Consider the following 55,866-nt stretch of genomic DNA (forward strand, 5'->3'; position numbering starts at 1 on the left):
ACGGTTGGCCCAGCTAAACGTTCCGCTCGCAGACAGGCTGAGGAAAGGGATTGGATCTTGGTGAATCTGGATGGACGGGCGCAGAGTGCGCCCCGCTCGAAGCGTCTGCTGCAATGCGCGATCGCCGTGCTCGCCCTCATCCCGCTCTTCGCCGGCATCTTCGGTGTCGTGAGGGGTCCGGCATTTCTCGACGTGACGCCGCCCTGGCCGACGGACCTCGACAGCCACTTCCGCTTCCTGTCCGGCGTATTCCTCATGCTGGGGCTGATCTTCTATTCCACGATCCCCGACATCGAACGGAAGACGGAGCGCTTCCGCCTGGGCGCGTTGATGATCGTCGCCGGGGGCCTTGCCCGCCTGCTCTCGCTCGGCCTGCACGGCGTGCCGAGCTTCGGTCATGTCGGCGGGCTCGTCATGGAACTCGTCGTCGTGCCGCTGCTCGTTCTCTGGCAGGCGCACGTCGCGCGGGAGGCCGGAACGCGCTGAGCGCGTTCCTCTCCAGCATAAGGGGAGCGCGCTGAGCGTCTCCATCTTCTGCACGAGGGGAGCAGAGAACTGCTGCCCCTATCATCTCAGTCGGCCATCGTCTCGAGCGACGCGAAGCTCTCCAGACCCGCTTCCTCGTCGAAGGGCGTTTCCACTTCCACGAACGTGTCGGGATAGAAGCCGTTGAAGCGCGTCCGCAGCGCCAGCGAATAGGCGCCGATATGGCCGATCTCGATCCAGTCGCCGGTGTCCACCGTTTCCGGCAGCCAGAAAGGCCGCGACAGGATGTCGACGCTGTCGCAGGTGGCGCCACAGACCTTGAAGGGGACCAGCTTTTCCGGGTTCCCGGTGCGGCGCTTGCGCGACGGATCGGGCAGGAAGCGGGCGGGCAGCGTGATCTTGCCGGTCCAGGAATCCGACAGCGACGACCAGATGCCGTCATTGATGTAGAGCCGCTGGCCCTTCTTCAGGAGCACGCGGACGATCACCGACAACGAGCGGGCGACGATCACGCGCCCGGGCTCGGCGATCTGCGGCAGGTCGGAAAAGCCGTAATCGTCGATGTCCGTGCGGATCTGCCCCATCAGCTCCGGCAGTGTCGGAAAATCCGGCTTCTTGCGGCGGGGATCGTGGCCGTATTCCGCAGGGAAACCGCCGCCGACATCGATGCCGGCCAGCGGCACGCCGGCGCGAGAGCGCACCCAGTCGGCCGAGGCGAGTGCTCGCTGATAGGCTTCCGCGTCGTCCATCTGGCTGCCGACATGGAAGCAGAGGCCGGTCTTGAAGCCTATGCGGTCGAGCCGCTGCAGGAGTTCCACCGCATGGGCGGGCGCCGCACCGAACTTCTTGGATAGTTCGTAGGCGGCATGGCCCTTGGTCTGCAGGCGAACGTAAAGGGTGATCTCGGAGGGATCGAGATCGCCGGCGCGCACGATGCGCAGGATCTTGGCGATCTCGTCCTCATGGTCGAGCGAGAGCACGCGGATGCCGTATTTTTCCAGCGCCAGCCGGATATCGGACTGCGCCTTCACGGGATGCATGTAGAGCATCTCCGCATCCGGCGAGACGGCGCGCACGGCCTCGAACTCGCCCGGGCTCGCCACGTCGAAGCAGGTGATCCCCGCTTCCGCCAGCGCCTTCAGCACGAACTCCTCGCCGTTCGTCTTCACGGCATAGGCGGTCTTGCCGGAGAAGTTTTCCACGAAGGCGCGGGCGTCGGCCTTCAGGACCTCCGGGCGAAAACCGTAAATCGGAACATCGGGACGCAGGGCATAGGCCGCGTCCCGGCCGGTCTTGAACTTTTGGATGCGTCTCTCCCTCGGCCGGAAAGTAGGGCTCAACTCAGCCCGTGAACTCACGCTGGAAACGGGCAAACCCGATTCGGGTTCGCCGGAAACACAAGCGACGCTTCCGTGACGATATCAAGACCGAAGCGGCGCTTCAGGCCGCCTGCTTCTCAGCCGCGCGCAGGCCGAGGCTTTCCAGCGTGGCTTCCACCAGCTCACCCTTGTTGAGCGTGTAGAAGTGGAAGAAATCGACACCGAGCTGGCGCAACCCGATCACCTGCTCGGCCGCGACCTCGACCGCCGTGCGGCGATGCGCATCCATGTCGGTTTCCAGCCCCTCGAAGCGGCGGGCGATCCGCTCGGGGATGGTCGCCCCGCAACGTCCGGCAAAGCCCTGGACGGCGGAAAACTTGTGGATCGGCAGGATGCCCGGCACGATCGGGATCGCGATCCCCGCCGCCCGGACGCGCTCCAGATAGGCCTCGAAAAGATCGTTGTCGAAGAAGAGCTGGGTGATCGCCCGATCCGCGCCCGCATCGATCTTGCGCTTCAGAACGTCGAGATCCTCCGCCCAGTCCGCGCTCTGCGGATGACGCTCGGGATAGCCGGAAACGGAGACTTCCGTCCCCGGCACCTCTTTCAGGAAGGCGACGAGATCGGCGGTGTCCTGAAAACCCTCCGGATGTGGCCGGTACGGCTCGCCGAGGCCTCCCTCGGAATCTCCCCGCAGGGCCACGAAGTGGCTGACGCCGAGATCGCGGAAGCGGGCCACGACCTCAGCCACATGCTCCCTGCTCTGGCCGACGCAGGTGAGATGCGCGGCCGTCGGCAGCGCGGTGCCTTCGATGATGAGGCGCACCGCCTGGAACGAACGGTCGCGCGTGGAGCCGCCCGCGCCGTAGGTCATGGAGACGAATTGCGGGCGGAAGCGGGCCAGCCGCTCGGCAGCCTTCTCAAGCCCCGGAAGCTGCTCGTCGCTCTTCGGCGGGAAGAACTCGAAGGAAACAGCAAGCCCCTCGGCATTCCCGTTCGCGCCGCGCTCGGCCTCGTTCATCGTCAAACCGTCTCTCCAAGTCCCAGGCCGACATTCTCGCCAAGCGCGGGAGCGCGCCTGTCGCGGGCCGACCAGATTGTCACCGTCAGCGCTTCCGCATCGCCGGAAGGCGCCAGATCTTCCACCGAGCCAAGCGCCAGTCCCGCGTTGGCCAGCCATTGTTCCATCAACCCGTGGCCGATGCCGAGCCGCCGATGTGCCTGCTTCTCGCGCAGGAACTCCAGTCCATGCGGCGCGAAATCGACGACGATCAGCCGGCCGCCCGGCTCAAGGGCCTGCGCCGCCTCGGCGATCGCCCCGGCGGGATCGTCGAGGAAGTGCAGCACCTGGTGGATCAGCACGAGATCGAAACTCTCGCGCACCACCGGCAGGTTGTTGCCGTCGCCGATCCGGACCCGCGCCTGTCCGACGCCCGCCCGCTCCAGGTTGGCACGGGCGACGGCCAGCATGGCGTGGGAGAGATCGACGCCCAGCGCCCGCTCCGTCCGGCCGGCGAAGAGCTCCAGCATACGACCCGTCCCGGTGCCGATATCGAGCATGGAGCGGAACGGCCCATCGCCGGCGGTCGCCAGAACGGCCGCCTCGACCTCCCGCTCCGGCACATGCAGCGAGCGGATGCGATCCCATTCGGCGGCATGTTCCTCGAAATAGCGCTCGGCAGACGCCTGATTCTGCCGCTTCAGCACCGCGAGCCGCTCGCGGTCGCGCTTCAGGTTCGTATCCGCCGCATCGGCACAGGCGAGGATCGCCCGCACCGTCTCGCGGCCGGAGGCGCGGCCCGGAAGCTCGTCGGCGAGGCGGTAATAGACCCAGGAGCCCTCGGGATTGCGGTCCACCAGCCCGGCATCGGCCAGGATCTTGAGGTGGCGCGAGACGCGAGGCTGGGACTGGCCGAGAATGTCGGTGAGTTCCTTTACCGTGCGCTCTCCCTGGTCGAGCAGCGCCAGCAGGCGCAGGCGTGTCTCATCGCCTGCGGCCTTCAGCTGAAGCACCAGTTCCTCGACCTGAGAGCCCACAGCCCACCGCCTCGCCTTAAAACATATGCCGATATCTTTATGTGTTCGAGCTGACAAAAACAAGCAGTGACGATCACCGCATTAGGCGGCAGGCGACAGCCGGCCTAGGATCTCCAACAAACACGGGAGTCCGGATGCTGCAGGCATGTCTCAATGGCGGGAGAGACCGTCGATTCAGCCCGGCCGTTCCTTTCACGCCGGCCGAACTGGCGGCGGATGCCCTGGCCGTTCGAACGGCAGGCGCCACCGAACTGCACGTTCACCCGCGCGACGGAGCGGGCCGGGAAAGCCTGCTCGCCACCGACGTTTCGGCCGCGCTTCACGCCATTCGCGCCGCCGTCCCCGGCATGCCGGTCGGCCTTTCCACCGGCGACTGGATCGCGCCCACCGGTACGCCCCGGCTCGATGCCATTCGCGAATGGCAGGCGCTTCCCGATTACCTTTCCGTCAATCTCGGCGAGGCAGACGCGGCCGACATGATCGGCCTCGTGACGAGCAGGGGGATCGGCGTGGAAGCCGGGCTTGCGACACCGCAGGATGCGCGACGCCTCGTCGATCTGGGCAAGGGACCGGACTGCCTGAGGATCCTGCTTGAAATCGAGGAAGCGGATAGTGCCGAGGCACGGCGTGTGGCCGACGAGATGATCGCCATTCTCGAAGCGGCGAAGATCGGGGTGCCCCGCCTGCTGCATGGCTTCGACGACAATATTTGGGCCATGTGCCGGCGCGCCCGTGAACTCGGTCTCGATACCCGGATCGGGCTGGAGGATGGCCGCCATCTCCCGTCCGGCGCGCCCGCCCGCTCCAATGCCGAACTGGCGGCGGCGGCGGTCGGCATCGCCGCTTGAACCCATGGTGAAAGACGGGCACCACCGCGCGGTTCAACGGAGTTCAGGCGCGACATGACCGAAATCCGCGAGGGCGAGATCGCCCTGCCCTTCGATCCCGCCGAGCGCACGCCGGATGCGTCGCTGGTCTTTATCGGCCGCGCGCGCACGCCCTGGGACGGCCGCACCGCCTGCCCGCACAACATGACACAGGCGCGCGAACGCGGCGCCGCCTCCTTGCTGGAGATCGATCCGGAATGGCGGCGGGGACTTCGCGACATCGTTCCCGGTCCGGCGATCCTGCTCTACTGGATGCACGAAGCGCGGCGCGACCTCATCGTCCAGGCGCCGAAGAAGCGGCCCGAGCCCGCCGGCGTCTTCAGCCTGCGCTCCCCGGTACGACCGAACCCGATCGCGCTCGCCGTCGTGGAGATCATCGCCTGCGACGCGAAAACCGGACACGTCGAGATCGATGCGCTGGATTGCCTGGACGGCACGCCGATCCTCGATCTCAAGCCGTGGATCGCGGGCATCGACATTCCGCCGAGCTACAAGGGTTGAAGCCGTGCCGTCGGGAGCGGTGACGAGCGGCGCTTCGGGATGGCGATCGGGGCGACCGTCTCTGGTCGCGGCGCTTTACGCGATCGCCCTCTCATTGGCGATGGCCTGGGACAGGGAAGGCGGTCTGACGCTGATCGTCTCGATGTCGATCCTGCTGCTTCTCCTGCTGCAAATGACGCCGCCGCCGAGTTTGGCGACGATGCTGGGAGACCCGCGCCGGCTTCTTTCGGTCGGCATCGCGATCGGTCTCTTCATCGCCATCACGCTGGCCGGCTTCCGTTATCGCGACGAAATCCGGTTCGCCATCGTGAAGCCGATCCACCTTCACGAGCTCCATCGCCTCGCGCCGACGGCAAGCGGGCGGATACGGAAGAGTTGGGACTGGCGGGGCGGCATGGGCTGGAATGTCGAACTCGTCTATGACGATGCGCCTCAGCGAAAGGTGGAGGATAGGCCGGGGCGCGACGGTTGCACCCGCGATTTTCGTGCGCTGGGCAGCCACTTCTTCCTCGAAGGCGAATATTGCTGATGAGGTTGGCTGTGGCATTCCGCTCTGACCGGACGTGAGGGGTGGTACGAGGGGCGCAAAGCGGTTAAGGGACGCGCCCTTTGGAGTTTTGCGTCATGTCTGCCTGCGGCCTCGATTTCGGCACATCCAACACCACGCTCGGAACCGTGCGCCGGGAGGGGCCCGAACTCGCGGCTCTCGAAGCCGACAAGGTCACCATTCCCAGCGCCATCTTCTATCGCCGCGACGGCGAGGCGGAGATCGGCCGGGCCGCTATTTCCGCCTATGTGGAAGGCGTCGAGGGCCGGTTGATGCGGGCGCTGAAATCGGTGCTCGGCAGCGCCCTTCTGGACGAGGCGACGCCCATCGGCCGCCGCCGCATCAAGTTTCGCGAGGTGATCGCCGACTATCTCCGCGAGGTGAAGCGTCGCGCCGAGGCGGCCGCGGGGACGGAACTCACGCAGGTCGTGCACGGCCGCCCCGTCCACTTCGTCGACGGCGATCCCGAAGGCGACCGCCGGGCGGAGGATGCGCTTCGCGACATCGCCGGCGAGATCGGCTTTACCGATATTTCCTTCCAGTTCGAGCCCATCGCCGCCGCCCTCGATTACGAACGGCAGATCAATTCCGAACAGATCGCGCTGATCGCCGATATCGGTGGCGGCACGTCGGATTTCTCCATCGTCCGCCTCAGTCCCGAGCGCCACGCCAAGACCGAGCGCGGCGAGGACATCCTCGCCAATGACGGCGTGCGGATCGGCGGCACCGACTTCGACCGCTTCCTCAGCCTCGGCACGGTGATGCCGCTCCTGGGCTTCCGCAGCCCCATGCAGCGGCCGGGCCTCGACGTGCCCTCCGGCTACTTCCACGATCTGGCGACCTGGTCCTCGATCAACCGGCTCTACGACCCCAAGACCATGCGCGACATCCGGCAGGTGCGCCGCGAGGCGAGGCAGCCGGAGCTGCTGGATCGGCTCATCGCCGTGATCGAGGAAGAGCGCGGCCATACGCTGGCTATCGACGTGGAGGGGGCCAAGATCGGCTTGTCCGATGCCCCGCAAAGCGATGTCTCGCTCGGCTGGATCGAGCCGGGGCTTGCCGCGGAGATCGGCCGGGAGGATCTCGTCCGGCACACCGACGATCTGGCGACCCGCATCGCGCAGCGGATCGGCCGCTGCCTCGATCAGGCAGGGCTCGCCCACGGCAGGATCGACGCCCTGTTCCTCACGGGCGGCTCCACGCAGCTTGCCCATGTCCGCTCCGCGATCGTAGCAGCGGCCCCCGAAGCGCGCGTGGTGGAAGGCGACACCTTCGGCTCCGTCGGCATCGGCCTCACCGTGGAAGCAGCCCGTCGCTACGCCTGAGCGGGCAAGAAAAAGGCGCGGCCCCGAAGGACCGCGCCCGCATTCCTTTGACGGGTGAGGCTCAGCTCGCCTTGGCGGCTGCCCTGCCCTGCTCGTCCAGCTTCGCGAAATCGTCATCGGAGAGCCGGATCGCGGCGGCCGCAACGTTGTCCTCCAGATGCTTCACCTTGCTGGTGCCGGGGATCGGCAGCATGACCGGGCTGCGCTTCAGCACCCACGCCAGCGCTACCTGGCCGGGGGTGGCCCTGTGGTCCTGCGCGATGGAATCCAGGATCGAGCCGGGCCTGGCGAGATTGCCGGAGGCCAGCGGGAACCAGGGAATGAAGCCGATGCCGTTCTTCCCGCAATAATCCAGCACGTCCTCGCTGCCGCGATCGACGAGATTGTAGCGGTTCTGCACGGTCGCGACGGTGAACACCTTCCGGGCCGCCTCGATCTCGTCGACCTTCACCTCGCTCAGGCCGACATGGCGGATCAGCCCTTCCTTCTGCATGGCGGCGATCGCGTCGAACTGCTCGTCGCGCGGCACCTTGGGATCGATGCGGTGAAGCTGCCAGAGGTCGATTCGCTCGACCTTGAGGCGGCGCAGGCTCATCAGCACCGCCTGGCGCAGATATTCCGGCCTTCCGACCGGAACCCAGAGATCGGGGCCGTTGCGCACGAGACCGCCCTTGGTGGCGATCAGCAAGCCACCATAGGGTTGCAGGGCCTCGCGGATGAGGTCCTCGCTGACGTCCGGGCCGTAGCTGTCGGCCGTGTCGATGAAGTTGACGCCGAGTTCCGGCAGGCGCTTCAGGACGCGGAGCGCTTCCGCGCGATCCTGCGGCTCGTCCCAGATTCCCTTGCCGGTGATGCGCATCGCGCCGAAACCGAGCCGGTTGACTTCGATGTCGCCACCGACCGCGAACGTGCCTGAACCTGATGCCCCCGAGCCGGATTCAATGGATGCGCTCATGGCTTTGCCTTGTCTCTGAGGAAAGAAATGCCGGAGACGATCGACGGCTCCGGCGAAATCCATGGGCAGAACTGCCCGCTCACTAAAGGCTGGAAGGCACGAGGAGTTCCCTCAAGGAACCCCTCTTCCCATACCCTGGAGGTGTCAGACCTGGGGGCGCTTCTTCGGCCGGTGCGCCGGCTTGGGGCGCGGCGCGATCTCGGTGCGGACCGGCTCGATGCGAACGCTCGGATCTTCCGTATCCTCGCGACGGATCGACTGGGCGAAACGCGGCGCGGACTCCGGATGGATCTCGAACTTGGTCTCACGGTCGAGAATGCGGATCTGTCCGATCTCGCGCTTGGTGACGTGGCCCCGGCGGCAGATCAGCGGCAGCAGCCAGCGCGGATCGGCATTCTGCTGGCGGCCGACATTCATGCGGAACCAGATGCCGCCTTCGCCGCCCTCGCCATCCCGGTCACGGCGCGGGCCGCCCGGACCGGCGTCGCGGCCACGACCGAAGTCGCGATCCTGGCCACGGTCGCCGCCCCGATCGGGTCCGCGCTCGCGCCGTTCGGAGCCGTTCTGTCCACCGTCGCGATCACGCCGCTCGAAGCGTTCCGGCTGCTCGAAAAGTTCTTCCGGCGCGGGCAGACCCTCGCGGGCCAGCCGGGCATAAGCGGTGGCGATCTTTTCAGCGCCGTGTTCCGCCAGCAGCACCTTGCCGAGTTCCAGGTCCTCTTCCACGGGCTCGATCGCCCAGGCCGGATCCTTCATGATCCGCTCGCGATCCTGCGCCGTGATCTCGGCGGCGGTCGGAGCGCCGCCCCAGGTGGCGCGAATATTGGCAGAACCCAGCATGCGGTCGGCGGCGCGCCAGCGCGTATGCGGCACGAGCAGCACGCAAACGCCCTTGCGACCGGCACGGCCGGTGCGGCCGCTTCGGTGCAGCAGCCCTTCGCGGTTGGTCGGCAGATCGTAATGGATGACGAGGCCGAGATCCGGCAGATCGATGCCGCGCGCGGCGACGTCGGTGGCGACGCAGACACGGGCGCGACCGTCGCGAAGCGCCTGCAGGGCATGCGAGCGCTCGTTCTGGCTGAGCTCGCCGGACAGGGCCACGACCGCGAAGCCGCGCTCGAAGAGGCTCGCCGTCAGCTGCTTCACCGCCTCGCGGGTGGAGCAGAACACCATGGCGCCGCGCGCCTCGAAGAAGCGCAGCACGTTGACCGTGGCCAGCTCCTTCTCGTTGGGCGCGACGCGCATGGCGCGATATTCGATATCGACGTGCTGTTCGCTGTCGCGCACCGTGGAGATGCGGAATGCGTCGCGCTGATAGCGCTTGGCCAGCGCCGCGATGGGCTTCGCCATGGTCGCGGAGAAGAGCAGCGTGCGGCGCTGCGACGGCGTGGCGTCGAGGATGAACTCCAGATCCTCGCGGAAGCCGAGATCGAGCATCTCGTCGGCTTCGTCGAGGATGACGGCGCGCATGGAACCGGTTTCCATGTTGCCGCGCTCCAGATGATCGCGCAGGCGGCCGGGCGTGCCGACCACGATGTGCGCGCCACTGGCCAGCGCGCGACGCTCGGTGCGGGGATCCATGCCACCGACGCAGGAGACGACCTTCGCCCCCGCGCCGGCATAAAGCCATTCCAGCTCGCGATGAACCTGCAGCGCCAGTTCGCGCGTCGGCGCGACGACGAGGGCCAGCGGCTCGCCCGCCGGGCCGAGTCGCTCCTCGCCGTTCAACAGGGTGGGCGCCATGGCCATGCCGAAGGCGACCGTCTTGCCAGAGCCGGTCTGCGCGGAAACCAGCAGGTCGCGGCCATCTGCTTCCGGCTGCAACACAGCCGTCTGGACCGGCGTCAGCTCGGCATAACCACGCTCTTCGAGCGCTCGGGCAAGGGGAGGTACAACGTTCGAAAGAGGCATCACGGCTCAGGTATTTGGGAGGATGTTTTCTCCTGTAAACCGGCTTGCCCGCAAAACCTAGCATTTCCCGCGAATGCCTGCCCCGCGCTGACGAGAGGCAGACGGCGCGGGGTCGAATTCGGCCCTAGCCGCGCCCCTTGGTGCGAGTATCGTTGGGACGGGCGGAGCGGACGAGGAAGTCGACGATCGCGCCGGCGACGTCATTGCCCGTCGCCTGCTCGATCCCCTGCAGGCCGGGCGAGGAATTCACCTCCATCACCACCGGCCCATGGTTTGACCGCAGCATGTCCACGCCGCAGACGTTGAGGCCCATGATCTTGGCGGCGCGAATCGCGGTGGAGCGCTCCTCGGGCGTGATCTTAATGGCCGTCGCGCGACCGCCTCGGTGCAGGTTGGAGCGGAAATCGTCGTCCGCGCCCTTGCGCTGCATGGCGGCGATCACCTTGCCGCCGATGACGAGGGCGCGGATATCGGTGCCGTTGGCCTCGCGGATGAATTCCTGCACCAGGATGTTCACGTTGGCGCCGCGAAAGGCTTCGATCACCGACTTGGCCGACTTGGTGGTTTCGCCGAGCACGACGCCGATGCCCTGCGTGCCCTCGATCAGCTTGATGATGACGGGCGCCTCTCCCACCATCTTCAGGACCTCGTTGGTCTGCTTGGGATCGTGGGCAAAGGCGGTAACGGGCAGGCCGATGCCCTCGCGCGCGAGAAGCTGCATGGAGCGCAGCTTGTCGCGCGAGCGGCCGATGGCGACCGACTCGTTCAGCGGCCAGACACCCATCATCTCGAACTGCCGAAGCACCGCCAGGCCGTAATAGGTGATGGAGGCGCCGATGCGCGGGATCACCGCGTCGTAACCCTCGAGCTTCTCGCCGTTGTAATGCAGTTCCGGGCGGTGCGAGGTGATGTTCATGTAGCAGCGCAGCGTGTTCACGACCTCGATCGTGTGCCCGCGCTCGCGCGCCGCCTCGCCGAGCCTCTGATGCGAATAGAGGCTGGGATTGCGCGCCAGCATGCAGATCTTCAAGGATAGTCTCCGGGTCGGTCCCCCGCCTTCGCTGTAGCTGATTGCAGGCGTCGTGTCCTGAGGGAAACGGGGCGTCCCCACAGCCACGAACAGGCGCTGTCCACCAGCATCCGGCCGGCCAGCGCCTCGCGCCCGATCAGCATGGGAAGCTCCATGCTGCCGCGGTTGGTCAGCGACACTTCCGCCTCCCAGAAGTGCCCGGCCAGCACCAGCCGCGTCAGAATCACGGTCCTGAGTTCCGCCCGGCCGTTGGAGCTCCTGACCTGGCGCTGGCCGACGACCGGCGCCTCGTGCCAGGGCACGTTCTCCCCCTCCCCGATCACGTCGAAGCGCACCCAGTTCGCACCGTCCCGCAGAAAGTGCTCGATGCTGTCGGCATGCAGCGCGGAGGTCTTCGCGCCCGTATCGATCTTGGCCTTGATCCGGCCGATCCCCAAGGCCGGCAGCGACACCCATTCGCGCCAGCCCACCACGATGCCGCCCGGATGGGTGGTGTCGCCGCCGGCCGCGTCGACGGGCGGGAAGCGGTCGAGCCGGCGGTCGCCATCGAGCAGGATCTTCGGGAAGGTTCTCAAGCGCACCTCGCTCATGGGGGAAACGGCAACATACAGGGAGAGCCCCGTTCCATCCAGCGAAGCCATTCGGCATCTCACCCACATGCCGGCCTGCCTTGTACGTTCCGGCCGGGAACCCGGCACGGGCGGCCGGATTGAACGGAGACCATGAGCGACAGAACAATTACCAGCGAGACGGCCCCGACCGCCGTGCCGGAACGGCAGCCGGTCGGCATCATCATCGCGGCGCTGCTGCTCGTGATGTTCCTGGGGGCGCTGGATCAGACCATCGTCTCCACCGCGCTTCCCACCATCGTCGGCGAACTCGGCGGGCTGGAGCACCTATCGTGGGTGGTCACGGCCTACATGCTCGCCACGACGGTGGTGACGCCGCTCTACGGCAAGCTCGGCGATCTCTATGGCCGCAAGCTCGTGCTGCAATCCGCCATCGTGCTGTTTCTCGTGGGTTCCGCGCTATGCGGGTTCAGCCGCAACATGGGGGAACTCATCGCGTTCCGCGCCGTGCAGGGGCTCGGGGGCGGCGGCCTCATGGTCACCGCCATGGCCGTCGTGGGCGATATATTGCCGCCACGCGAGCGCGGCCGCTATCAGGGCCTCTTCGGTGGCGTCTTCGGCCTTTCCACCGTGATCGGTCCGCTGATCGGCGGCTTCTTCGTCGATCATCTGTCCTGGCGCTGGATCTTCTACGTGAACCTGCCGGTGGGCGTGCTGGCCTTGGCCGTCATCGCGTCCGTGTTCCGCGCCACCCGCGTGACCCGCCGCCCCTCGATCGACTATGCGGGCACCGCCTGCCTTGCCGGCGCGCTTTCCGCGGTCGTGCTCTTCACCAGCCTCGGCGGCACCACGCTCGCCTGGTCCAGCCGCCCCATTCTCGGCCTGATCGCCGTGGCGGTCGTGCTCGGCGCGCTCTTCATCGTCGCCGAGCGCCGCGCCAGCGAGCCTGTCCTGCCGCTCGCGCTTTTCGGCAACCGCATCTTCCTGATCTCGTCGGTCGTCAGCGGCATCGTCGGCCTCGCCATGTTCGGCTCGGTCAGCTTCATGCCGCTCTTCCTGCAGGTGGTGAAGGCGGAAAGCCCGCTGCGCTCCGGCCTTCAGCTGACGCCGATGATGGCCGGCGTGCTGGTGAGCTCCATCACCGCCGGCCAGATCATCAGCCGAACCGGGCGCTACAAACTCTTCCCTGTCGCCGGAACGGCGGTTATGGCGCTGGCGCTGTTTCTGCTGTCGCGCCTTTCCGCAGCAACGGGCGTCTGGACCGCTTCGGGCTATATGCTGATCCTCGGGCTCGGGCTCGGCATGGTCATGCAGGTGCTGGTGCTCGCCGTGCAAAACGCGGTGCCGTACCACGAACTGGGCGTCGCCACCTCGGGTGTCACCCTGTTCCGCTCCATGGGCGGCTCGCTCGGCGTCTCGCTGTTCGGGGCGATCTTCTCGAACCAGCTGGAAAACCAGCTTGCCTCGCATTTTCCGGCCGGAACCCCTCTTCCCGCGGCGACCGATCCGGCGGCTCTGGCGCGATTGCCCGCGGCGCTCCGGACACTCTATATCGAAGGGTTCGCGCTGGCGCTCGGGCCGGTCTTTCTCTCCGCCGCCATCATTGCCGCCTGCGCGCTGATCTTCACCCTGTTCCTGCGCGAGATCCCGCTGCGGCAGACGGCGCGGGCCGACGGCGTGGCGGAGAGCTTCGCCATGCCCGCGACGCGACGTCCCTGGAGGAACTGCAGCGCATCCTGCTGCGGCTCGAGCAGCGTGAAAACCGCCGGCAGCTCTACGATGCGCTGGCCAGGCGGGCTGGGCTCGACCTCACGGCGGCGGAAGTCTGGCTGCTGGCGCGGATCTTCGATTCAGGAAAGCCGGACGAAACGCGCCTTGTTCCCACCCCGGCAATGGCGGCACCGCTGACCGCTCTCGTCGGCCGCGGGATGGTGGCGGACGCCGAGCTCCCTTCCCTCACCGACGCCGGGCGCGCGGTCATGGAGAAGCTGACCGCCGCCCGCCGGGCCGCCATGGCGGACCTGCTTTCGCGCTGGGCGCCCGAGCAGCACGCGGAGGTTCGCGCCATGCTGGACAGGCTCGCCCGCGCTTCCATGACGGAGCCGCCTCTGCCCGCAGCCTGATCAGGTCTGCGACATTCCGCCTCACAAACGCATCACCGGTGCGCAGCCATCGTAACAACTTCAATAACTTGACGGTCGCATTCCAGATTGGAACCGCTCCAAAAGCAAAAGTGTAATCCGACAGCATTCCCTCCGCGTTGCCTCCCCTTTATAGACCGGCGCAAGAACCTCTACCGGGGACGAGAATATCGATGCGGATCTTTGCCGGCCTTCTTCTTGCCTGCCTGTCGTTCTGGAGCGTCGGAGCTCACGCGGAAGACGCTTCCGTGTCCATCGCGATCAAGAACAACAAGTTCGAGCCGGAGGAACTGCATGTCCCCGCGCGCCAGAAGGTCGTGATCCACGTCGACAACCAGGATGCGACGCCCGAGGAATTCGAGAGCAGCTCCCTCAAGGTGGAGAAGATCGTCCCGGGCGGCACGAAGGGCATCGTGCGCATCGGCCCGCTGGTGCCGGGGCGCTACTCCTTCTTCGGAGATTTCCATCAGGACAGCGCCAACGGCGTCGTGATCGCCGAGTGACGGGAAAGAACGGCTGGGGCAAAGGAAGAGCACGATGCTGGGCACGCTGATCATTGTTTTCCGGGAAGTCATCGAGGCCGGCCTTGTCGTCGGCATCGTGCTGGCCGTCACGCGCGGATTGCCCGGGCGCGGCTGGTGGGTTTCCCTCGGGATCCTCGCGGGCGTGATCGGCGCGTCGATCGTCGCCGCCTTTGCCGGGGCGATTTCAAACGCCTTCGAGGGCTCCGGGCAGGAACTGCTGAATGCCGGCATCCTCCTCGTCGCCGTGCTCATGCTGATGTGGCACAACGCCTGGATGGCGAGCCACGGTCGCGAGATGGCGGCCGAGTTGAAGGCCGTCGGCCGCTCCATCTCCACCGGCGAGCGGCCGCCCGTCGCGCTTGCCGTGGTCGTCGGCGTCGCCGTGCTGCGCGAAGGCTCGGAAATCGTGCTCTTCCTCTACGGCATCGTGGCCGCCGGCACGAGCGCCGCCTCCATGCTGCTGGGGGGCGTGCTCGGGCTGGCGCTGGGCGCGGTCGTCGCCGCCCTCGGATATTTCGGTCTGGCAGCGATCCCCACCCGCTACATCTTCCGCGTCACCACCGGCCTGATCTCTCTCCTTGCCGCCGGTCTCGCGGCGCAGGCCATGCAGTTCCTGACGCAGGCCGGTACTGTGGATGTCCTTGGCGATCAGGTCTGGGACACCTCCGGCATCCTCGAAGAGAATTCGATGGTCGGCCGCGTCCTCCACACCCTCGTCGGCTATATGGACCGTCCGACCGAACTCCAGATCCTCGCCTATGTCACGACGCTGGTGCTTATGGTCCTGCTGATGTGGATCGCCGGTTCCGGCCATCGGAAGGGACACGAGGCGGGCAAGCCGGGCAGCGTGCAGGCGGCCTGAGATCGGGGGCACCCGGCGGACGCGTACCGGCCGGGGTCTGGAAGGCGTCGAGGGCAGCCGGCCCGCCCGGGATGGCCGGGCCCGGCTAGGAAACGCCTATCCCGCGGGTTCGCCGGCAAAGACGGGCTGCCCCGTTGTACAGCGCCGCCGCTTCGCTTAAGTAGCGGCCAATCTCATTCACGCGAATTACGGGGCAACGGCAGCGATGGCGCGCCAGTTCATCTACCATATGCACGGGCTGTCGAAGGCCTATTCCGGGGGCAAGAAGGTCCTCGACGACATTCACCTCTCCTTCTACCCCGATGCCAAGATCGGCGTGCTCGGCCCCAACGGCGCCGGCAAGTCGACGCTGCTGCGCATCATGGCCGGCCTCGACAAGGAATATTCCGGCGAGGCATGGGCCGCGGAAGGCGCCAAGGTCGGCTACCTCCCGCAGGAGCCCGTCCTCAATCCGGCGAAGGACGCGCTCGGCAACGTCATGGAAGGCGTGGCGGACAAGCAGGCGACGCTCGACCGCTACAACGAAATCATGATGAACTATTCCGACGAGACGGCCGACGAAGCGGCCAGGCTCCAGGACGAGATCGACGCGAAGGGCCTGTGGGATCTCGATTCCAAGGTCCGCATGTCGATGGAAGCCCTCGGTTGCCCGCCGCCGGATGCCGATGTCAATAATCTTTCCGGCGGTGAGAAGCGCCGCATCGCGCTCTGCAAGCTCCTGCTTTCCGAGCCCGAGATCATGCTGCTCGACGAGCCGACCAACCATCTCGACGCCGAGACGGTGGCCTGGCTGGAGAAGCACCTGCAGCAGTTCGCCGGCGCCGTGCTGATCATCACCCATGATCGCTACTTCCTCGACAACGTCACGGGCTGGATTCTCGAAGTCGACCGTGGCCGCGGCATTCCCTACGAGGGCAACTATTCCGCCTACCTGGAACAGAAGTCGAAGCGGTTCGCCCAGGAGCAGCGCGAGGACGAGTCGCGCCAGAAGGTCATCGAGCGCGAGCGCGAGTGGATGGGACGCTCACCGCAGGCCCGTCAGGCCAAGTCCAAGGCCCGTATCAAGGCCTATGACGAGCTGTTGAAGCAGAACGAGGCCCGCCTCCAGTCCCGCGACGCGCAGATCGTCATCCCGCCGGGCCCGCGCCTGGGCGATGTGGTGATCGAGGCCGAGGGCCTGAGCAAGGGCTTCGAGGGGCGTCAGCTCATCAGCGATCTGTCGTTCCGCCTGCCGCCCGGCGGCATCGTCGGCGTGATCGGTCCGAACGGCGCCGGCAAGTCGACGCTCTTCAAGATGATCACCGGGCACGAAAAGCCGGACACGGGCTCGATCCGCCTCGGCGAAACCGTGCAGCTCGGCTATGTCGACCAGTCGCGCGAGACGCTGGACCCGAACCGCAACGTCTGGGAAGAAATTTCCGAGGGCGCCGAGGTCTTCTATCTCGGCAAGCGCGAAGTGAATTCCCGCGGCTATGTCCGCGCCTTCAACTTCAAGGGCCCGGACCAGCAGAAGCCCGTGGGGGTGCTCTCCGGTGGTGAGCGCAACCGCGTCCATCTGGCCAAGATGCTGAAGTCCGGCGCCAACGTCCTGCTGCTCGACGAACCGACCAACGATCTCGACACGGAAACGCTGTCGGCGCTGGAAGACGCGCTGTCGGACTTTGCCGGCTGCGCCGTGGTCATCAGCCATGATCGCATGTTCCTGGACCGCCTCGCCACTCACATCCTCGCCTTCGAGGGCGACGGCCATGTGGAATGGTTCGAGGGCAACTTCCAGTCCTACGAGGAAGACAAGAAGCGCCGGCTGGGCATGGATCCGAACGATCCCGCCCGGATGAAGTTCAAGACCTTCACGCGCTGATCAAAAAGGGCCGCCATCGGGCGGCCCTTTCGTTTCTATCTCGCGGCTGCCCGCGCCTGTACCTGCACCGGATCGGCCCGGAAACGGTCGGGAAAGACGTTCTTCAGGTTGGCGATCATCGGCGCGTCGTTGACGACGATATAGCCGGCATCGGGATGCAGGGTCTCGTAGTCCTGATGGTAGTTCTCGGCCCGCCAGAAGGTGCCGAGCGGCGCGACTTCCGTGGCGACAGGCCGGGAAAACGCCTTGGCGCCGTCGAGCTGGGCGATGTAGGCGCGGGCGACCTTCGCCTGCTCCGGGCCCGTCGTGAAGATCGCCGAGCGGTATTGCGTGCCGCTGTCGGGCCCCTGCCGGTTCTTCTCGGTCGGATCGTGGGCGACGGAGAAGAAGATCCGCAGGATCTCGCCATAGCTGATCTGGCGGGGATCGTAGGTGATCTCCACCGCTTCCGCGTGACCCGTGCGACCGGAACTCACCTGCTCGTAGGTCGGCGACGCGGTGCTGCCGCCGGTATAGCCGTCGACCGCCTGCCGCACGCCCTTCACGTGCTCGAACACGCCCTGCACGCCCCAGAAGCATCCCCCGGCCAGAACCGCCGTTTGCAGGCCGCGCGCGGGACGAAGATCCTGCGCGGGCGGGGGGACCACGGCCGCAGGCGCGGCGAACGCCGGGGGCGCGGCAAGCGATCCCGACAGGGCCGTCATGAGAGCACCGGCCACGACCGGCAGGATAACGCCGGCGCCCACGAGCTTCGGGAAGCGGGACTTTGAAAGAGGGGACATGTGCTTTGCCAATTCGACCTCCACTCGGATCTCCTGATGATACGTTTGCCGGCCGTATCCGGTTGTATGTCACGGGATCAAATGCCGCAGGGATCCTGGCAAAACGGCGAAGAACGGCGCTGGTCGCCTCTCTCCTGCTGCTCCCGGCCCGGTCACTCGCGCCGCATCCGGCCTCGGCCAGGAGTTTCGATCGCGGAAAGGCGGCGGGCCGCCGACGAACGGGCGACCTGCGCCGACCGCCACCTCAACGATCCCGACGTACAGATGGCGCTGCTCTGCGAACTTGACCAGACCTGATCCCGACAGGTGGTCGCGAAGTTCTTCGCCGCGAGCATGAAGCCCGACTGAAGAGCCGGCAGGCCTGCCGCTGCGATGCGGCCCGTCTTCGTCGTCGCTACGACGGGGAGGTCGCGCGCCTCCGTGCCGGGATCGACGGCGCATGATCACCCACGGTCCGTTCCAGGCTCTTCTTCCGGACGCCCTCGCCGGTCAGCTTTCGAGAACGTCGGAATAGTCGGGGTGCCGCTGGAACTGTGCCCTGGCGAACGGGCAGAGCGGGATGATCTTGCGGCCGGAGCGGCGCGCGTCCTCGACGGCCCGCTGTACCAGTTTCAGGCCGATCCCCTGCCCCCGGAAGGCTTCGGGCACCTCCGTATGGTCGATGACGATGAGATGGTCGCCCGCCCTGGAGAAGGTCATGCGGGCCGCTTCGCCGGCTTCCGGGCGAAGGACATAGACGCCGCCGCTGCCGGTTTCCTCCAGCCGGATCTCCGTCTCGCTCGCCATGACCATTCTCCCGCTACAACGAGCTATCCTGACACCGGCGGCCGCCCCGCGAAAGGCCGAAGGCGCGGCCGGAACTTTCCGCCTGCCCGCGCCGTTGATTCCTTAGCCGCGCATACTTCGCGGCCAAAGACGGGGGTCTTGAAATGCGTCTAATTCTTCTGATCATCGTGATCATCCTGCTGATCGGCGCGCTGCCGACGTGGCCCTACGCCATGAACTGGGGCTACTATCCCTCGGGCGGCCTGGGCCTGATCCTGATCATCCTGATCGTTCTCCTGCTGATGGGCATCATCTAGAACTGACGGCAAGCGGAACGTCACGCCCCGGTGCGCCTCTGGCGGCCGGGGTTTCTGCTGTCCGCGCCCGCCTCACCGAAACGTGCGCGGAAGCCGTTGCCAAACTCGGTTCGGCCGGTCTAGGAAACCTGAACACGAAAGTCTGGATTGCAGCGCGATCGCTGCGTACCGGGAGTTTGCATGTTCAAGTTTCGGAAAGCCGCCATCGGCCTCGGGTTGGCCACCCTCCTGTGCGGCGTGGCGGCGAGCGCCCAGGCCGCCATCACCATCACCGACGTTTCCGGCCAGACCGTTACGCTCGAGAAGCCGGCCGAACGCATCGTGCTCGGCGAGGGACGCGACATCGTCGGGCTGGCGCTGATCGAAAAGGATCCCTCGGCGAATGTCGTGGGATGGATGGGCGAGTTCCGTAAGTCCGACCCGGCGACCTACGAGCAGTTCAAGGCGAAGTTCCCGAAGCTGGAAACCATTCCGCGCCTGGGCGTAACGGACGCCGACAGCTTCTCGGCCGAGAAGGCGCTGGCGCTGCACCCCGACGTGGCGATCTTCGGCATTGCCGGCCATGGTCCGGGTGAGCACGATCCGGCGGTGGAGCAGCTCCGCGCCGCCGGCATTCCCGTCATCTTCGTGGATTTCCGCATCCATCCCCTGAAGAATACCGTGCCCAGCATGATCGTTCTGGGCCAGGTGACGGGCCACGAGGCGGAGGCCAAGAGCTACACCGACTTCTACGAGCAGCATCTGAAGCGCATCTCCGACGCGCTGGCGAAGCCGCATTCCGAACCCAAAGTGTTCCTGGAGATGCTGGAAGGCATCCGGCCCTGCTGCCATACGGCGGGCAAGGGCAATCTCGGCGACTTCGTCGCCTTTGCCGGCGGTCATAATATCGGCGCCGACGTATTGCCCGGACCGCTAGGCGAGCTGAACCTGGAATATGTGATCCAGCAGAACCCGGCCGTTTATGTCGCGACCGGAAGTTCCAGCGGCCAGCCCGGCCGGGTGGCGATCGGCACCGGCATCGACGCGGCCAAGGCGCAGGCGACGCTCGCGGACGAACTGAAGCGGCCGGGCATCTCGACGCTCGCGGCGGTGACGGATGGCAGCGCGCACTCGCTCTGGCACAATTTCTACAATATGCCGACCAACATCGTCGCCATCGACGCGCTGGCGAAGTGGATCCACCCGGAGCTGTTCCCCGACCTCGATCCCGCGAAGACGATGGACGAGATCAACGCGCGCTTCCTGGCGCTGCCGCTCAAGGGCACATACGCGGCGAGCCTGCACTAGGCGCCCTGCACAAAACGAGGAGCGGGGCCGAAAGGCCCCACCCGATCCATGTCCGATACCACGCTCACCGCCACCTCCCTCCTTCCCGGCTATCGCAAGCTGGTGCGGACACGCATCCTGATCCTGATCGCGCTCGCGGTGGGCGTTCTGGCGGCGTTTCTCCTGGACCTGATGGTCGGCCCCTCCAGCCTGTCGCCGGCGGACGCGCTCCGGGGCATCTTCCAGCCGGATACGCTGAGCCCGCCGGTCAGGGTGATCATCTGGAACGTCCGCCTGCCCTACGCGCTCATGGCGCTGCTTGTCGGCTCCTCGCTGTCGCTCGCGGGGGCGGAGATGCAGACGATCCTGAACAATCCGCTGGCGAGCCCCTTCACGCTGGGCCTCTCCGGCGCGGCGAGCCTCGGCGCGGCGATGGCGATTGTGCTCGGCATCGGCATTCCCGGCGTCTCGCAGAACTGGGTGATCTCCGCCAACGCCTTCGCCTTCTGCTTCGCCTCCGCGATCCTCCTGCAGGCACTGACGAAACTCCGGGGCACCGGGCCGGAAACCCTCGTCCTGTTCGGCATCGCGCTGGTCTTCACCTTCCATGCGCTGGTCTCGCTGATCCAGTTCGTCGCATCGGAAGAAGCGCTGCAACAACTCGTCTTCTGGTCCATGGGCAGCCTTGCCCGCGCGAACTGGCCGAAGCTCGGCATCCTCGCTCTGATCGTTTTCTGCGTGACGCCTTTCTCCTTCGCCTCCTCCTGGAAGATGACGGCCCTTCGGCTGGGCGAGGACCGGGCGCGCTCCTTCGGCGTGAACGTGCCGCGACTGCGCTTCCTCTCCCTGCTCCGCATCAGCCTGCTTGCCGCCACGACCGTTGCCTTCACCGGCACCATCGCCTTCGTGGGGCTGGTGGGGCCGCATATCGCCCGCCTTCTTCTGGGGGAGGACCACCGGTTCTTCCTGCCGGGCAGCGCACTGGCCGGCGCGCTCGTCATGTCGCTGGCCTCCGTCGCCAGCAAGTCGATCCTGCCGGGCGTGCTGATCCCGGTCGGCATCGTCACCTCGCTGATCGGCGTCCCGGCCTTCCTCGCGCTGATCCTGACCAAGCGGGAACGCGGATGAGGGACCGGGTGGAGGACGCGTTTCATGTCGGGCAGCTCGCGGTCGGCTACGGCCGCAGGACCATCATCCGCGACCTGTCCCTGCCGACGCTCGTGCCGGGCGAGGTCACGGCGCTCGTGGGGCCGAACGGCGCGGGCAAGTCGACCCTGCTCCGGGCCATGGCCGGGCTGATCCGCAGCACCGGAAGCCTGCGCCTCGGCGCACAGGACCTCCGCAAGCTGTCGCTGAGCGAACATGCCTCGCGCGTCACCTACATGCCGCAGACGCTGCCGCAGCGGGTGGCGCTGACGGCGATCGAAACGGTGATCGCGGCGCTGAAGGCCTCGCCCGCCGGGGGCCGGGCCGGCGCGGGCAGCCAGATCCACGCGGTAGCCTGCGCCACGCTTTCCCGCCTCGGCATCGAGCATCTCGCTATGGAGGCGCTGGACCAGCTCTCCGGCGGGCAACGCCAGATGGTCAGCCTCGCGCAGGCCCTTGTGCGCGAGCCGCAGGTCCTGCTTCTGGACGAACCCACCAGCGCGCTCGACCTGCGCTACCAGCATCTCGTGATGAAGCTGGTGCGGGATCTCGCCCGCGAGCGGGGTATCGTGGCGGTCGTCGTCCTGCACGACCTCAACCTCGCCGCCGGCTGGGCCGACCGCATCGCGATGCTTTCGCGCGGGGAACTCGCCGCCTTCGGCACCCCGGCCGAAGCGATCAACGCGGCGCATCTTGCGGCCGTCTACGGCGTCTCCGCCCGCGTCGAGCAATGTTCGCGCGGCTCGCTGCAGGTGATGGTCGACGGGCCCGCCTGAAGCTTCGCGGCGACGAAATCCACCGCGCGACCCACCGCCATCGGCAGTTCGGAAGAATGCGTCTCCCGCTCGTTCAGCACGAAGGATGCGTGGATGCCCGGCATGGCGTCGAGGCGCTCGGCCAGCGCACGCACATGGTCCACCGGTCGCCGCGTCTCCATCCGTTTCAGCCGCTCTGCCGCATCCGGCCGGCCGACCTGATCCGGGCTCAGCTTCTGCTCGTATTGCGCCGACATCAGCAGGATATCGAGCCCGGAAAGCTCGGGATGGCCCATGCGAAAGGCGACCTCATCCCTGGCCAGGATACCGCCGCCGAACCAGAGCGACGGGCTGGCCGCGACATAGGCGAAAAAGTCGCCGGGATGCGTGAAGAGCACATGCATGGTGAAGAGGCCCCCATAGGAGTGGCCGAACAGCGCTTCCCGGCTGCGGTCGATCGGGATTTCCGCGTCGACCAGCGGCTTCATTTCCGTCTGGATCGCCTGCAGGAAGAGGTCGGCTCCGCCGATGGGTGAGCCGTCATCATCGGCGGCCTGACCCGGAACGGCCGGCGTGTCGTCCACATTGCGCGCGGGGTCGTAGTCGCCCGCCGTGACGTAGCCGACGCCGACGAGCGCCAGCGGCTCCATCGGCTTGCCCTCGGCTGCCCGCCGCTCCAGCGCCTTCATCGCCAGCGGAAAGGTGATGTTGCCGTCGAGCAGATAGAGGACGGGGTAGCCGCCGGGCGGCGCGGGAACAGCTGGACGGGCGATATAGAGGCGGAAGTCACGCCCCACGACGGCGGAATGAACGGTGCGGATCTCCGTTCGCACCGGCGTGGCGGGCGAGCTGCCCGCGCCCGCAGGACCGGCAAGGGCCAGCAGCGCGGCGAGGGAAAGCACGATCCGTCTCATCCCCGGCTCCACCGCATCGTCGGGGACGAAATGCCCCCGGCTTCATCTTCGAACCCCGAACCGGCCGGCAGGGCCTCGGTTCCGTCACGTCCGCGTGCTGCCGTTCCTTTGCCAAGGGTGGGCAAGCGCCATAAAGTGCCGGGAGGATTCAGGATGGAGCAGACAATGCAGGATCGCGGCGCAAGGGCTGGCTCGAAACTCACCCGGTTTTCCGTATCACCACTGGCGAGCCAGACGCGCCGGCTCGCCGATGTCGCGTCCGGCCGGAGCGCGCCGGATCTGGTGATCACCGGCGCGCGCATGCTTTCCACCTATTCCGAACGCATGCTGGACAATCGCGAGATCTGGGTGGCGGGCGGACGCATCGCGGCGGTGAAGCCGGCCGGCGCCTACAAGAGCGGGATCGGCTCCGGCGCCGTCCTCTACGATGCGCGCGGCGGCATCCTCGCGCCGGGTCTCGTCGATCCGCATATCCACATCGAATCCAGCATGGTGACGGCCTGCGCTTATGCGGAAGCCGCCCTTCTCAACGGCACCACCACGATCTTCTGCGACAGCCACGAGATCGGCAACGTCATGGATGTGGCGGGCGTCGAGGCCATGCTGGAGGATGCCCGGCAAGCGCCGCTTTCCATCTTCCTGACCGTTCCCAGCACCGTGCCCGCGACGTCGCCGGACCTGGAAACCGCAGGCGGCGACCTGACGCCCGACAAGATCGCCGCGATCTTCGACAGGTGGCCGGAAGCCGTGGGGCTCGGCGAGAAGATGGACTTCGTGCCGGTGACGATGGGCGACGAGCGCAGCCACGCGATCCTCGCGGCGGCGCTGTCGCGCGGCAGGCCGGTATCCGGCCACATCTACGGCCGCGAATTCGTGGCGGCCTACGCGGCGAGCGGCGTCACCGATACGCATGAAGCGATCGACCGCGACATCGCCGACGACCTGGTGGAAGCCGGCGTCTGGGTCTTCCTGCGCGGCGGCCCGCCGACCACGCCCTGGCATTCGCTGCCCGAGGCGATCAAGACGGTCACGGAACTCGGCGCCTCCCACAAGCGCCTCGCCATCTGCACCGACGACCGCGACGCCGACGACCTCATGTTCTTCGGGCTGGACTGGGTCGCCCGCGAGGCGATGAAGGCCGGGCTCACGCGCGAGCAGGCCTGGAGCCTTGGATCCCTGCATCCCGCGACGCGTTTCGCCATGGACGGCGAGATCGGCGGGCTCGGCGGCGGGCGTCGTGCCGACATCGTGCTGCTGAACGACGACATGGAGGTGCGCAACACCTGGTACGGCGGCGAACTCGTGGTGGAGGATCACAGGATCACCCCCATTCTGGATCAGGCCCTTTCGGAGCGCTACCGCTATCCCGACGCGGCCTATCGGACGGTCAAGCTCGACACCGCACCCCGCCTCACGCCCGATCTGCCGTCCGAGCGCTGCATCGCCCACACGATCCGCACGGAGCTGCCGGGCATCGTGCTGGTCCATGACAGGCAGGAACTGGAACCCGCCAACGACTGGCAGACGCATTTCGACCGGCACAATCTCTGCTTCGTCTCCGTGGTCGAGCGCCACGGGCGGTCCGACGGGCGGGTGGCGCATGGATTGCTCAAGGATTTCGGCCTGAAGCGCGGCGCGGTCGCCTCCAGCGTGGGTCACGATTCGCACAACATCATCGTGGCCGGCACCAACGAGGCCGACATGCAGGTGGCGCTGGCGGCGATCCGCGAGCATCAGGGCGGCGTCTGCGTCGTGGCCGATGGCGAGGTCGCGGCCATGGTGCCGCTGCCGATCGCGGGGCTCCTTTCCGACAAGCGCGTCACCGAGGTGGCGGAGGAAACCCGCGCGCTCAAGGCCGCCTGGGAAGCCGCCGGCTGCACCATCGCCTATATGGGCTTCAACCTCATCCCGCTTGCGGTGATCCCCGAAATCCGCATCACCGACCGGGGCCTGGTCCTCGTGCCGGAAATGGAACTCACGCTACTCTTCGAGCCGGCGGCCGCTTGAGGTTCAGCGCCCGCTCCTAATCGACGATGGTGGAGTGCGGCGACCACGCCACCTTCGTTACCCCCGGCCGGCGGGCCACCTGCTCCAGCCACGCCGGGACCGCGCCTCCCTGCTTCGGCCGACCCCGCCATTTCAGCTCGTAGCGAAGGTCGCGCTTGCGGCCTTCGTCCAGAAAGGCGAAGCGGCGATCGGTGATGGAAAAGCCGTCCTCTCCGAGACGACGCATGAGCTCCGGCTCGTCCAGGGCGCCGTTCTCGTCGGCGACCGAGAGAACCACCCGGTATTCCTCCGGGATCAACAGCTTCACCCATTTCAGGCCCCAGAGAACTACCATTCCGAGGGCCAACGCCAGCAGGCCGAGGCCGATCTGGCCGCCGCCGAAACAGAGCCCCATCACGGTCGCAAACCAGAGCGTCGCTGCCGTGGTCGCGCCCATTATCAGACTGCCGCGGTGGATGATCGCCGCCGCCCCGAGGAAACCCATGCCGGAGAGCAGGCCGAGCGGCAGGCGCATGGGATCGAAATTGACGAAGGAATCGGCGGCCCGGCCCGCCGTCGGCAGCAGGAGGTTCACCTCGATCATTGTCAGCGCGGAAGCGAGCGACAGCAGCATCAGCGTGCGGATGCCGGCGGCGTGGCCGGGTTCGCGGTTCAGGCCGATCAGCCCGCCGGCGACGGCTGTCAGGACAAGCCGTATGGCGATGTCGGCCCAGGTCAGGTTGGCGGGCATTCCGCCCATGGGGTGCTCCGGTTGCTCGAAACGATCCCATGTTCAACGCGACCGCGACGCCGTCGATCCCGACTCGATGGCCGGGGCCGCGCCTCGACCGCTAGCGCAGCTTCGGCGAACCGCCGAGGATCCGGTCGTAAAGGTCGTCGAGATGACCGGTCACGGCGCGAATATCGAAGCGCTCGTTGCAGCGCCGATAGCCCTGCTCGGCCAGGGATACGCGAAGCGTCTCGTCCTTGAGCAGCCGGTCGATGGCGATGGCGAGGTCCGGCGTCGCGGGGTCGTCGACCAGCAGCGCGGTGTCGCCCACCACCTCCGGCAGCCCCCCGCGCCGCGTCACCACGAGGGCGCAGCGCGCCGCCATGGATTCGATCGCCACGCGCCCGAACGGCTCGGCGAAGACGGACGGCACCAGCGCAATGGCGGCGCGGCGGTTCCAGTCTCGCACCTCCTCGTGCGGAACGTTTTCCAGCGCCAGCAACTGCGGACCGAAATTACGGAGATGCTCGCGCACCTCCTGCACATAGTCCGGCTGCTCGTCCGTGCTGCTCAGCAGGAAAACCGCGCGCCAGTCCGGGTGATCGGGCAGCACCTTGCGCAGCGCATCGACGGCCTCCACCACGCCCTTCTCGCGGACGAACCGCCCGGAGAACAGGATGAGCTTCTCCTTGTCCGACAGGTCGGCCGACCAGCCGGCGCAGTCGATGCCGTTATGGGCGGTGTAGGTGGGCGTATCCACCATGGGCCATTGATTGTTGAACGCTTCGCGCACGGCCTCGCTGACGCAGATCACCGCGTCCAGCGAACGATAACGGCGCAGGCGCTCCCATCGGCTCAGCAGGTGGCGCGGCGGCTTCTGGAAATTGTGGATGTGGAAGAGCACGGGGCAGCCCAGCCGCGACCGGCCAAGGATGGCGGCGGTCGGCAGGTGCTGGTGCACCACGACAAGATCGGGCTTCTCGGCGCGGATGATCTTGCGGATCTCCCGCGCACGCTCGCGGAAACCCGCCGCCTCACGCATGATCAGCTTGGTGTTGACGTCCTGAAAGGGTTCCTCGACCCACCCGGCGATCACCGTGCTCTGCTCCCGATATCGGCTGAAACGCACGAAATCGTGGATACAAAGGTCGATCGATGTCGCCCCGTGCGGGCTGAACCTCATGCCCCTCGGAGCAACAACGAGGATGGATTCCGGCTTCATCCGTGCCTGTATCGATGCATCAATGGGTGCCGGTGCTTAGAGCCTCCCGAAGGCTGCGGCAAGAACCTGCGGATGACTCCGCGGGCTTTCTTTGCTAGAGCCGGCGGGATTTCCGGTAGACGGTAGCCGATTCAGATGCGGCCTGCCACACAGAAACAGGACCCTTTTCATCGATGAAGCCAATCCTGGCGAAGCTGGCCGGAAACGGAGAGAAGAAGGGCACGCTCTATCTTCTCAAGCGCCTGATGATGGAAAACGCGCGCGATTACCTCTGGCATTACGCCTTCGCCTTCGCGTTGATGGGCGTCGTCGCGGCGACCACCGCGGCCAGCGCGTGGATCATCAAGGACGTCATCAACAAGATCTTCATCGAGCGCAACAGCGGCATGGTCTGGGCGATCGCGCTGTCGGTGATCGGGATCTATCTCGTCAAGGGACTGGCGAGCTACGGCCAGGACATGATGCTGGCCCGCATCGGCAACAACATCGTCGCCCGCAACCAGAAGCGCATCTATCGGCATATCCTGAACCACGGCCTGGAGTTCTTCCAGAACACGCCGATGGGCGATCTCTCCACGCGCATGTCCTACAACGCCCAGGCGGCGCGCGACGTGCTGGACCTCGTCATCACCAGCTTCGGTCGCGACGCCACGTCGCTGGTCAGCCTCATAGCGGTGATGCTGGTTCAGGATCCGGTCCTGTCCATCGGCGCCTTCCTGATCATGCCGCCGGCGGTGATCGGCGTCAGCAAGCTGGTCAAGCGCGTGCGCAAGGTCGCCCGGTCCGAGTTCCAGGGTCTCGCCGAGATCGTCACCATCGTCCAGGAAACCTCGCTCGGCATCCGCATCATCAAGGCTTTCGGGCTTGAAGGGCGCATGCAGAAGGCCATGAACAAGGCCGTCGAGGACGTGGAGCGACGCTCCAACAAGATGGTCGCGCTGAACGCGCGCACCAGCCCGCTGATGGAAACGCTGGGCGGCTTCGCGGTGGCCGGCGTCATCATGTATGGCGGCTGGGCGGTGATCCACCTCAACAAGGATCCGGGCTCGTTCTTCTCCTTCATCACCGCGCTGCTGCTCGCCTATGAGCCCGCCAAGCGCCTTGCCCGCCTTCAGGTGCAGCTCGAATCCGGCCTCATCGGCGTGCGCATGCTCTACGAGCTCCTGGACCGCAAGCCGACGCTGGTGGAAGCACCGGACGCGACGGAACTCATCTGCAACCAGGGCCTCGTGCGTTTCGACAATGTGCGCTTCGGTTATGGCCGCGGCCCGGTGATCAACGATCTCACGCTGGATTTCCCGGCGGGCAAGGTTTCCGCCCTGGTCGGTCCTTCCGGCGCGGGCAAGTCGACGATCCTGGCACTGATCGAACGCTTCTACGACCCCAAGCGCGGCCGCGTGCTGATCGACGGGCAGGACATCAAGGACGTGACCTTCGTCTCGCTCCGGCAGGATATCGCGCTGGTCACGCAGGACACGTTCCTGTTCCAGGGCTCCGTTCGCGACAACATCCTGACCGGCCGCCCCGGCGCGACGGAGCAGGAAGTGATCGACGCGGCCATTGCGGCCAACGCCCACGAGTTCATCGTGGAAATGCAGGGCGGCTACGACGCCAATGTCGGCGAAGGCGGCGGGCGCCTGTCCGGCGGCCAGCGCCAGCGCGTCGCCATCGCGCGCGCCATGCTGCGCGACGCCAAGGTCCTGCTCCTGGACGAGGCGACATCGGCACTCGATTCCATGTCCGAGTCCAAGGTCCAGGAGGCATTGCAGCGGCTGATGAAGGGGCGCACCACGATCGTCATCGCGCACCGTCTCTCCACCGTGCGCGACGCCGACGTGATCCACGTCCTCGACAAGGGCCGGCTGGTCCAGTCCGGCAGCCACGCGCAGCTTCTGGCGGAAGGCGGGCTTTATTCCCACCTGCACGCGCTGCAGTTCCGCGAAGCCGCGGACAACGTCGCGGACGAGGCTGCGGCTCAGGAAGGTCGCAAGGCGACCAGCATCGCTTCGGTCGCCTGACCGGATCGGGCTAACGCCGGGTCGAGCGGGAGCCGTCTCAGGCGAACGCGTCGGACCCCGTCATCAGGATCGTCGCCAGCTTTTCACAGCCGCGACGATCCTCCTCGTCGAAGCGACCGGGAACCGGGCTGTCGAGATCGAGGACGCCGACGATCCGGGAGCCGCTCCTCAGCGGCACCACCAATTCCGAGCGCGAGGCGGCATCGCAGGCGATGTGGCCGGGAAAGGCGTGGACATCCGGCACCACGACCGATTCGCCGTGCTCCACCGCGGTGCCGCAGACGCCCTTCCCCACCGCTATCCGAACGCAGGCCGGTTTGCCGTGAAACGGCCCGAGCACCAGTTCGCCGCCACGCATGAGATAGAACCCGGCCCAGTTGAGATCGGGCATCCGGTGAAAGAGCAGCGACGCGGCATTGGCGGCATTGGCGATGAAATCGCGCTCGCCGGAAAGCAGGCCACCGAGTTCGGCTGCCAGATCGGCATAGAGGCTCGGCTTGTCGGCGTCAGTCTTGTTGTCGAGGGCGAACATGGCGATCTCCGGAAAACCGGACGCTTTTAGCAAAGCCGCCCCGCCAATGCTTGCGGCGAAATCACCTCGCTTCGTCGCTGCCCTTGAAATAGGCAACCGGAACGGGCAAAGGGGGCGCTCCGCCGCATCTTCCATGGTGCGCGTGCAAACCCCAGCACTTTTGGTTGCCTCATGAGCGTCAGCACCATTCCCGCCGCTAAGCCAGCGGACCGGACAACCGTCAGTATCCTGGCCGCGATCAGCGTTGCGCACATGCTGAACGACACGATGCAGTCGCTCATTCCCGCGATCTATCCGCTGTTGAAGGCCAGCTTCGATCTGACCTTCACGCAGATCGGCTACATCACGCTGACCTTCCAGCTGACCTCGTCGCTGTTCCAGCCGGTGGTGGGCGTTTATACGGACCGGAATTCGCGGCCTTATTCGCTGGCGGTCGGCATGGGCTTCACCCTGATCGGCCTGCTGCTGCTCTCGGTCGCCGGCACCTTCCCGCTGCTGCTGCTCGCGGCCGGACTCGTGGGCCTCGGCTCCTCCGTCTTCCATCCGGAATCCTCACGCGTTGCGCGCATGGCGTCCGGCGGGCGCTACGGGCTCGCGCAGTCGGTGTTCCAGGTCGGCGGCAATGCGGGTTCCGCCATCGGCCCGCTGCTCGCGGCCTTCATCGTTCTGCCCTGGGGCCAGCGCAGCGTCGCCTGGTTTTCCGCCATCGCGCTCCTCGCGATGGTGCTCCTCACCTATGTCGGCAACTGGTACAAGACGCACAACCGGTCAAAGGCGAAGAAGGCTTCCGCCCTGCCGGAAGCAACATCCGCCCTGCCCCGACGGACCGTCTGGATTTCCGTCTGCGTGCTGCTGGCGCTGATCTTCTCGAAGTACTTCTACCTTTCGAGCCTGACGAGCTACTACACCTTCTATCTCATCTCGAAGTTCCACGTTTCCGTGCAGAACGCGCAGCTTCACCTCTTCGTCTTCCTCGGCGCGGTTGCCGTCGGGACGATCGTGGGCGGTCCGATCGGCGACCGCTTCGGCCGGAAGTACGTGATCTGGGGCTCCATTCTCGGCGTCCTGCCGTTCACGCTGATGCTGCCCGGCGCCGATCTCTTCTGGACGGGCGTGCTCAGCGCCGTGATCGGCATGATCCTGGCGTCGGCCTTCTCCGCCATCATCGTCTATGCGCAGGAACTCCTGCCCGGCAATGTCGGCATGGTCGCCGGACTGTTCTTCGGCTTCGCCTTCGGCATGGGCGGGCTGGGTGCCGCGGTGCTCGGCAGGATCGCGGATGCCACCAGCATCGCTTTCGTCTATCGGCTCTGCTCGTTCCTGCCGCTGATCGGTCTGCTCACGGCGTTTCTGCCGAACCTGGAGCAGCCCAAGCTGCGCCGGGCAGCAAAGGCCGAGGGCGACGCGGCGATGGAAGCGGGCCCCACGCGCTAAGGCACCGGACACCGGTCTCCACCGAGGCCGGTGCTCAGGCCTCGGTGTGTCTTCTCGGCTCCGACGGCTTGCCGATGGAGCGGCCGTCCCGGTCGAGGCATGCCGCGTCATCCGGACCGACGAGCGCACACCGGATTTCGTCGCCGGGCCTCAACGTGCTCTGGATTCCGCCGCAATGAACCTGCAGGTCGGCGCTGCTGACGATGTCGGAACGGATGTGAAGCGCATCGGAACCGACCTCGATCGCGATCAGGTGCGAGCGCAATTGCAGGTCGAAGCGCATGGCTCCGAGGTCGGGCGGAAGCCGCGGCTCGAAGCAGACGGCGTTTTCGGTTACCCTGATGCCCAGATAATGGCGAAACAGGAGGCCAAGGGCTCCGGCCGCCGCCCCCAGGTGGATGCCTTCCCTGGCGCTGCCCGGCATGAGTTCTCCGAGATCCGTCTGCAGCGCTTTCCCGTAGAGTTCCCATGAGCGGGCGACGCTGATCTGCGCCAGCGCGCCGGCGAAGACGACCCGCGACAGGCTGGAATCGTGCTGCGTGCAGTCGAGATAATACTCGATGGTCCGCCGCAGCTGGTCCTCGTCGAAGCCGTAGCCGAGCCGTTTCAGGATTTCGCGAAGCTCGTCCGCCGGAAAGATCCAGAACAACATGACCGCGTCGGCCTGCTTGCAGACGCGAAATTCCTGGACGTTCTCTCCGCGCTGCTGAAGAACCCAGTCGATGCGCTGGGATGGCGGATCGTTCTCCATGTCCTCCGGCAGGGAACGAAGCTTCTCGAAGCCCTGGAACTGGCTCAGGATCCCATCGTCGTGGAAAGCCAGGCGCATGCGGGTGCTGATCCGCTCCCATAGCTCGAACTCCTCGTCGCGCAGATCGAGCTTGCGGCGGAGTTCCTGCCGGCGGTTCTCCGGCAGATGGTCGAGGACCTCCAGCGCACGGCAGAGCGTCCAGACGGCCATGACATTGGTGTAGGCGTTGTTGTCGATCCCGGGCTCGTCCGCGCCGGGATACACAGTGTGGTACTCGTCGGGGCCCACGACGCCCAACAGGTCGAACCGATCGTCCTTTTCGTCGTAGGTGGCGAAGGAGGCCCAGAAGCGGGCGATCTCGATGATCATCTCCGCGCCCTTCTCGGACAGGAAGTGCAGGTCGCCCGTCGCCTCGAAATAACGCCAGATATTGAAGGCGATGCCCGCCCCGATATGGCGCTGGAGATAGGTGTAGTCGCGCGTCCATTCGCCGGTCAGCGGATTGAACTGCAGGAGCCGCGTCTCCTCCCGGCCGGAGGATGCGCTCCGCCAGGGGAACATGGCGCCGCGATATCCCGCTTCCGTTGCCCGCTCGCGCGCCTCGTCCAGCCGGTTGAAGCGATAGAGCAGCAGCGAGCGCGTCAGCGTCGGAAAGCGGAAATCGAGGAACGGGAAGATGAAGAGGTCGTCCCAGAAGATGTGCCCGCGATAGGCTTCCTGCCAGCCGCGCGCGGGAATGCCGATATCGAGGCCTTCCGAATGCGGCGAGATCGTCTGGAGCACATGGAAGGCATTGAAGCGAAGCACGGTGGAGAGCGCGGGATTGCCGAAATGCAGGCCCGACCGCCGCCAGAGCTCACCCCAGGCCGTGACATGCGCATCAAGCATCGCTGCGAAGTCGCCCGCGCGCCGGATCGCCAGCGAGGCAGCCTCCAGCGGCTCGAAGCTGGCCGTATCCAGCGAGCTATGCAGGGCCGCGACCTTCTCCAGCACCAGCGGCTCGCCCGCCTTGGCGGCGCAGTCGATCATCTCGAAGATCGACGTCTCGTCGGTTTTTTCGCTGTGGCGACCGGTTTCCTCGCCTTTCACCACGCGCAGGCGCGCCGCGAAGGCGGCTTCCCGCCGCGAACGGGTGGCGCGGACGCAGAGCGCCACGCCCTCGGGATCGAGTTCCACCAGATCGAGCACATCCAGATGGCGCTTCTCGAAGGGAGCATAGCGGCCGACGATGTCGTTGATCACGCCACCCTGGATGCCCGAGCGGATCTCCAGCCGGCCGGACCAGTCGACCGGCACGATACGCAGGCGCATCGCGGCGAGATGGGCGCTGGCCATGCTAACCAGTCGCTCCTCCTGGAGTTCCGTTGTGCGGCCCTTGGCATCGCGCACGGTCAACCGGCGAAGAGTGATGCCGCAGCGAAGATCGAGTTCGTGCCGATAATCCAGGATCTCCGCGTTTTCCAGCGAGAACCAGTCCCCCTCGCCGTCCGCTCGGAAGGTGAGCGACAGCCAGTTCGGCAGGTTCACGAGGGACTCGTCGTCGAGGTCCTGCCCCTCCACATGGCTCGTCAGCCGATTGTAGAAGCCCGCGCGGTACGTTCCGGGATAGTGGAACTCGGACGCCTCGTCGAACGGGCTCGCGCCGCGCGTCGTGAAGACACCGTTGCCGAGGGTGAAGAGCGCCTCGCGCTGCGTCTCGGTCTTCGGATCGTAATCCCCGAAGACCACGCGCCAGCCATCGTCGCTCCCCGTCCCGACTGTCTGCGGCTCAACCCCGGAGTTCACGCAGCCTCCCCAGGAGCTTGCCCGCCAGCGCCTCGACATCGGCGCGCTCGGGATAGGCCGGCTGCGACCCGTAGCCGGTGACGGCGAGGCTTGCCGTCGCGACGGCAAAGCAGGCCGCCTCGCGGACCGGCTTGCCGAGCAGAATCGCTACCGCCAGCGCGCCGGAGAACGCGTCGCCGGCGCCGGTCGTGTCCACCACGTCCACCGGTTCGGCCGGAACATGCACGACGCCCTCGTCGCCCGCCAGCACGCAACCGCCGTCGCCGAGCTTCACGAACACGGTCCCCGCACCACGCTCCCGTAACGCAAGCGCCGCCCTGCGCGCGCCCTCCACCGCTTCCGTGTCGATGTCGGCGAGTGCCTTCGCCTCTCCCGCATTGGGCGCGAGATAACCGACCTTGCCCGCCAGATCGCCGGCATCCTCGGCGGGCGACGGATCGAGGATCACCGGAATGCCGCACTCCTGCGCCGCCTCGATCGCACGCCGCGCAACGTCCGGCGGCACCTCCACGTCGAGCGAGAGGACGGAACCGTCGGGCGCGCCGCGTATCGCCTGTAGCGCCTCGCCGACGCTGTCCTCCGACCAGCAGCGATTGGCATTCGCGGCAAGGACGATGCCCTTCTTGCCGTCCGGCGGAACGGTGATCATGGAGACAGCCGTTGGCTGTTCGCCCGTCGCGTAGACACAATCCAGATCGACGCCGGCGTCGCGCAATGCGCCCAGCGCCTGCTCGCGGAGATCGTCGTCGCCGGTCATGCCGATCAGCCGCGTGGGCAGGCCGAACTTCGCGGCGAGGAAGGCGCGGTTGGCTGCCTTGCCGCCGGACAGGCGGACGAAATCGGACGCCATCAGCGTCTCGCTGACCTCGGGCCAGCGGGCGACCCGCATCTGGAAGTCGGCATTGACGCTGCCCAGCGACAGCAGGACCGCATCGGCTGCGGGCGTGGAAACGGACGGCAAGCTTCACCTGTCGCTGAAATTCCTCGACGCGATCGAGGATCGTTCGGCTAGTCAAATGTCTGGCGCACCGGGAGGTTGCCTCACGTTTGAGAAAACTCGCGAGCCGCGCTTCGACTGCGAAGTGGAGCGAGTGCGCGGCCCTCTTAAAACACGACGATTTTCTTCAGCTTTATATTGCGGGGGAGAGACCGATCCGCTAGAGCGCGCCTGAGCTTTGCTCTCGGAGGCGGACGGGATCGCCGCGCCGGTGGCCGACGCGGGCTGAGCGGGAACGCTCGACCTTGCCAGTCCCCTTCACCACCCGCCTTCGGGGCCCACGAAAAAGGTAGCAGGCGTTTATGAACGAACGGAGATGGGCAGGGCCGACCCGCTGGTCCGTGGCGGCCATTCTGGTGGTCGTCGCGCATGGAGCCGCCGCCTTGGCGCTCCTGGAGCACGAAGCGCCGCCCTCTGCCGCCGCCGAGACCGAAAACGCCATGGTCATCGATCTGGCGCCCGCAGCAGAACCGGAACCGGAGCCGGAACCGCAGCAGGCGGCCGCGCCCGAAGCAGCGCCCGAGCCCACGCCCGAGCCGACGACACAGCCGGAGGTGCAGCCGCCTCCGCCCCCGACGGAAGAGCTCCCGCCGCCGGTTGAAGAACCGCCGCCCCCGCCGCAGGTGGAGCCGCCGCCGCCGGAGGAACCGGCGCAGGTTGAGCCGCCGCCTCTGCCGGAGGAAAAGCCCGAACCCCAGCCCGAGCCGCAGCCTGAGATCAAGACGCCGGAGGTGCCGCAGGCGGAAGCCGTGCTGCCGCCGCCGCCGCGCCCGGCTCCGCCGCGGCCGACCAGGACGGTGGAGAAGCCCAAGCGGCAGGCGGTTGAGCGAAAGGCCGCCGAGCCGCGCAAGCCCGCGCCGCAGAGGCCGGTGGCGGCGCAGCCACGCGCCACGGCGCCGTCTGCCGCTCCCTCAGCTCCGGCGCGCGCCGCTTCGCCGGCTGCGGCGTCGAACTGGAAGAGCATGCTTTTCGGGCACCTGAACCGCTACAAGCAGCATCCGGCGGGAAGCGATTCCGGCACGGCAGTGGTGCGCTTCACCATGGACAGGAACGGCCGCGTGCTGTCCGCCAGCCTTGCGCGCAGTGCCGGCAGCGCCGCGCTCGACAATGCCGCCGTGGCCATGGTGCGCCGGGCAAGCCCCCTTCCCGCGCCGCCGGAAGGCTTCGGCGGATCGGTGCTGAACCTCTCCGTGCCCGTGCATTTCGACACGCGGTGACGGTGGAAGTTTACAGCGATTCCAAAGAAGAAGTTTACCGTCAGGAATAGAGACAGCGATAGTGTCAGCCGCTATAGATCGGCGATGAACGAGGGGCGGAGTTGAGCGACAGCTGTCGCAGGCGTCCGCCGCTCTCCCGAAAACGATGGCGCGAGCATGTACGAGCTTTCTTCAGCCACCTTCGCCGTCGCCGACCGGACATTGCTTTCGCCGCTGGATCTCCGCATTGCCGCCGGCAAGGTTGTCGGCCTGATCGGCCATAACGGCTCCGGCAAGTCGACGCTCCTGAAGCTCCTCGCCCGCCAGCAGAAGCCCACGGCGGGAACGATCGCCTTTCAGGGGCGCGATCTCCAGCAATGGGGCAGCCGGGAGTTCGCCCGCAAGGTCGCCTATCTCCAGCAGACCCCGCCCAGCGCCGCCGGCATGACGGTGCGCGAACTCGTGGCGCTCGGCCGCTATCCCTGGCACGGCGCTCTCGGCCGCTTCAGCGACGAGGATGCGGCCCGGGTCGAGGAAGCGCTGCGCCGCACCGATGTGCTGGCATTCGCCGACCGGTTGGTGGACGCGCTTTCCGGCGGCGAGCGCCAGCGCGTCTGGCTCGCGATGCTGGTGGCGCAAAACCCGGAATGCATGCTGCTGGACGAGCCGATCTCGGCGCTCGATATCGGCCACCAGATCGAGGTGCTGGATCTCGTCCGCGATCTCAGCCGGCAGCGGCAGCTCGGCGTCATCGTGGTGCTGCACGACATCAACATGGCCGCCCGCTTCTGCGACGAGCTGATCGCGCTGCGTGCCGGCAGGCTCCTGCTCCGAGGGACGCCGGGAGAACTGATGGCGCCGGAGCACCTGCAGGCGATCTATGGCGTGCCCATGGGCGTGCTGCCGCATCCGGAAAGCGGCGTGCCCATGAGCTTCGTTCGCTGACATGCGTCCCTCCGCCCCGACGAGCAAAGCCGCATGATCCCGTCCCTCGCCCCGGCGGCGGCGTTCCTGTCGGCGCCGCTCAGCAATTATCTTGACGCCTTCGTGCTGGCGGACGATCCGCGCCCCGGCATTCGCGTCAGCGAACTGCTTCGGCCGGACGTGCTGCCGGATTTTCTTTGCTGGGACGGCACCTGCCACGAGCGGAGCGACCGGCGCGCGGTCTGCTCGCTCTGGTCGCTCGCCTACTTCCACCGGCTGATCCCGCTCACCGTGATGTCGGGCGCGTTGCTCGGCCTCGATTTGCCGGTCGGCATGGACGAGACGGAGGTGATCTTCGACGAGCACCGGATGCCGGTCGCGATCCGCCTGCCGCACGAGGGCGAAATCAGCGTCGAGACCGACCCCTTCATCCGCTTCGATCCGCTGGTGCGCGAGCATCTGGAGCCGATGGTCACCGCCGTTTCCCGCGCGGCCGGCATCAGCCAGAAGCTTCTCTGGAACAATGCCGGCCATCTGCTGGAATGGCTGCTGGGGGAACTGTCGACCCGCACGGTCTCCGCCTGCGCCTCCTGTTTCCGCAACGCCACCTGCAACTGGAATGCGCTGGTGCGCCAGCAGCACTGGCCGGACGGGGACCGGAACTGCCTGTTCGATCCCGTCCGCTACGAGCTCGTCGACGGCCAGCCCGTCAGCTGGCGAAAGGTCTGCTGCATCCGCTATCTCCTGCCGGAGCACGGCTTCTGCTCCTATTGCCCGCATTTGCGCGCCAAGGCCGGCGCCGACCTCTCCTCCACCCTCGCCAAACCGGTCGTCCTCGCCGCCTGACGGGACGAAGGGATTGCGGGATCCTGTGATCCCGCCCCTCGAATCCTCCCGAGCTTTCCGCTACGGCCGCGCCGCCGATCGGGCTACAAAGACGGCGAGGAAACGTTCCGCCGGAGAGAGCGACATGCAAGCGTCCGATATCCTGCCCGCCGCCGCCGAACGCGCCACGCTTGTCGCGCGGGTCCACGATCCCGAACTCGGCCCCTGCGTCGTGCATCTCCGCGCCGGCGAACTTGTCGACATCACCGACAGCTTTCCCACGATCTCCGACCTGCTCGACGAAGCCGACCCTGCGGCCGCCGCGAAGAATGCGCCCGCCGGCCGGAGCTGGTCGCTGGAAGAGGTCGTTGCCGCGAGCTTCGGCACCCATCATGGTCATGCGCCTCAGCTCCTCGCGCCCTGCGACCTCCAGGCGCTGAAGGCCTGCGGCGTCACTTTTGCGCGAAGCATGCTGGAGCGGGTGATCGAGGAACGCTGCAAGGGCGATCCCGGTCGCGCGGCGCAGATCCGTCAGGAGATCGGCGAGGCGATCGGCGGTGCGCTTTCCGAGATCAAGGCGGGCTCGGAAGACGCGCAGCGCGCCAAGGACCTGCTGATCTCCCGGGGTTACTGGTCGCAATATCTGGAAGTCGGCATCGGCCCGGATGCGGAGGTCTTCACCAAGGCTCAACCGCTCTCAGCGGTCGGTCCGGGAGCCGAGATCGGCATTCTTCGCGCGTCCAGCTGGAACAATCCCGAGCCGGAAGTCGTGCTCGCCGTCAATGCCCGTGGCGAGGTTCGCGGAGCCGCGCTCGGCAACGACGTCAACCTCCGCGACCTCGAGGGCCGCAGCGCCCTCCTTCTCGGCAAGGCCAAGGACAATAACGGGTCCACCGCGATCGGGCCATTCATCCGGCTCTTCGACGCGGGCTTCGGCATGGACGATGTGCGCCGCATGCGGATAGACCTCCGCGTCACCGGCGCCGGAGACGGCTTCGTGCTGAACGGCCAGAGCTCCATGGCCGAAATCAGCCGCGATCCGCTGGATCTCGTCGCCCACGCCATGGGCCGGCATCATCAATATCCCGATGGCATGATGCTCTTCCTCGGCACGCTCTTCGCGCCGACGGAGGACCGCGACGTGCCGGGCCAGGGTTTCACCCATAAGCCGGGCGACGTCGTCGAGATCAGTTCCCCGGAGCTCGGCCGCCTCGTCAATCGAGTCGGCTATTGCGACGTGATCGAGCCCTGGACCTTCGGCGTCCGTTCATTGATGGCGAGCCTTCGGGCGCGCGCCTCCCGCAGCGACGGCTGAACGCGGCGACGCGCGTGCTCAACGCACGCGCGTTATCCTGGCGAGGAAGCCACTTTCCGGCAGCGCGGGCATGTGGGAGTGCATGTGCTGGACGATACGGTGGCGGTCGAAAGCGGCGCGGTTGGCCGCCATCGTTCGCTCCAGCCCGGCCCCGCCCGCGATATAGGCCCCGGCGTCGCCTGAGAGCTTGCGCAGCGCCTTGCGTTCCAGCTCGTCCGGCGAGACAGGCACGCGCTGTCGGCGGCCGAGCAGCCCATCGAAAAAGATGTTCGTCTGGCGCTCGCGACCGATCTGTCCCATTCCGCCCCTCACCCTTCACGTCGTTCGACGGAAGCAACGGGCGCGGATCGGCGACGTTCCAGGTGACGGTTCCGGGGACGGCGCGGCCATCGGCGCCGGAGGGAGATGGTGGGTCCGGCAGGACTCGAACCTGCAACCAGACGGTTATGAGCCGTCAGCTCTAACCATTGAGCTACAGACCCCTCCGGTGTCGGTTACGACTTTCGCCGGGAGACGGCAACCACCGCGATGATCATTCCGCCCTGCTTTCGCTGGACTTTGTTGCTTCAGTTCGCCCATCGTGACCAACAACAAGGAACATCCCGCATGCTCTCGACCCGAATGCTCCGCTCCGTAGCGGGAGGCTGCCTGCTGATTGCTGCCGTTTCCGCCCCCGGCTTCGCTGCCGCGCAGGGGCCGGCCACGAAAATGGCCGCCAGCCAGCGCCACATCAGCGTGACCGGCAACGGCACGGTGAATGCGCGACCGGACATGGCGACCATGACCATCGGCGTCATCCAGGAAGCGGAAACCGCAGGCGAGGCCGCGCAGGCCAATGCGGCCGCGATGGGCAAGGTCATCGACGGGCTCAAGCAGGCGGGCATCGCCGAGGCCGACCTCCAGACTTCCGGGTATTCCGTTTCGCCGAATTACTCGGAAGCCAAGGACAACCAGAAGCCGCGGCTGGTCGGCTACACCGTCAGCAACAATGTCAGTGTCAAATTGCGGGACATCACCAAGGTCGGCACGACGCTCGATGCGGCCACGTCGCTCGGCGCCAACTCCATCAGCGGCCCGGAATTCGGTCTCACCGATCCCAAACCCTTGCAGGACCAGACCCGGCAGGCCGCCGTTGCCGATGCGATCGCCAAGGCGAAGCTCTATGCCGCCGCGGCCGGCGTGGATCTCGGCGAGGTCGTCAGCATCGAGGAACAGGGGCCGGAGCGCGCCTTCCCGGTCAGCCCCATGCCCATGCGCGCGGACATGGCGCGTAAGACGCCGGTGGAAGCGGGCGAAGTCAGCTTCTCCAGCTCCGTCAGCGTCACCTTCGCGCTGCGCTGAACGCGAGCTCTCGATCCCGGCCGCTCCCGTCTACGCGACGGGGGCGGTCAGCACCGCGCGCAGGCCCGGATGATTGTCCTGGTATTCCAGCCGGCCGCCGATCTGCCCGACCAACGCGTCCATCATGCGCGTGCCGAAGCCGCCCTTCGGATGCTGGGCGCCCCGGCCCTGATCGCTGACGGCGAGCTGCAGGTTCGCATGATCGCCGCGCAGGCTGATGTCGATCGGCCCCATGCCGCCGCCATAGGCGTATTTGTTCGCGTTGATCACCAGTTCGGTGATGACGAGACCCAGCGTGACAGCCCGGTCGGTAGCGACCAGCACGGGCGCGGCGGACAGCGTGAGATAGCTGTCCCACTCCTTGCCCATGGACTGCACCATCTCGTCGCGCAGTTCCACGAGGTAGCGGTCGAGATCGACGGTGTCGATCTGATCGGCGCGATAAAGACGGCGATGCACAAGCCCGACGGCGCTGACACGGCGGCGTGCTTCATCCAGCATGCCGTGCAACTCCGGGTTTTCACTGTCCCGCTTCTGCAAATGCAGGAAGTTGGAGACCAGGAACAGGCTGTTCTGGACGCGGTGATTGACCTCGCGCAGCAGGATTTCCTTCTGCCGCAGCGCCACGTCGCGTTCCGCCACGGCACGCGACAGGTCGACATTGACGTCGCGCATGCGGCGCAGCTGCCGCAGTTCGTACAGCCGCTGGCGGAAACGCCCGGCGCTTTCCGTCTCGGCGAGGCTCCAGCGGCGCGACTGGCCGCGCACCGTCTCCGACCACGCATCGAAGGAGGAGCGCGGCGTCAGGATCTCGCCGGGTTGAAGCTCCACGGCCTTGTGCGGGTTACCCGCCCAGTTGATCGTCTCAATGCGCTCCTGCCGGAACCACATGACGACGAAGGGCTCTTCCTCCGAGATCGTGACGGCCACCAGCCCGCTGACCGACGACGCATAGGACGCGGCGGGCGCAAAGACGGCGGAGAGGTTGTGCGTCGCCAACGTTCCGGCGGCGCTTTCTCCCGCAGCCCAGGCCGCCAGCTCGGCCATCGCGTGTTCCGGCGGACAGCGGCCGGCCGTGCGCCAGCTCTCGCCCCGAACGATGGCAACCCCGTCGGCGTCCAGCATCCTCAGCAGCGTATCGGTATGCTGCGGCAGCGCCCCGTCCATCTCCGGATCGCGGACCATGCCGAACAGAAGGTCGTCCTCGCGCGAGCGGATGCTGGCGCGCTGGCGATAGAGCTCGCTCTCCTCCATGGCCCGGATGCGCCGCGCCAGATTGCCGGCAAGCGCCGCGCAGATCGAGCGCTTGGGATAGGAGATTTCGCGCGGGCGCGTATGGTGGCAGGCGATCAGCCCCCAGAGCGCCCCATCCACCACGATGGAAACCGAAGCTGAGGCCCAGACCCCCATGTTGCGGAGATACTGGAGGTGGATCGGCGAAACGCTGCGCAGGATGCAGTCGCTCATGTCGAGCGGCTTCTCGCCCGCCAGGGGAGGCTGAAGTTCGGCCGGATAATATTCCGCATCCGGGATGACGCGGACGGTGTTGCGCACGTAAAGCGCACGCGCCTGCTGCGGAATGTCCGATCCGGGAAAATGGTGGTTCAGGAAGGATTGCAGCCCTTCCGCGCAGTCCTCCGCGATGACCGAGCCGGCATGACCATCCTCGAACCGATAGATCATCACCCGCTCGAAGCCGGTCAGATCGCGCACGGCGGTGGCCGCCACCTGGCAAAGCGCCCTCAACGTGCTGGCGCGCTCGAATGATGCCGTCGCGCGATCGAGTTCAGATAGGAGATCGGTTGCGCCGGGCGGCCGCTCGCCGGCGGGTTCCAGCTCGACGATCAGCGAATCGCCACTACGATGCGCGCTGACATCGAACGCCGCGCCCGAGGCATTCAGCCAGCGCGTCACGAGGCGCGACTGCCACTGCAGCGCTTCCGAGATCGACCGGACCAGCGGCTCGTCCAGAATGTCGGCCGCCCGGTCCCCGACACGCGAGGCCGGAGGAAAGCCGAGGCCGCGCATCCCGGCCGCCTGCCTCAGGCCAAGCGTCTCCGGATCGAAGACCAGCATGATGCCATGCGGCTGGATCGAGCCGGGAATGTGGATCGGTTCGCGGTCGCAAACCGTCAGAGGGGGAGTCGCAATGTTCATGTCGCGGCCGCCGTGCCGCAAAGCCACAGTTCAACCTGTCGGAAACCGGAGACGGCGCCCTGCACGATCTCGTCCTGCATGTCCGCCCCTCCCCTATGCGCCTCACGCTCCAGCACGGCCAAACACTCCCGCCACATCAGGCCGGTGTCGGATCCGTAGGCGTCGAAAAAGCTCAACCCCTCGGACGAGACACCCCGCCTGGTCATTTCGCGGAAGATCACTCGCCCACCCAGCGTCGATCCTTCCAGCACATAGAGAAGCCCCAGAGCTTCCCCTTCGGACCGGACGGTGAAAGGAGAGTACGGCGCGGATGCGGCGACAACCCCTCCCAGCGTACGGATATCGGCATCGAGATACGGAGTTTTGCGCCTTTCCGCGTAACGGAGACCTTCCATACCCCCCAGAAGGGGCGAAAGGACCCGTTCGGCCCCGTCATGCAGGCTGCGGAAACGCAGCAGGATGTCGAGCCGGTCCCGCGGATTCGCGAGGCGGGTCATGATTTCCAGCCGGCTTTCCAGGCGAAGGTGAACGTCAGTCGTTTCGGTCCGCAAGCGCTCGCGGAAAGCAAGGGTCGGCGACAAGTTGCCCATTGGGTCTGATGCGTGATGCCGGACGCTAGCAGAGCCGAACGTCGTTAGACATGGGGCGGCTGCCATTTTGGCACAGCGTTGCGCGGAGGTGACAGGGGAGGCTAATGATCCGTACCTGACAGCAGGATTTCGCGAGAGATACACCATGCCCATCGCTCTGGTCGGCCTCGATGCGGACGATACGCTTTGGCACAACGAAACGGTCTTCCGGCTGACGCAGCAAAGATTCGTCGAACTGCTCACCCCTTTCGCCGACGAGCAGGACCTCGAAACGAAACTGGGCGCGACCGAGAAAAAGAACCTCGGAACATACGGCTACGGGGTGAAGGGCTTCACGCTGTCCATGCTGGAAACCGCACTCGACGTCTGCGGCGAAGACCTGCCGGCTTCCATCGTCCAGGCGATCCTGGCCGCGGGCCGCGAGATGATGACCCATCCCGTCGAACCGTTACCGGGCGTTCCGGCGGCGCTCGAACGGCTTGCGGCACAGTACCGGCTGGTGCTGATCACCAAGGGCGATCTGTTCCATCAGGAGAGCAAGCTTGCCGCCTCCGGCCTGGGGGAGTTCTTCCGCGGCGTCGAGATCGTCAGCGAGAAAAGCGCGGCGACTTACCGAACCGTCTTCGCTCGCCATGGCTCCGGTGAGGGCGAGGCCCTGATGGCGGGGAATTCGGTGCGGTCCGACATCCTCCCCGCGCTGGAAGCGGGAGGGTATGCCGCCCTTATCCCGTATCCGCTGGTCTGGGAACACGAGGCGGCGGAGAAACCCACCGAGCACCCGCGCTTTCGGGTGCTGGAAGGCCTCACCGAGCTACCGGATTGGCTGGCCACCCTTCCCTAGCCGCATACAGGCGGCAGGCGGAGGTCAGCGAAAAACCCGCTCGCCCTGCTCGTTGACGATCTGCTGGCCCTTGGTGATGGAGAAATCGGCAGCCCCGTCGATGGAAGCGAACTTCTCGGCGCGGACGAACTTGTACTCGCGCAGCACGCCGTCGATCTCCTTCGAGATGGTCCCGGCTGTCTGGTACTCGCTGCCTTCCTTGTAGGGAGTCGCCTGGATCGTGAAGCCGTTGTGCTCGATCTCGCGCGCGGTCTTCGGGGCCGCGCCCGAATCCGACTTGGAGACCGCGTCCCCGGACTTGCCGCCGAAAAGGGATTTCAGGAAGGACATGGATCACCTCTGAAGGGCAGTTGCATGGCCCGCGCGGAGGCGGATGCCGCGCCGTGCGGGGACTGGAGATGGAAAAGGCGGAAAGCGTCGCCGCCTTCCGCCCGTTCGTCTCAGCTGTCCAGGAAGCTGCGGAGCTTGCGCGACCGCGAGGGGTGCTTCAGCTTGCGCAGAGCCTTGGCCTCGATCTGGCGGATACGCTCGCGCGTCACCGAGAACTGCTGGCCGACTTCTTCCAGCGTGTGGTCGGTGTTCATGCCGATGCCGAACCGCATGCGCAGCACGCGCTCCTCGCGCGGCGTGAGCGAGGCCAGAACGCGGGTCGTCGTCTCGCGCAGATTGGCCTGGATCGCCGCATCGATCGGCAGGATCGCGTTCTTGTCCTCGATGAAGTCTCCCAGATGCGAATCCTCCTCGTCGCCGATCGGCGTTTCGAGACTGATCGGCTCCTTGGCGATCTTCAGGACCTTGCGGACCTTCTCCAGCGGCATCTGCAGCTTTTCCGCCAGCTCTTCCGGGGTCGGTTCACGACCGATCTCGTGCAGCATCTGCCGCGACGTGCGGACGATCTTGTTGATCGTCTCGATCATGTGCACGGGAATGCGGATCGTGCGGGCCTGGTCGGCGATCGAACGGGTGATCGCCTGCCGGATCCACCACGTCGCGTAGGTGGAGAACTTGTAGCCGCGGCGATACTCGAACTTATCGACGGCCTTCATCAGGCCGATATTGCCCTCCTGGATGAGGTCCAGGAACTGAAGGCCGCGGTTGGTGTACTTCTTGGCGATGGAGATCACCAGGCGGAGATTGGCCTCGACCATCTCCTTCTTCGCCTGACGGGCTTCGCGCTCGCCCTTCTGCACCTTGTGGACGATGTCGCGGAATTCCTTGATCTGCAGGCCCGTCTCGGCCGCCAGCTCATGGATATTCGTGCGAAGCTCCTGCACGCCGTCCTTCTCGGAGGCGGTGAAGTTCTTCCAGCCCTTTGTCGTGAGACGCGCGACCTTGCGCATCCACTGCGGATCGAGCTCGTTGCCACGATAATGCGACAGGAACTCCGCGCGGTCGACGCCATAGCCTTCGGCCAGCCGCATCAGGCGGGAATCCAGGCCGATCAGCCGCTTGTTGATGTCGTAGAGCTGCTCCACCAGACTGTCGATACGGGCCTGGTTCAGCGACAGCGACTTCACGTCGACGATCACTTCCTCGCGCAGCTTCTTGTAGCGCTTCTCCTCGGTGGGAGAGAGCGTGCGCGACTGCAGGGTCTCCTGGACCATCTGGTCCTGGAGCTTGCGGAGCTTCTTGTAGTTGTCGGCGACGCGGTCGAAGGTCTCGAGGACCTGCGGCTTGATCTCGGCTTCCATGGCGGCGAGCGAGATATTGTTCTCGAACTCGTCGTCCTCGTCGCCGTCGCTTTCGGAATCGGTCGGGACCGGGGGCGGCGCGGCTTCACGCTCCTCCGTCTCCGCCGGTGCGGTCGGGACGCGGCCCTCGGGGCCGGCATAGGTCGCCTCGAGATCGATGATGTCGCGCAGCAGCACGTTGCCGCCGTTCAACTCGTCGCGCCAGATGATGATCGCCTGAAAGGTGAGCGGGCTCTCGCAGAGCCCGGCGATCATCGCTTCGCGACCGGCCTCGATACGCTTGGCGATCGCGATCTCGCCCTCGCGGGACAGGAGCTCCACGGAGCCCATCTCGCGCAGGTACATGCGGACGGGATCGTCGGTCCGGTCGGACGGTTCGCGCTTGCCGGTCTTCTTGACAAGAGCAGTCGGGCCGGCCTCGGCCAGCTCCCGCCCCTCGGATTCCTCTTCGTTCTCGTCCTCGGAGGTTTCGCGCTCGGCCTCTTCAGCCTCCTCCGATTCCACCACATTGATGCCCATATCGGACAGCATCGACATGATGTCTTCGATCTGCTCGGAGGTGACCTCTTCGGACGGAAGAACGGCGTTGAGCTCGTCCACAGTCACATAGCCGCGCTTCTTGGCCTCCTTGATCATCCGCTTGACAGCGGCATCGGACAAGTCGAGAAGCGGACCGTCCTGGACGGCCTGCGGCTCGACTGCCTCGTCCTTGGTCTCTGCGGCGTTCTGTGTGTTCGTTGCCATCAGTGCGTCTCTGCGGCCTACTCGAAAGCGAGCCAAAATGTGGTTAAACGGTCGAACGGACCCTTGCAGCCCTCTCGCTTAAGAGATCCTGAAGAAGACCGCAGTCCGGTATCATTTCATTCTAGCACAAAGCAAGCAGACCGCGCGGGTCGGCCCACTTTACGATTTGAAGGGATGCACGATCCTTGCCATTTCGGGGTCGGATCCTCCATCCGGATGGAGAGTGCGGTTATCCTGGTCCTGGATGTCGCGCAATCGGATCAGGCTCGCGTCGCTGGCCTCACGGCCCAGCGCCTCCGCCGCCGCCTGACGTTCGTTAGATAGCGTTCCAGAACGAACACGCAAGTGGGCAGCGTCATCCCAGATCGTCGCAGCGCGCACGGGATCGGAATCCGGACCGAGCGCCTTGAAGCCCGTGCGCCGCAGCTTGCCCATCACAAGCTCCAGCGCCTCGCCATGTCCGCTGCGCACGAGGCTCGCCTGCAAACCGTCCGCCGAAAGGTCCGGGTTTTCCGCCAGACAGGCAAGAAGGCCGCCCGCGAGCCGCCCCAGGCCGCCCTCGAAATCCATGTGGCTGAAGACATCGAGCCGCTCTTCGGCGATCTCGGGATGGAAAAGCAGGGCGCCAAGCAGCACGGCGTCGCTAAGGCTGAGATCGCGCGACGAGTGCCCTGCCCGCACCATCGGATTACTAAGCAGGCTGGCGGACGGCCCGGTCGGCTCGGCAGCGCCGGGACGCATGAAGCCGGGCGCCCCGCCGCGCTTCATTGCAGCGTTTCGCCCCCTCGCCGCGAAGTTGCGGGCGCGTCCGAACTCGGCATCCATCCGCTCGCGGATCGCCATCTCGTAGAAGCGGCGCACGCTCTGGTCGGCGATCGTGCCGGCGGCGTTCTTCAGGGTCTGTTCCAGTCCGGCGCGGCGCTCCGGCGTGTCGATGGTGGCCGTGCGGGTCTCGCGCAGCCACAGCATCTCCACCATCGGCGTCGCCTTCTCCAGCGTCGCCCCGAAAGCCCTGGAGCCTTCCGCGCGGATGAAATCGTCGGGGTCCTGTCCGCCCGGCAACAGCGCGAAGCGCAGGCTCTTGCCGGGTTTCAGATGCGGCAGCGCCGTGTCGAGCGCGCGGAACGCGGCCTTCAGGCCGGCATCGTCGCCGTCGAAGCAAAGCACGGGCTCGTCCGCCATCTGCCAGAGCAGATGCAGCTGGTTCTCCGTCAGCGCCGTGCCGAGCGGCGCGACCGTCGCCTCGAAGCCCGCCGCAACGCAGGTGATGACGTCGATATAGCCTTCCACCGCGATCACCGGCACGGCCTTGCGGGAGGCGGCGCGGGCGGTGTGCCCGTTGAAGAGCACGTGGCCCTTGGAGAAGAGCGGCGTTTCCGGCGAATTCAGGTATTTCGCCTGCGCATCGGCCGAGAGCGCCCGACCACCGAAGGCGATGATGCGACCGCGCAGGTCGGTGATGGGGAAGATCACGCGGTCGCGAAAGCGGTCGTAGGAAACGGCGATGTCCGGCCCGGCGATCAGCAGCCCCGCCTCCACCATCTGCTCCTGCGAGATCCCCGCGTTCGCCAGATGCTCCTTGAGCGCGCTGCGGGAATTCGGGGCATAGCCGATGCGGAAGCGCTTCAGGATCTCCGGCCCGAGGCCTCGGTCGCGTAGATAGGTCCGCGCCCTCGCCGCGTCCGGGCGGTGCAACTGCTCCCCGAAGAAGCGAGCCGCATGCTCCATCACATCGTGGAGGGAGGCGCGCTTGGCCTCCTGCCGCTCCGCCTGCGCGTTGCGTTCCGGCAGTCGCACACCCGCCTCGGCCGCAAGTTGCTCGACCGCCTCGGGGAAGCTGACGCCCTCCTGCTCCACCATGAAGGTGAAGTGATCGCCGGAGACGCCGCAGCCGAAGCAATGATAGCGGCCCTTCCGATCGTCGGCATGGAAGGACGGCGACTTCTCGCCGTGAAAGGGGCAGCAGGCCCAGTAGTCGCCGCGATTGGGCTGAGACTTGCGCTTGTCCCAGGAGACTTTCCGCCCCACCACCTGCGAGAGCGGCAGGCGGGCACGGATCTCGTCGAGAAGGGATGGGGGAAAGCGCATGAGATCAGACTAGCACGTCGGCGGAGCCGATGCGCGTGCGCATCGGCTCTTGTACCCGATCAACACAGGCCCACCAACACGGGCCGGATCGATATCGGCAGTGGAGGCTCAGCCGGCGGCCTGCGCGAGCAGATCCTTCACGATGCCGTTCACCTGGCCGAAGTTCATCTGCCCGGCATAGCGCTCCTTCAGAGCGCCCATCACCTTGCCCATGTCCTTGGGGCCGGCGGCGCCGGTTTCGGCGATGATCGACTGCACGGCCGCGCGGGTTTCCGCCTCGTCCATCTGCTTGGGCTGGAAGGCGCGGATCACGGCGATCTCGGCGCGCTCCTTCTCCGCCAGTTCCGGCCGGCCATTTTCCTCATAAACCTTGGCCGATTCCTCGCGCTGCTTCACCATCTTGGAAAGCGTCGCCAGAATCTCATCTTCCGAAGCCGCCTCGCGACCCTTGCCGCGCGCCTCGATGTCACGATCCTTCAGCGCGGCGTTGATCAGGCGCAGCGTGCCGGAACGGGCGCTGTCGCGCGCCTTCATCGATTCTTTCAGGGCATTGTTGATCGCGTCACGCATCGTGGTCTGGCTCACGGTTCTTCGGGCTGAATGTAGGAGGGGAGCGGCACGGCGATTGACGCTTGGCGCCGTCCCCACTACTTGAAAGGTCCAATCCCGCATGCAAGCGCGGGAGACCCTTCGCCACATAGAGACGCCAGCGACCCCGTGCAAGCGCGCGGGTGCACGAACACGCGGGAGCCGCCATGACGACGCCGGACTGGACCGAACCGAAAGCCACCGCCCTCCTCGTTCTCGCGGACGGAACGGTGATCGAAGGCATGGGCCTGGGCGCGGAAGGCAAGGCGGCCGGCGAGGTCTGCTTCAACACCGCGATGACCGGCTATCAGGAGATCCTCACCGATCCCTCCTATGCCGGACAGATCGTCACCTTCACCTTTCCCCATATCGGCAATGTCGGCGCCAACGACGACGACGTCGAGACGGTGAACAGCGCCGCCGCGTCGGGCGTGCGTGGCTGCGTCATCAAGACCGACATCAGCGATCCCGCGAACTGGCGCTCCACCCGGCACTTCGATGCCTGGCTGAAGGCGCGCGGCATCATGGGGATCGCCGGCGTCGATACGCGCGCGCTGACCAACCGCATCCGCGACCTGGGCATGCCGAACGGTCTCATCGCCTACGATCCCGAGGGCAATTTCGACGTGGAGGCGCTGAAGGCCGAAGCCGCCGCCCTCCCCTCCATGGACGGGCTCGACCTCGTGCCGGGTGTCACGACGGGCCAAAGCTACACCTGGTCGGAAACGCCGTGGAAGCATGGCGAGGGCTACGGCGTGCAGGGCGACGCGCCCTTCCACGTCGTCGCGCTGGATTTCGGCATCAAGCGCAACATCCTGCGCCTGCTTGCCCGCGAAGGCTGCCGCATCACCGTCCTGCCGGCCACCGCCACGGCCGAAGAGATCATGTCCCACAATCCGGATGGCCTGTTCCTGTCGAACGGCCCCGGCGATCCGGCGGCGACCGGTCAGTATTCGGTGCCGACGATCCGCAACATCGTGGACCAGGGCGTGCCGACCTTCGGCATCTGCCTCGGCCACCAGATGCTAAGCCTCGCCGTCGGCGGCAAGACCACCAAGATGCACCAGGGACATCATGGCGCGAACCACCCGGTCAAGGACAACACGACCGGCAAGGTGGAGATCGTTTCCATGAACCACGGCTTCGCGGTGGATCGCGACAGCCTGCCGCCGAACGCGGAAGAGACGCATATCTCGCTGTTCGACGGCTCTAACGCCGGCATGCGCCTCAAGGACAAGCCGGTCTTTTCCGTGCAGTACCATCCCGAGGCCTCGCCGGGCCCGCAGGACAGCCACTACCTCTTCACGCGTTTCGTGGACCTGATGCGCGAGGAGAAGGCGAAAGCGACCGCGGCTCACGGTCTGTCCCACGGTCCTCGCTGACCCGCGAGCCGATCTCGATTTCCGGCAGCGTTCCGTCCTGACGCCGCGCCTGGCCTGACGGCTGCGGCCCGGTATTCTGGGGCGGCGCGTCGCGCCACGCCCGGCGAGGTGGCGCGCCTTCGCGCACAGCGACTGTTCCTCGCGGCGCTGTCGTCCCTCGCGGGCCTTGCGGCCTCATGGGATTGCGATCGCGCGGCTCCATCGGCGGGACCGGTCGACGGCCGGGAAACAGCAGCGCGAGGATACTGAAGATCCCCCACAGCACGAAAGCGACGACGAAAAAGCCGATCGCGGCCCAGACCGCGTCGGCTACCGACATCGGCACCGCCGGCACATAGTCCCGCAGCACGCCCTGAACCACGCGGCGGTCGGGATGCTGCATGACGATGACCGGCCGCAGCAGCGGCTGCGTCGTCTCGAACTCATCTTTCTGCCGCCGGAGGTTCTGATATCGATCGATCGTGATCCGCATCGTGGAGGCGCGGTCGATCAGGAAGTTCTCGGTCGAGCGCGACAGGGTTTGCAGCGCTTCCTCGCGCGTTAGCCCGTTCTTGGCGGCGTCGGCATCGAGATCCACCACGATCTGGCGGATCTCGTCGAGAGCGCCGCCGAGCCGTTGACGATATTGCTGCGCCACTTCCGGGAGTTGCGAGGTCGCGGCCCCCCCGAGGAGCGCCACGATCAGGATGAAAAGCCGGCGCAGCCACTTCATTTCAGCCTCCCCGGCTCAGCCCGCGCGAACCGCCGCTCAGAGCGTGCGCGCGCCGAACGTGTCGCAGGCATCGATGTTGCCACCCTGAAAGCCGCGCGTGAACCAGCTCTTGCGCTGCGCGGAGGTGCCGTGCGTGAAGCTGTCCGGCACGGCGTAGCCCTGCGTCTGCTTCTGCAGCGTGTCGTCGCCGATCTGGCTGGCGGCGTTCAGCGCTTCGTCGATATCGCCGGCCTCCAGCAGTCCCTGCTGGTTGGTCTTGGCGGCCCAGACACCGGCGAAGCAGTCGGCCTGAAGTTCGAGGCGGACGGACAGGGCGTTGTTCTGCGCCTGGCTGGAATTGGCACGCTCGCGATCGACGCGGGGCAGTATGCCGATCAGGTTCTGCACGTGATGGCCGACCTCGTGGGCCAGCACATAGGCTTCCGCGAAGTCGCCCGGCGCGTGGAAGCGCTGGCGCAGTTCGTCATAGAAGCCGAGATCGATGTAAACCTTGCGGTCGTTCGGGCAGTAGAACGGGCCTGAGGCTTCCGTCGCGTTGCCGCAGCCGGAGCGCGTGGCGCCGGAGAAGAGCACCAGCGTCGGCGCCTGATACTGCATGTTCATCTGCTGGAAGGTCTGCGTCCAGACGTCCTCCGTCGAGCCGAGGACCTTGCCCACGAAATGGCGCATCTGGTCGTTCTGGCCGCCGGCGGCGTTGGAGCCGGCCTGCTGCGACTGGCCCTGCGTCTGGGTCTGAGAGGAGCCACCGTCTCCATTCATCATGGAGAGAAGCGACAGCGGATTGACGTGGAAGACCAGCGCCAGGATCACGATGATGATCAGGCCGCCGATACCACCACCACCACGAATGAGCATAGGGCCTCCGCCCCCGCCCAAACCGCCACCTAGACCGCCGCCCGATCCGCGCCGGTCCTCGATGTTGTCGCTTTCCCGCTGCCCATCGAGACGCATCCCGCTCTCCTCAAACTTTGCCGCACGGGAAAGTCATTGCGCGGCAAAGCGTTCCCTTGCGGGACCGGATCGGTCGAGCGATCGAAGCGTGCGCCTCGATCAGGCGCCCGAACGGAGCCCGATCAGCGAAGGCTCCTTGCCGTCCTTCAGCACGAAGACGGACGCGGTCTGGCCGGAAACGAGGTTCAGCCCCTCGGGAACCTTGTCGAGCTTGACGCGGACGGGCACGCGCTGGGCCAGGCGCACCCAGCTGAAGGTCGGGCTGACATTGGCCAGGAGATCGGTGCTGCGCGTCCGATCCTGCTCGGCGATGCCGGTTGCGATGCTCTCGACATGGCCGGACAGCTTGGCCCGCGTCCCCATGAGATGCACTGAAACGGCGTCACCCACATGGATGCGCGGCAACTTGGTTTCCTCGAAATAGCCTTCCACGCGGAAGCTGTCGGTATCGACGAGCGCGGTCACGCCGGTGCCGGTCGAGACATAGTTGCCGGGACGCAGCTCGAAGTTCGTGACGATCCCGTCCACGGGAGCCTTCACTTCGGAGCGGTCCAGGTTCAGCTTGGCCACGTCGCGGGCGACGAAGGTCTGCTGGAGAGCAGCCTGGTCCGTTTCCACCTGCGAGGCGGCCTTTTCCTTGGTTTCGCGCGACACCACGCCCTCGCTCAGCTGGTTGACCCGGTTAAGGTCCCGCTGGTCCTGATCGAGCGTCGCCTGCTTGCTGGCGATGTCCGCCTGGGCCTGCTTCAGGGCGAGTTCGAAGCGCTGGCGGTCGATGCGGAAAAGCACGTCGCCTGCCTTCACCGGCTGGTTGTCGCGAACGAGAACCTCGGTCACCAGCCCCGACACGTCGGGAGCCACGCTGACGATATCGGCACGCACGTGCCCGTCACGCGTCCAGGGATCCTTCATGTAATAGGCCCAGAGCTGCCAGCCCACGAGGATGGCAGCCACGACTACGATCAGGGTCATGGCAAAGCGGCCGATAAAGCCGAAGAAACGTCTCATGATGAAATCCAGGGAAGAAGAGAACCGACGGGATGAGTGGTGCTGCCGGAAAGCAGGACCACGATGCCCAGAAGAATGACGAACATGGCAAGGTCGAAGAGCGGCCGGTGCCAGACGAGTCGATAGAAGCCGATCCTGCTCAATCCCCAGCGAACGGGGACGGTCAGGAAGTAGGCGATCAGGGCGAACAGCAAGAGCGGCGGGATGAACACGCCGTAAATATCGAGTTCCGCAATCATGCTACGGCCTTGAGTTCCTGAGGAGGCAGGCTGACGGTGGGAGGTGCCGGCTCCGGCGGCACATAGGGAGGGGCATCCGCGAAGAGACTCCGACGCAGGCCCACGAGCGCATGCAGTCCCGCCTGCCCGGCCGAAGTCGTCGCTCCCTCCGCCACCGCCCGAAGCGCCAGATCGAGGCCCTCCAGCAGCGCGCCGTCCGGCAGCAGCGCCATCGGCCGGGATGCCCGGTGACCGTAAAAGTGCGCAAGTTCGTCCAGGAGCGTCCGGACCCGGTCCGAGGCACCTGACGGCAGTGCTCCCGTCGCCTTCTGCAGATCCATGATGTTGAGGCCGACGCGGACGTCGCTGATCGCGGTGGCCGCCGTCAGGTCGGCGCTCGGCGAGACCGCGGCGAGGCGCGGCACCAGCAGGCCGAGGCGATCCAGCATCCGCGCTGTGAAGATGCGCCGATCCGAGGCTCTCACGCCGCTGGCCAGTTCCGCGATATCGCCCCAGCCCGCTCGCAGGAGCCGGCGCGCGCTCCACTCCGCCCCGACGGACCGGATGATGCCCAGCGCCACGGCCGCAAAGGCCATGCCGACCACAAGCGAGAATCCGTTGTTCATGTAGGTCGCGAAGTTGGCGCTGTAGGTCGTCGAAATCGCGAGGAAGGACGAGGTATTCGCCAGCAGCGGCAAGGCGGTCATGAACAGCGCCGGATTGGGAGCGAACGAGCCGACCACGATGAAGAACGGCGCCAGCACGAGCACCAGCATCGGGAAGCCATCGATCTGCGGCAATACCGCATAGACATAGATGCCGCCGATCACCACGGTCCAGGCGGAAGCGATGGCGAAGGCACGCACGCCGGGCACCGGATCGTCCTGGGTGGAGAAGAAGCAGCAGGCGACCGCAGCCATTTCCGCCGCCGTCGCGCCATCGTTCCAGCCACTCGTAATCCAGAAAGCGCAGGATACGAGAAAGATGAAGATCGTGGCAGCCGCGGAGAACATGGCCATGCCCGGATCGAGGTGGACCAGGTGCTGGCGACTGATCCGCTCGACGCTGACCTTCTGCCGCGCGAGCGGCTTTCCCGCCGCGATGAAGCGCTGCAGTTCACGGCATTCGTGCCGGATCGTGACGAGTTCACCCAGCCGCGCGAGCAGGTTCGACAACAGGATCTCGTTCCAGGTGAGATCGGCACGGGGCGCGGGCGTGAGCTCGGCGATATGCGCCAGCAAGGCGTCGGTCTCGCTGCTCTCGTAATCCCGGCCCTTTCTCATCCAGGCCTTGATGTCCTCCAGCAGCTGCGCGACGCCGGGAGAAAGCGGCTCGCCCATCTGCTTCAGCGCGGCAAGGCGATCGGCGATGGATGGCAGCAGCGGCAGCAGCAGCGCCATGCGACGCTGGAGGTTGCGAACCGTCGGCAGCGCCCAGTCGAGACCGGACGTGTCGTAGACGAGATGTTCGGCAAAGCCGTTCATATCCACCGCATCGGTGGCGAGCCGCCTCCGCTCGTCGAAGAGCGTGTTGCCGTCGTGGCTGGAGGAGAGAATGTCGATCGCCCACTGCCCGGCGTCGCGCAGCCACCCGTCAAGCCGGGCGATCAGCACCGGTCCCAAGGGACGCGGCAGCACGATCGTGCTCACGAGGGTGGCGCACACGACGGCCAGCGAAATTTCCTCGACGCGAACCAGCGCTACGTCGAATATCGAGCTCGGGTTGGAAACGACGCCGAAGCCAATGATCGGCGCCGTATACGCCGCCAGCATCGCGATATAGCTGCGCGGGGTGCGATCCAGCAGGGAAATATAGAGACAACCGCCAACCCACAGCGCCATGGCGAGACAGAGCAGCACCGGCGCATCGACGAGGTTCGGCACCATCACGACGGCGGCAGTGCCACCGATGATGGTTCCGAGAAGGCGGAAAACGGCCTTGGATCGCGTCGCCCCGGTCAGCGGATTGGCGATCACGTAAACGCTGAGCATCGCCCAATAAGGCCGTTCCAGCCCAAGGCTGAGCGCGATGTAAAGCGCCAGCATGGCCGAAACGAAAGCCTTTACCGAGAAGATGATCTCGGGAAGCGTCGGCGCCCTCATGGAAGAATGTCCTCCTGCTGGCATTCCGCCAGCGAACCCTCCATGGCTCCGAAAACGCGGAGCGTGGCTTCCAGATCCGCCGGCGATACCGAGCCCATCAGCTTTTTCCTGAGATCCATCAGAACAGCATCGACCCGCACGGCAAGCCGCTGACCCTCTTCCGTCAGATGCAGGGTCTTGGCGCGGCGGTCGGCGGGATCCTCGTGGCGCTCGATCAGGCCACTGGAGCAGAGCTGGTCAAGCAGCCGCACCAGCGTGGAGGCTTCGATGTCCATCTCCTCCGCAAGCGCGCCCTGTCGCATCCCGTCCCCCATGCGCCCGATCAGGACGACGGGAACGGCGGAGGCTTCCGACAGCTCGTAGCGACGAAGAATCCGGTCCACCTCACGCCGGTAAAGGCGCGGCAGCCGATGCATCGACCGGATGAACTCGGCCCGCAGCTGGACGACATCTGTTTGCATGGCACATAGTTAGGATCAGAAATATAAGTTAGCAAGCCTGTCGCGCGATGGCTCCCATGCCAGAACGTCGCACAATTGCCGCGAGCAAAGCATGGGCCGGGCACCGCCTGAAACGCGAAAGCTGAAACGCGAATGCGCCTCAGCTTTCGGGATCGCGTCCCTCGTTGCGCCGCCAGCCGCTTTCCGTGCGCACGCGGGAGAGCGTCTCGCGCAGATGCGGCGCCATTTGCCCCTCCGGCGCGCCCCGCCCGGTCCCTCCCGGGGCGAGCCGCGCCGAGAGGTCGATGCCCGGGCGCAGGCCCACGGCATCGGCCCCGCTTTCCAGCCAGTCGGTCGCCGCCGCGCGGCCGAGATCGCGGAGATGGGTGAGGAAGTCC

The 55,866-nt window shown here is 66.4% G+C and carries 53 protein-coding genes and 1 tRNA gene (1 of these 54 running past the window's edge); 24 read left to right on the forward strand and 30 right to left on the reverse strand.

Annotated elements, in window-relative coordinates:
* Positions 1–60 precede the first annotated feature (60 nt).
* Positions 61–486, forward strand: coding sequence for a DUF4345 domain-containing protein (locus tag BMY25_RS07830; protein ID WP_238858220.1), 426 nt, complete (start codon positions 61–63; stop codon positions 484–486).
* Between the two features lie 86 nt (positions 487–572).
* Here BMY25_RS07830 and BMY25_RS07835 read toward each other — a convergent pair whose 3' ends face one another.
* From BMY25_RS07835 to BMY25_RS07845, 3 genes are all read right to left on the reverse strand, one after another.
* The gene (locus BMY25_RS07835) at positions 573–1,793 is read right to left on the reverse strand and encodes an alanine racemase (protein WP_092496148.1); all 1,221 of its coding nucleotides are present in this window, start codon (positions 1,791–1,793) and stop codon (positions 573–575) included.
* A 133-nt stretch (positions 1,794–1,926) separates the two neighbouring features.
* Positions 1,927–2,826 carry a methylenetetrahydrofolate reductase [NAD(P)H] gene (gene metF / locus BMY25_RS07840; protein ID WP_092496075.1) on the reverse strand — a complete coding sequence of 300 codons (900 nt, stop codon included), beginning with the start codon at positions 2,824–2,826 and terminating at the stop codon, positions 1,927–1,929.
* A 2-nt stretch (positions 2,827–2,828) separates the two neighbouring features.
* Complete coding sequence (locus tag BMY25_RS07845; protein WP_428976944.1) at positions 2,829–3,818, reverse strand: ArsR/SmtB family transcription factor; 990 nt, start codon at positions 3,816–3,818, stop codon at positions 2,829–2,831.
* Between the two features lie 158 nt (positions 3,819–3,976).
* On the opposite strand from BMY25_RS07845, the gene BMY25_RS07850 reads away from it, so the two are divergent.
* From BMY25_RS07850 to BMY25_RS07865, 4 genes are all read left to right on the forward strand, one after another.
* Positions 3,977–4,690 (forward strand): 3-keto-5-aminohexanoate cleavage protein, encoded by a 714-nt coding sequence (locus BMY25_RS07850; protein ID WP_092496077.1) that lies wholly within the window; start codon positions 3,977–3,979, stop codon positions 4,688–4,690.
* 54 nt (positions 4,691–4,744) lie between these two features.
* On the forward strand, positions 4,745–5,230 hold the full coding sequence (locus BMY25_RS07855) for a TrmO family methyltransferase domain-containing protein (RefSeq protein ID WP_092496078.1): 486 nt from the start codon (positions 4,745–4,747) through the stop codon (positions 5,228–5,230).
* A gap of 4 nt (positions 5,231–5,234) precedes the next feature.
* Positions 5,235–5,759, forward strand: coding sequence for a hypothetical protein (locus BMY25_RS07860; protein WP_143061909.1), 525 nt, complete (start codon positions 5,235–5,237; stop codon positions 5,757–5,759).
* 95 nt (positions 5,760–5,854) lie between these two features.
* The gene (locus tag BMY25_RS07865) at positions 5,855–7,102 is read left to right on the forward strand and encodes an Hsp70 family protein (RefSeq protein ID WP_092496080.1); all 1,248 of its coding nucleotides are present in this window, start codon (positions 5,855–5,857) and stop codon (positions 7,100–7,102) included.
* 61 nt (positions 7,103–7,163) lie between these two features.
* On the opposite strand, the gene BMY25_RS07870 is transcribed toward BMY25_RS07865, so the two are convergent.
* From BMY25_RS07870 to BMY25_RS07885, 4 genes are all read right to left on the reverse strand, one after another.
* Positions 7,164–8,057, reverse strand: a complete 894-nt coding sequence (locus BMY25_RS07870) for an aldo/keto reductase (protein ID WP_092496149.1) — start codon at positions 8,055–8,057, stop codon at positions 7,164–7,166.
* A 144-nt stretch (positions 8,058–8,201) separates the two neighbouring features.
* A complete protein-coding gene (locus BMY25_RS07875; protein WP_092496081.1) occupies positions 8,202–9,968 on the reverse strand; it encodes a DEAD/DEAH box helicase in 1,767 nt (588 codons plus the stop codon).
* Positions 9,969–10,092: 124 nt separating this feature from the next.
* Positions 10,093–10,998, reverse strand: a complete 906-nt coding sequence (rimK, locus tag BMY25_RS07880; RefSeq protein WP_092496082.1) for a 30S ribosomal protein S6--L-glutamate ligase — start codon at positions 10,996–10,998, stop codon at positions 10,093–10,095.
* Entirely contained in the window at positions 10,995–11,639 is a 645-nt protein-coding gene (locus BMY25_RS07885; protein ID WP_238858216.1) for an ATP-dependent zinc protease family protein, read from the reverse strand. Before BMY25_RS07885 ends, rimK begins: the two co-directional genes overlap by 4 nt.
* An 81-nt stretch (positions 11,640–11,720) precedes the next feature.
* On the opposite strand from BMY25_RS07885, the gene BMY25_RS07890 reads away from it, so the two are divergent.
* The 5 genes from BMY25_RS07890 to ettA all read left to right on the forward strand — a co-directional run bounded on the left by BMY25_RS07890 (position 11,721) and on the right by ettA (position 16,955).
* Positions 11,721–13,475, forward strand: a complete 1,755-nt coding sequence (locus tag BMY25_RS07890; protein WP_092496084.1) for an MDR family MFS transporter — start codon at positions 11,721–11,723, stop codon at positions 13,473–13,475.
* Positions 13,460–13,690, forward strand: a complete 231-nt coding sequence (locus BMY25_RS07895; protein ID WP_092496085.1) for a hypothetical protein — start codon at positions 13,460–13,462, stop codon at positions 13,688–13,690. The genes BMY25_RS07890 and BMY25_RS07895 overlap by 16 nt, the downstream gene beginning before the upstream one ends.
* 191 nt (positions 13,691–13,881) lie before the next feature.
* Positions 13,882–14,211, forward strand: a complete 330-nt coding sequence (locus tag BMY25_RS07900) for a cupredoxin domain-containing protein (RefSeq protein WP_092496086.1) — start codon at positions 13,882–13,884, stop codon at positions 14,209–14,211.
* 34 nt (positions 14,212–14,245) lie between these two features.
* The gene (locus BMY25_RS07905; RefSeq protein WP_092496087.1) at positions 14,246–15,094 is read left to right on the forward strand and encodes an FTR1 family iron permease; all 849 of its coding nucleotides are present in this window, start codon (positions 14,246–14,248) and stop codon (positions 15,092–15,094) included.
* Positions 15,095–15,299: 205 nt separating this feature from the next.
* Positions 15,300–16,955: an energy-dependent translational throttle protein EttA gene (gene ettA, locus BMY25_RS07910; protein ID WP_092496088.1), complete on the forward strand. Its 1,656-nt coding sequence runs from the start codon at positions 15,300–15,302 to the stop codon at positions 16,953–16,955.
* A 35-nt stretch (positions 16,956–16,990) separates the two neighbouring features.
* On the opposite strand, the gene msrA is transcribed toward ettA, so the two are convergent.
* Entirely contained in the window at positions 16,991–17,659 is a 669-nt protein-coding gene (gene msrA, locus BMY25_RS07915) for a peptide-methionine (S)-S-oxide reductase MsrA (RefSeq protein WP_177176782.1), read from the reverse strand.
* A 567-nt stretch (positions 17,660–18,226) separates the two neighbouring features.
* Positions 18,227–18,523 (reverse strand): GNAT family N-acetyltransferase, encoded by a 297-nt coding sequence (locus BMY25_RS07925; RefSeq protein ID WP_092496150.1) that lies wholly within the window; start codon positions 18,521–18,523, stop codon positions 18,227–18,229.
* 143 nt (positions 18,524–18,666) lie between these two features.
* Here BMY25_RS07925 and BMY25_RS07930 point away from each other — a divergent pair, with 143 nt between their 5' ends.
* The 4 genes from BMY25_RS07930 (at position 18,667) to BMY25_RS07945 (ending at position 22,007) form a co-directional block, all read left to right on the forward strand.
* Positions 18,667–18,819, forward strand: coding sequence for a DUF3309 family protein (locus BMY25_RS07930; RefSeq protein ID WP_092496091.1), 153 nt, complete (start codon positions 18,667–18,669; stop codon positions 18,817–18,819).
* 180 nt (positions 18,820–18,999) lie between these two features.
* Positions 19,000–20,106 carry an ABC transporter substrate-binding protein gene (locus BMY25_RS07935; RefSeq protein ID WP_092496092.1) on the forward strand — a complete coding sequence of 369 codons (1,107 nt, stop codon included), beginning with the start codon at positions 19,000–19,002 and terminating at the stop codon, positions 20,104–20,106.
* Positions 20,107–20,154: 48 nt separating this feature from the next.
* A complete protein-coding gene (locus tag BMY25_RS07940; protein WP_092496093.1) occupies positions 20,155–21,213 on the forward strand; it encodes a FecCD family ABC transporter permease in 1,059 nt (352 codons plus the stop codon).
* Entirely contained in the window at positions 21,210–22,007 is a 798-nt protein-coding gene (locus tag BMY25_RS07945; RefSeq protein WP_092496094.1) for an ABC transporter ATP-binding protein, read from the forward strand. The genes BMY25_RS07940 and BMY25_RS07945 overlap by 4 nt, the downstream gene beginning before the upstream one ends.
* Here BMY25_RS07945 and BMY25_RS07950 read toward each other — a convergent pair.
* Positions 21,935–22,900 (reverse strand): alpha/beta hydrolase, encoded by a 966-nt coding sequence (locus BMY25_RS07950; RefSeq protein WP_092496095.1) that lies wholly within the window; start codon positions 22,898–22,900, stop codon positions 21,935–21,937. The two genes, BMY25_RS07945 and BMY25_RS07950, sit on opposite strands and share 73 nt — an antisense overlap.
* A 153-nt stretch (positions 22,901–23,053) precedes the next feature.
* Here BMY25_RS07950 and BMY25_RS07955 point away from each other — a divergent pair, with 153 nt between their 5' ends.
* Positions 23,054–24,907, forward strand: coding sequence for an adenine deaminase (locus BMY25_RS07955; protein ID WP_238858217.1), 1,854 nt, complete (start codon positions 23,054–23,056; stop codon positions 24,905–24,907).
* A gap of 16 nt (positions 24,908–24,923) precedes the next feature.
* Here the strand turns inward: BMY25_RS07955 and BMY25_RS07960 are convergent, their stop codons facing one another.
* Positions 24,924–25,646, reverse strand: coding sequence for an MgtC/SapB family protein (locus tag BMY25_RS07960; protein ID WP_092496096.1), 723 nt, complete (start codon positions 25,644–25,646; stop codon positions 24,924–24,926).
* A 91-nt stretch (positions 25,647–25,737) separates the two neighbouring features.
* Positions 25,738–26,799 carry a glycosyltransferase family 4 protein gene (locus BMY25_RS07965; RefSeq protein WP_177176775.1) on the reverse strand — a complete coding sequence of 354 codons (1,062 nt, stop codon included), beginning with the start codon at positions 26,797–26,799 and terminating at the stop codon, positions 25,738–25,740.
* 212 nt (positions 26,800–27,011) lie between these two features.
* On the opposite strand from BMY25_RS07965, the gene BMY25_RS07970 reads away from it, so the two are divergent.
* The gene (locus BMY25_RS07970; RefSeq protein ID WP_092496098.1) at positions 27,012–28,856 is read left to right on the forward strand and encodes an ABC transporter ATP-binding protein; all 1,845 of its coding nucleotides are present in this window, start codon (positions 27,012–27,014) and stop codon (positions 28,854–28,856) included.
* 37 nt (positions 28,857–28,893) lie between these two features.
* Here the strand turns inward: BMY25_RS07970 and BMY25_RS07975 are convergent, their stop codons facing one another.
* Positions 28,894–29,388: a GAF domain-containing protein gene (locus BMY25_RS07975; RefSeq protein WP_092496099.1), complete on the reverse strand. Its 495-nt coding sequence runs from the start codon at positions 29,386–29,388 to the stop codon at positions 28,894–28,896.
* A gap of 171 nt (positions 29,389–29,559) precedes the next feature.
* Here BMY25_RS07975 and BMY25_RS07980 point away from each other — a divergent pair, with 171 nt between their 5' ends.
* The gene (locus tag BMY25_RS07980) at positions 29,560–30,822 is read left to right on the forward strand and encodes an MFS transporter (protein WP_092496100.1); all 1,263 of its coding nucleotides are present in this window, start codon (positions 29,560–29,562) and stop codon (positions 30,820–30,822) included.
* 34 nt (positions 30,823–30,856) lie between these two features.
* Here the strand turns inward: BMY25_RS07980 and BMY25_RS07985 are convergent, their stop codons facing one another.
* Both BMY25_RS07985 and BMY25_RS07990 read right to left on the reverse strand, forming a co-directional pair.
* Positions 30,857–33,358, reverse strand: a complete 2,502-nt coding sequence (locus tag BMY25_RS07985; protein ID WP_177176776.1) for a glycoside hydrolase family 65 protein — start codon at positions 33,356–33,358, stop codon at positions 30,857–30,859.
* Positions 33,342–34,319: a ribokinase gene (locus tag BMY25_RS07990; RefSeq protein ID WP_177176777.1), complete on the reverse strand. Its 978-nt coding sequence runs from the start codon at positions 34,317–34,319 to the stop codon at positions 33,342–33,344. Before BMY25_RS07990 ends, BMY25_RS07985 begins: the two co-directional genes overlap by 17 nt.
* Before the next feature lie 338 nt (positions 34,320–34,657).
* Here BMY25_RS07990 and BMY25_RS21345 point away from each other — a divergent pair, with 338 nt between their 5' ends.
* From BMY25_RS21345 to BMY25_RS08010, 4 genes are all read left to right on the forward strand, one after another.
* Positions 34,658–35,572 carry an energy transducer TonB family protein gene (locus tag BMY25_RS21345; protein ID WP_092496102.1) on the forward strand — a complete coding sequence of 305 codons (915 nt, stop codon included), beginning with the start codon at positions 34,658–34,660 and terminating at the stop codon, positions 35,570–35,572.
* A 156-nt stretch (positions 35,573–35,728) separates the two neighbouring features.
* Positions 35,729–36,496 (forward strand): ATP-binding cassette domain-containing protein, encoded by a 768-nt coding sequence (locus BMY25_RS08000; protein WP_092496103.1) that lies wholly within the window; start codon positions 35,729–35,731, stop codon positions 36,494–36,496.
* Between the two features lie 33 nt (positions 36,497–36,529).
* Positions 36,530–37,321, forward strand: coding sequence for a siderophore-iron reductase FhuF (fhuF, locus tag BMY25_RS08005; RefSeq protein WP_092496104.1), 792 nt, complete (start codon positions 36,530–36,532; stop codon positions 37,319–37,321).
* Positions 37,322–37,445: 124 nt separating this feature from the next.
* Positions 37,446–38,615: a fumarylacetoacetate hydrolase family protein gene (locus tag BMY25_RS08010; RefSeq protein ID WP_092496105.1), complete on the forward strand. Its 1,170-nt coding sequence runs from the start codon at positions 37,446–37,448 to the stop codon at positions 38,613–38,615.
* Between the two features lie 18 nt (positions 38,616–38,633).
* Here the strand turns inward: BMY25_RS08010 and BMY25_RS08015 are convergent, their stop codons facing one another.
* The gene (locus BMY25_RS08015) at positions 38,634–38,915 is read right to left on the reverse strand and encodes a hypothetical protein (RefSeq protein ID WP_092496106.1); all 282 of its coding nucleotides are present in this window, start codon (positions 38,913–38,915) and stop codon (positions 38,634–38,636) included.
* A 106-nt stretch (positions 38,916–39,021) separates the two neighbouring features.
* A tRNA-Ile gene (locus BMY25_RS08020) sits at positions 39,022–39,097 on the reverse strand.
* A gap of 124 nt (positions 39,098–39,221) precedes the next feature.
* Between BMY25_RS08020 and BMY25_RS08025 the strand changes: the two genes are divergently transcribed.
* Complete coding sequence (locus tag BMY25_RS08025; protein ID WP_177176778.1) at positions 39,222–39,956, forward strand: SIMPL domain-containing protein; 735 nt, start codon at positions 39,222–39,224, stop codon at positions 39,954–39,956.
* Between the two features lie 30 nt (positions 39,957–39,986).
* Here BMY25_RS08025 and BMY25_RS08030 read toward each other — a convergent pair whose 3' ends face one another.
* Both BMY25_RS08030 and BMY25_RS08035 read right to left on the reverse strand, forming a co-directional pair.
* On the reverse strand, positions 39,987–42,113 hold the full coding sequence (locus BMY25_RS08030; protein ID WP_092496153.1) for a histidine kinase dimerization/phosphoacceptor domain -containing protein: 2,127 nt from the start codon (positions 42,111–42,113) through the stop codon (positions 39,987–39,989).
* Positions 42,110–42,610, reverse strand: coding sequence for a biliverdin-producing heme oxygenase (locus tag BMY25_RS08035; protein ID WP_143061910.1), 501 nt, complete (start codon positions 42,608–42,610; stop codon positions 42,110–42,112). The genes BMY25_RS08030 and BMY25_RS08035 overlap by 4 nt, the downstream gene beginning before the upstream one ends.
* A 238-nt stretch (positions 42,611–42,848) precedes the next feature.
* Here BMY25_RS08035 and BMY25_RS08040 point away from each other — a divergent pair, with 238 nt between their 5' ends.
* On the forward strand, positions 42,849–43,544 hold the full coding sequence (locus tag BMY25_RS08040; protein ID WP_092496109.1) for an HAD family hydrolase: 696 nt from the start codon (positions 42,849–42,851) through the stop codon (positions 43,542–43,544).
* A gap of 24 nt (positions 43,545–43,568) precedes the next feature.
* Here the strand turns inward: BMY25_RS08040 and BMY25_RS08045 are convergent, their stop codons facing one another.
* From BMY25_RS08045 to BMY25_RS08060, 4 genes are all read right to left on the reverse strand, one after another.
* Positions 43,569–43,874: an HlyU family transcriptional regulator gene (locus BMY25_RS08045; protein ID WP_092496110.1), complete on the reverse strand. Its 306-nt coding sequence runs from the start codon at positions 43,872–43,874 to the stop codon at positions 43,569–43,571.
* 110 nt (positions 43,875–43,984) lie between these two features.
* A complete protein-coding gene (gene rpoD, locus BMY25_RS08050) occupies positions 43,985–45,979 on the reverse strand; it encodes an RNA polymerase sigma factor RpoD (RefSeq protein ID WP_092496111.1) in 1,995 nt (664 codons plus the stop codon).
* A gap of 159 nt (positions 45,980–46,138) precedes the next feature.
* Entirely contained in the window at positions 46,139–48,067 is a 1,929-nt protein-coding gene (dnaG, locus tag BMY25_RS08055) for a DNA primase (RefSeq protein ID WP_092496112.1), read from the reverse strand.
* 108 nt (positions 48,068–48,175) lie between these two features.
* On the reverse strand, positions 48,176–48,637 hold the full coding sequence (locus tag BMY25_RS08060; RefSeq protein WP_092496113.1) for a GatB/YqeY domain-containing protein: 462 nt from the start codon (positions 48,635–48,637) through the stop codon (positions 48,176–48,178).
* A 185-nt stretch (positions 48,638–48,822) separates the two neighbouring features.
* On the opposite strand from BMY25_RS08060, the gene carA reads away from it, so the two are divergent.
* Entirely contained in the window at positions 48,823–50,037 is a 1,215-nt protein-coding gene (carA, locus tag BMY25_RS08065) for a glutamine-hydrolyzing carbamoyl-phosphate synthase small subunit (protein WP_092496114.1), read from the forward strand.
* On the opposite strand, the gene BMY25_RS08070 is transcribed toward carA, so the two are convergent.
* The 7 genes from BMY25_RS08070 to BMY25_RS08100 form a co-directional block, all read right to left on the reverse strand.
* On the reverse strand, positions 49,958–50,749 hold the full coding sequence (locus tag BMY25_RS08070) for a DUF2937 family protein (RefSeq protein ID WP_092496115.1): 792 nt from the start codon (positions 50,747–50,749) through the stop codon (positions 49,958–49,960). The genes carA and BMY25_RS08070 overlap by 80 nt on opposite strands.
* A gap of 36 nt (positions 50,750–50,785) precedes the next feature.
* Complete coding sequence (gene ypfJ / locus BMY25_RS08075) at positions 50,786–51,700, reverse strand: KPN_02809 family neutral zinc metallopeptidase (protein ID WP_092496116.1); 915 nt, start codon at positions 51,698–51,700, stop codon at positions 50,786–50,788.
* A 99-nt stretch (positions 51,701–51,799) separates the two neighbouring features.
* On the reverse strand, positions 51,800–52,708 hold the full coding sequence (locus BMY25_RS08080) for an efflux RND transporter periplasmic adaptor subunit (RefSeq protein WP_092496117.1): 909 nt from the start codon (positions 52,706–52,708) through the stop codon (positions 51,800–51,802).
* On the reverse strand, positions 52,705–52,947 hold the full coding sequence (locus tag BMY25_RS08085) for a DUF1656 domain-containing protein (protein ID WP_092496118.1): 243 nt from the start codon (positions 52,945–52,947) through the stop codon (positions 52,705–52,707). The genes BMY25_RS08080 and BMY25_RS08085 overlap by 4 nt, the downstream gene beginning before the upstream one ends.
* A complete protein-coding gene (locus BMY25_RS08090) occupies positions 52,944–55,028 on the reverse strand; it encodes an FUSC family protein (protein WP_177176779.1) in 2,085 nt (694 codons plus the stop codon). The genes BMY25_RS08085 and BMY25_RS08090 overlap by 4 nt, the downstream gene beginning before the upstream one ends.
* On the reverse strand, positions 55,025–55,489 hold the full coding sequence (locus BMY25_RS08095) for a MarR family winged helix-turn-helix transcriptional regulator (RefSeq protein ID WP_092496120.1): 465 nt from the start codon (positions 55,487–55,489) through the stop codon (positions 55,025–55,027). The genes BMY25_RS08090 and BMY25_RS08095 overlap by 4 nt, the downstream gene beginning before the upstream one ends.
* A gap of 139 nt (positions 55,490–55,628) precedes the next feature.
* Positions 55,629–55,866, reverse strand: the 3' portion of a protein-coding gene (locus tag BMY25_RS08100; RefSeq protein WP_238858218.1) for a patatin-like phospholipase family protein. Its footprint extends 923 nt past the window's final position; only the last 238 of its 1,161 coding nucleotides appear in the window; its start codon lies off the right edge, out of view; its stop codon occupies positions 55,629–55,631.

The organism is Faunimonas pinastri, from assembly GCF_900110915.1.
Lineage (GTDB): Bacteria > Pseudomonadota > Alphaproteobacteria > Rhizobiales > Afifellaceae > Faunimonas > Faunimonas pinastri.

Excerpts from the sequence above, each read along its gene's own strand:
- BMY25_RS07950 (WP_092496095.1), bottom strand. The coding sequence starts at position 22,900 with ATGAGACGGATCGTGCTTTCCCTCGCCGCGCTGCTGGCCCTTGCCGGT.
- BMY25_RS08000 (WP_092496103.1), top strand. The coding sequence starts at position 35,729 with ATGTACGAGCTTTCTTCAGCCACCTTCGCCGTCGCCGACCGGACATTG.
- BMY25_RS07890 (WP_092496084.1), top strand. The coding sequence starts at position 11,721 with ATGAGCGACAGAACAATTACCAGCGAGACGGCCCCGACCGCCGTGCCG.
- BMY25_RS08025 (WP_177176778.1), top strand. The coding sequence starts at position 39,222 with ATGCTCTCGACCCGAATGCTCCGCTCCGTAGCGGGAGGCTGCCTGCTG.
- BMY25_RS07850 (WP_092496077.1), top strand. The coding sequence starts at position 3,977 with ATGCTGCAGGCATGTCTCAATGGCGGGAGAGACCGTCGATTCAGCCCG.
- BMY25_RS07980 (WP_092496100.1), top strand. The coding sequence starts at position 29,560 with ATGAGCGTCAGCACCATTCCCGCCGCTAAGCCAGCGGACCGGACAACC.
- BMY25_RS07900 (WP_092496086.1), top strand. The coding sequence starts at position 13,882 with ATGCGGATCTTTGCCGGCCTTCTTCTTGCCTGCCTGTCGTTCTGGAGC.
- BMY25_RS08015 (WP_092496106.1), bottom strand. The coding sequence starts at position 38,915 with ATGGGACAGATCGGTCGCGAGCGCCAGACGAACATCTTTTTCGATGGG.
- metF (WP_092496075.1), bottom strand. The coding sequence starts at position 2,826 with ATGAACGAGGCCGAGCGCGGCGCGAACGGGAATGCCGAGGGGCTTGCT.
- fhuF (WP_092496104.1), top strand. The coding sequence starts at position 36,530 with ATGATCCCGTCCCTCGCCCCGGCGGCGGCGTTCCTGTCGGCGCCGCTC.
- BMY25_RS07865 (WP_092496080.1), top strand. The coding sequence starts at position 5,855 with ATGTCTGCCTGCGGCCTCGATTTCGGCACATCCAACACCACGCTCGGA.
- BMY25_RS07925 (WP_092496150.1), bottom strand. The coding sequence starts at position 18,523 with ATGGCGAGCGAGACGGAGATCCGGCTGGAGGAAACCGGCAGCGGCGGC.
- ettA (WP_092496088.1), top strand. The coding sequence starts at position 15,300 with ATGGCGCGCCAGTTCATCTACCATATGCACGGGCTGTCGAAGGCCTAT.
- BMY25_RS08040 (WP_092496109.1), top strand. The coding sequence starts at position 42,849 with ATGCCCATCGCTCTGGTCGGCCTCGATGCGGACGATACGCTTTGGCAC.
- BMY25_RS07940 (WP_092496093.1), top strand. The coding sequence starts at position 20,155 with ATGTCCGATACCACGCTCACCGCCACCTCCCTCCTTCCCGGCTATCGC.
- BMY25_RS07970 (WP_092496098.1), top strand. The coding sequence starts at position 27,012 with ATGAAGCCAATCCTGGCGAAGCTGGCCGGAAACGGAGAGAAGAAGGGC.
- BMY25_RS07885 (WP_238858216.1), bottom strand. The coding sequence starts at position 11,639 with ATGGCTTCGCTGGATGGAACGGGGCTCTCCCTGTATGTTGCCGTTTCC.
- BMY25_RS07855 (WP_092496078.1), top strand. The coding sequence starts at position 4,745 with ATGACCGAAATCCGCGAGGGCGAGATCGCCCTGCCCTTCGATCCCGCC.
- BMY25_RS08060 (WP_092496113.1), bottom strand. The coding sequence starts at position 48,637 with ATGCGTGACGCGATCAACAATGCCCTGAAAGAATCGATGAAGGCGCGC.
- BMY25_RS08045 (WP_092496110.1), bottom strand. The coding sequence starts at position 43,874 with ATGTCCTTCCTGAAATCCCTTTTCGGCGGCAAGTCCGGGGACGCGGTC.
- carA (WP_092496114.1), top strand. The coding sequence starts at position 48,823 with ATGACGACGCCGGACTGGACCGAACCGAAAGCCACCGCCCTCCTCGTT.
- BMY25_RS08090 (WP_177176779.1), bottom strand. The coding sequence starts at position 55,028 with ATGAGGGCGCCGACGCTTCCCGAGATCATCTTCTCGGTAAAGGCTTTC.
- BMY25_RS07870 (WP_092496149.1), bottom strand. The coding sequence starts at position 8,057 with ATGAGCGCATCCATTGAATCCGGCTCGGGGGCATCAGGTTCAGGCACG.
- msrA (WP_177176782.1), bottom strand. The coding sequence starts at position 17,659 with ATGACGGCCCTGTCGGGATCGCTTGCCGCGCCCCCGGCGTTCGCCGCG.
- ypfJ (WP_092496116.1), bottom strand. The coding sequence starts at position 51,700 with ATGCGTCTCGATGGGCAGCGGGAAAGCGACAACATCGAGGACCGGCGC.
- BMY25_RS08085 (WP_092496118.1), bottom strand. The coding sequence starts at position 52,947 with ATGATTGCGGAACTCGATATTTACGGCGTGTTCATCCCGCCGCTCTTG.
- BMY25_RS07955 (WP_238858217.1), top strand. The coding sequence starts at position 23,054 with ATGGAGCAGACAATGCAGGATCGCGGCGCAAGGGCTGGCTCGAAACTC.
- rpoD (WP_092496111.1), bottom strand. The coding sequence starts at position 45,979 with ATGGCAACGAACACACAGAACGCCGCAGAGACCAAGGACGAGGCAGTC.
- BMY25_RS07960 (WP_092496096.1), bottom strand. The coding sequence starts at position 25,646 with ATGGGCGGAATGCCCGCCAACCTGACCTGGGCCGACATCGCCATACGG.
- BMY25_RS07930 (WP_092496091.1), top strand. The coding sequence starts at position 18,667 with ATGCGTCTAATTCTTCTGATCATCGTGATCATCCTGCTGATCGGCGCG.
- dnaG (WP_092496112.1), bottom strand. The coding sequence starts at position 48,067 with ATGCGCTTTCCCCCATCCCTTCTCGACGAGATCCGTGCCCGCCTGCCG.
- BMY25_RS07895 (WP_092496085.1), top strand. The coding sequence starts at position 13,460 with ATGGCGGCACCGCTGACCGCTCTCGTCGGCCGCGGGATGGTGGCGGAC.
- BMY25_RS08030 (WP_092496153.1), bottom strand. The coding sequence starts at position 42,113 with ATGAACATTGCGACTCCCCCTCTGACGGTTTGCGACCGCGAACCGATC.
- BMY25_RS07975 (WP_092496099.1), bottom strand. The coding sequence starts at position 29,388 with ATGTTCGCCCTCGACAACAAGACTGACGCCGACAAGCCGAGCCTCTAT.
- BMY25_RS08070 (WP_092496115.1), bottom strand. The coding sequence starts at position 50,749 with ATGAAGTGGCTGCGCCGGCTTTTCATCCTGATCGTGGCGCTCCTCGGG.
- BMY25_RS08080 (WP_092496117.1), bottom strand. The coding sequence starts at position 52,708 with ATGAGACGTTTCTTCGGCTTTATCGGCCGCTTTGCCATGACCCTGATC.
- BMY25_RS08035 (WP_143061910.1), bottom strand. The coding sequence starts at position 42,610 with ATGACCCGCCTCGCGAATCCGCGGGACCGGCTCGACATCCTGCTGCGT.
- BMY25_RS21345 (WP_092496102.1), top strand. The coding sequence starts at position 34,658 with ATGAACGAACGGAGATGGGCAGGGCCGACCCGCTGGTCCGTGGCGGCC.
- BMY25_RS07935 (WP_092496092.1), top strand. The coding sequence starts at position 19,000 with ATGTTCAAGTTTCGGAAAGCCGCCATCGGCCTCGGGTTGGCCACCCTC.
- BMY25_RS07965 (WP_177176775.1), bottom strand. The coding sequence starts at position 26,799 with ATGAGGTTCAGCCCGCACGGGGCGACATCGATCGACCTTTGTATCCAC.
- BMY25_RS08010 (WP_092496105.1), top strand. The coding sequence starts at position 37,446 with ATGCAAGCGTCCGATATCCTGCCCGCCGCCGCCGAACGCGCCACGCTT.
- BMY25_RS07875 (WP_092496081.1), bottom strand. The coding sequence starts at position 9,968 with ATGCCTCTTTCGAACGTTGTACCTCCCCTTGCCCGAGCGCTCGAAGAG.
- BMY25_RS07945 (WP_092496094.1), top strand. The coding sequence starts at position 21,210 with ATGAGGGACCGGGTGGAGGACGCGTTTCATGTCGGGCAGCTCGCGGTC.
- BMY25_RS08095 (WP_092496120.1), bottom strand. The coding sequence starts at position 55,489 with ATGCAAACAGATGTCGTCCAGCTGCGGGCCGAGTTCATCCGGTCGATG.
- BMY25_RS07905 (WP_092496087.1), top strand. The coding sequence starts at position 14,246 with ATGCTGGGCACGCTGATCATTGTTTTCCGGGAAGTCATCGAGGCCGGC.